General features: G+C 63.2%; 45 protein-coding genes. 25 read left to right on the forward strand and 20 right to left on the reverse strand.

Annotated elements, in window-relative coordinates; translation table 11 throughout:
* Positions 1-154 precede the first annotated feature (154 nt).
* The 3 genes from ACFPWW_RS08810 to ACFPWW_RS08820 form a co-directional block, all read right to left on the reverse strand.
* The gene (locus tag ACFPWW_RS08810) at positions 155-1,882 is read right to left on the reverse strand and encodes a DEAD/DEAH box helicase (RefSeq protein ID WP_377311435.1); all 1,728 of its coding nucleotides are present in this window, start codon (positions 1,880-1,882) and stop codon (positions 155-157) included.
* Positions 1,883-2,110: 228 nt separating this feature from the next.
* Positions 2,111-3,220, reverse strand: coding sequence for a DNA alkylation repair protein (locus ACFPWW_RS08815; RefSeq protein WP_377311412.1), 1,110 nt, complete (start codon positions 3,218-3,220; stop codon positions 2,111-2,113).
* A gap of 73 nt (positions 3,221-3,293) precedes the next feature.
* Positions 3,294-3,611, reverse strand: coding sequence for a hypothetical protein (locus ACFPWW_RS08820; protein ID WP_112568831.1), 318 nt, complete (start codon positions 3,609-3,611; stop codon positions 3,294-3,296).
* Between ACFPWW_RS08820 and ACFPWW_RS08825 the strand changes: the two genes are divergently transcribed.
* The gene (locus ACFPWW_RS08825) at positions 3,610-3,843 is read left to right on the forward strand and encodes a hypothetical protein (protein ID WP_162719036.1); all 234 of its coding nucleotides are present in this window, start codon (positions 3,610-3,612) and stop codon (positions 3,841-3,843) included. The two genes, ACFPWW_RS08820 and ACFPWW_RS08825, sit on opposite strands and share 2 nt — an antisense overlap.
* Before the next feature lie 85 nt (positions 3,844-3,928).
* Entirely contained in the window at positions 3,929-7,333 is a 3,405-nt protein-coding gene (locus ACFPWW_RS08830; protein WP_377311413.1) for a response regulator, read from the forward strand.
* Here the strand turns inward: ACFPWW_RS08830 and mnmD are convergent.
* Complete coding sequence (gene mnmD, locus ACFPWW_RS08835) at positions 7,327-8,049, reverse strand: tRNA (5-methylaminomethyl-2-thiouridine)(34)-methyltransferase MnmD (protein ID WP_377311414.1); 723 nt, start codon at positions 8,047-8,049, stop codon at positions 7,327-7,329. The two genes, ACFPWW_RS08830 and mnmD, sit on opposite strands and share 7 nt — an antisense overlap.
* Here mnmD and ACFPWW_RS08840 point away from each other — a divergent pair.
* From ACFPWW_RS08840 to ACFPWW_RS08885, 10 genes are all read left to right on the forward strand, one after another.
* Positions 8,048-9,226 carry an NAD(P)/FAD-dependent oxidoreductase gene (locus ACFPWW_RS08840; RefSeq protein ID WP_377311415.1) on the forward strand — a complete coding sequence of 393 codons (1,179 nt, stop codon included), beginning with the start codon at positions 8,048-8,050 and terminating at the stop codon, positions 9,224-9,226. The genes mnmD and ACFPWW_RS08840 overlap by 2 nt on opposite strands.
* A 116-nt stretch (positions 9,227-9,342) precedes the next feature.
* Positions 9,343-10,050 (forward strand): DUF1045 domain-containing protein, encoded by a 708-nt coding sequence (locus tag ACFPWW_RS08845; protein ID WP_112755788.1) that lies wholly within the window; start codon positions 9,343-9,345, stop codon positions 10,048-10,050.
* 99 nt (positions 10,051-10,149) lie between these two features.
* Entirely contained in the window at positions 10,150-11,073 is a 924-nt protein-coding gene (puuE, locus tag ACFPWW_RS08850) for an allantoinase PuuE (RefSeq protein WP_112757130.1), read from the forward strand.
* Entirely contained in the window at positions 11,073-11,570 is a 498-nt protein-coding gene (uraD, locus tag ACFPWW_RS08855) for a 2-oxo-4-hydroxy-4-carboxy-5-ureidoimidazoline decarboxylase (protein WP_112706040.1), read from the forward strand. Before puuE ends, uraD begins: the two co-directional genes overlap by 1 nt.
* Positions 11,571-12,593, forward strand: coding sequence for an allantoicase (alc, locus tag ACFPWW_RS08860; protein WP_377311416.1), 1,023 nt, complete (start codon positions 11,571-11,573; stop codon positions 12,591-12,593).
* Positions 12,594-12,650: 57 nt separating this feature from the next.
* Positions 12,651-12,944 (forward strand): nucleotidyltransferase family protein, encoded by a 294-nt coding sequence (locus ACFPWW_RS08865; protein WP_112706042.1) that lies wholly within the window; start codon positions 12,651-12,653, stop codon positions 12,942-12,944.
* A complete protein-coding gene (locus ACFPWW_RS08870; RefSeq protein WP_377311417.1) occupies positions 12,941-13,303 on the forward strand; it encodes a DUF86 domain-containing protein in 363 nt (120 codons plus the stop codon). The genes ACFPWW_RS08865 and ACFPWW_RS08870 overlap by 4 nt, the downstream gene beginning before the upstream one ends.
* A gap of 5 nt (positions 13,304-13,308) precedes the next feature.
* Positions 13,309-13,809, forward strand: a complete 501-nt coding sequence (locus tag ACFPWW_RS08875) for an ureidoglycolate lyase (protein WP_377311418.1) — start codon at positions 13,309-13,311, stop codon at positions 13,807-13,809.
* Positions 13,806-14,162 carry a hydroxyisourate hydrolase gene (gene uraH / locus ACFPWW_RS08880; protein WP_113496972.1) on the forward strand — a complete coding sequence of 119 codons (357 nt, stop codon included), beginning with the start codon at positions 13,806-13,808 and terminating at the stop codon, positions 14,160-14,162. Before ACFPWW_RS08875 ends, uraH begins: the two co-directional genes overlap by 4 nt.
* A gap of 1 nt (position 14,163) precedes the next feature.
* Positions 14,164-14,904, forward strand: coding sequence for a metallophosphoesterase family protein (locus ACFPWW_RS08885; RefSeq protein WP_377311419.1), 741 nt, complete (start codon positions 14,164-14,166; stop codon positions 14,902-14,904).
* Between the two features lie 10 nt (positions 14,905-14,914).
* On the opposite strand, the gene ACFPWW_RS08890 is transcribed toward ACFPWW_RS08885, so the two are convergent.
* The 5 genes from ACFPWW_RS08890 to ACFPWW_RS08910 form a co-directional block, all read right to left on the reverse strand.
* On the reverse strand, positions 14,915-16,048 hold the full coding sequence (locus ACFPWW_RS08890) for an alpha-hydroxy acid oxidase (protein ID WP_112568815.1): 1,134 nt from the start codon (positions 16,046-16,048) through the stop codon (positions 14,915-14,917).
* Between the two features lie 142 nt (positions 16,049-16,190).
* Positions 16,191-16,616, reverse strand: coding sequence for a DUF1508 domain-containing protein (locus tag ACFPWW_RS08895; protein ID WP_112706047.1), 426 nt, complete (start codon positions 16,614-16,616; stop codon positions 16,191-16,193).
* Complete coding sequence (locus ACFPWW_RS08900; RefSeq protein ID WP_112568819.1) at positions 16,609-16,929, reverse strand: type II toxin-antitoxin system HigB family toxin; 321 nt, start codon at positions 16,927-16,929, stop codon at positions 16,609-16,611. Before ACFPWW_RS08900 ends, ACFPWW_RS08895 begins: the two co-directional genes overlap by 8 nt.
* Positions 16,930-16,959: 30 nt before the next feature.
* A complete protein-coding gene (guaD, locus tag ACFPWW_RS08905) occupies positions 16,960-18,270 on the reverse strand; it encodes a guanine deaminase (protein ID WP_377311420.1) in 1,311 nt (436 codons plus the stop codon).
* Complete coding sequence (locus ACFPWW_RS08910; RefSeq protein ID WP_377311421.1) at positions 18,267-19,505, reverse strand: urate hydroxylase PuuD; 1,239 nt, start codon at positions 19,503-19,505, stop codon at positions 18,267-18,269. Before ACFPWW_RS08910 ends, guaD begins: the two co-directional genes overlap by 4 nt.
* A 186-nt stretch (positions 19,506-19,691) precedes the next feature.
* Here ACFPWW_RS08910 and ACFPWW_RS08915 point away from each other — a divergent pair, with 186 nt between their 5' ends.
* Positions 19,692-19,886 (forward strand): hypothetical protein, encoded by a 195-nt coding sequence (locus ACFPWW_RS08915; protein ID WP_113323241.1) that lies wholly within the window; start codon positions 19,692-19,694, stop codon positions 19,884-19,886.
* Between the two features lies 1 nt (position 19,887).
* On the opposite strand, the gene ACFPWW_RS08920 is transcribed toward ACFPWW_RS08915, so the two are convergent.
* A complete protein-coding gene (locus ACFPWW_RS08920; protein WP_377311422.1) occupies positions 19,888-20,121 on the reverse strand; it encodes a hypothetical protein in 234 nt (77 codons plus the stop codon).
* A 112-nt stretch (positions 20,122-20,233) separates the two neighbouring features.
* Positions 20,234-21,760, reverse strand: coding sequence for a winged helix-turn-helix domain-containing tetratricopeptide repeat protein (locus ACFPWW_RS08925; protein WP_377311423.1), 1,527 nt, complete (start codon positions 21,758-21,760; stop codon positions 20,234-20,236).
* A 240-nt stretch (positions 21,761-22,000) separates the two neighbouring features.
* On the opposite strand from ACFPWW_RS08925, the gene ACFPWW_RS08930 reads away from it, so the two are divergent.
* Complete coding sequence (locus tag ACFPWW_RS08930) at positions 22,001-22,333, forward strand: hypothetical protein (RefSeq protein ID WP_112563418.1); 333 nt, start codon at positions 22,001-22,003, stop codon at positions 22,331-22,333.
* Between the two features lie 4 nt (positions 22,334-22,337).
* Here ACFPWW_RS08930 and ACFPWW_RS08935 read toward each other — a convergent pair whose 3' ends face one another.
* A complete protein-coding gene (locus tag ACFPWW_RS08935) occupies positions 22,338-23,246 on the reverse strand; it encodes a LysR substrate-binding domain-containing protein (RefSeq protein ID WP_377311424.1) in 909 nt (302 codons plus the stop codon).
* 100 nt (positions 23,247-23,346) lie between these two features.
* Between ACFPWW_RS08935 and ACFPWW_RS08940 the strand changes: the two genes are divergently transcribed.
* The gene (locus tag ACFPWW_RS08940; RefSeq protein WP_377311436.1) at positions 23,347-23,544 is read left to right on the forward strand and encodes a hypothetical protein; all 198 of its coding nucleotides are present in this window, start codon (positions 23,347-23,349) and stop codon (positions 23,542-23,544) included.
* On the opposite strand, the gene xdhC is transcribed toward ACFPWW_RS08940, so the two are convergent.
* The 4 genes from xdhC to ACFPWW_RS08960 all read right to left on the reverse strand — a co-directional run bounded on the left by xdhC (position 23,520) and on the right by ACFPWW_RS08960 (position 29,164).
* Entirely contained in the window at positions 23,520-24,371 is an 852-nt protein-coding gene (gene xdhC / locus ACFPWW_RS08945; protein WP_377311425.1) for a xanthine dehydrogenase accessory protein XdhC, read from the reverse strand. The two genes, ACFPWW_RS08940 and xdhC, sit on opposite strands and share 25 nt — an antisense overlap.
* 2 nt (positions 24,372-24,373) lie before the next feature.
* Complete coding sequence (xdhB, locus tag ACFPWW_RS08950) at positions 24,374-26,710, reverse strand: xanthine dehydrogenase molybdopterin binding subunit (RefSeq protein WP_112757106.1); 2,337 nt, start codon at positions 26,708-26,710, stop codon at positions 24,374-24,376.
* 181 nt (positions 26,711-26,891) lie between these two features.
* The gene (gene xdhA, locus ACFPWW_RS08955; protein WP_112706054.1) at positions 26,892-28,358 is read right to left on the reverse strand and encodes a xanthine dehydrogenase small subunit; all 1,467 of its coding nucleotides are present in this window, start codon (positions 28,356-28,358) and stop codon (positions 26,892-26,894) included.
* A 29-nt stretch (positions 28,359-28,387) separates the two neighbouring features.
* A complete protein-coding gene (locus ACFPWW_RS08960) occupies positions 28,388-29,164 on the reverse strand; it encodes a 3-hydroxybutyrate dehydrogenase (protein ID WP_112706055.1) in 777 nt (258 codons plus the stop codon).
* Positions 29,165-29,344: 180 nt separating this feature from the next.
* Between ACFPWW_RS08960 and glpK the strand changes: the two genes are divergently transcribed.
* Positions 29,345-30,838, forward strand: coding sequence for a glycerol kinase GlpK (gene glpK, locus ACFPWW_RS08965; protein ID WP_377311426.1), 1,494 nt, complete (start codon positions 29,345-29,347; stop codon positions 30,836-30,838).
* A 4-nt stretch (positions 30,839-30,842) separates the two neighbouring features.
* Here glpK and ACFPWW_RS08970 read toward each other — a convergent pair whose 3' ends face one another.
* The gene (locus ACFPWW_RS08970; protein WP_377311427.1) at positions 30,843-31,814 is read right to left on the reverse strand and encodes a GlxA family transcriptional regulator; all 972 of its coding nucleotides are present in this window, start codon (positions 31,812-31,814) and stop codon (positions 30,843-30,845) included.
* A 117-nt stretch (positions 31,815-31,931) separates the two neighbouring features.
* Here ACFPWW_RS08970 and ACFPWW_RS08975 point away from each other — a divergent pair, with 117 nt between their 5' ends.
* Positions 31,932-32,573, forward strand: coding sequence for an HD domain-containing protein (locus tag ACFPWW_RS08975; protein WP_112706058.1), 642 nt, complete (start codon positions 31,932-31,934; stop codon positions 32,571-32,573).
* Positions 32,574-32,625: 52 nt separating this feature from the next.
* Here the strand turns inward: ACFPWW_RS08975 and ACFPWW_RS08980 are convergent, their stop codons facing one another.
* Positions 32,626-33,588 (reverse strand): hypothetical protein, encoded by a 963-nt coding sequence (locus tag ACFPWW_RS08980; protein ID WP_377311428.1) that lies wholly within the window; start codon positions 33,586-33,588, stop codon positions 32,626-32,628.
* A 204-nt stretch (positions 33,589-33,792) separates the two neighbouring features.
* On the opposite strand from ACFPWW_RS08980, the gene ACFPWW_RS08985 reads away from it, so the two are divergent.
* The 5 genes from ACFPWW_RS08985 (at position 33,793) to greA (ending at position 37,965) form a co-directional block, all read left to right on the forward strand.
* On the forward strand, positions 33,793-34,167 hold the full coding sequence (locus tag ACFPWW_RS08985) for a YciI family protein (RefSeq protein ID WP_377311429.1): 375 nt from the start codon (positions 33,793-33,795) through the stop codon (positions 34,165-34,167).
* Positions 34,164-35,423: an RNA polymerase sigma factor gene (locus ACFPWW_RS08990; RefSeq protein ID WP_377311430.1), complete on the forward strand. Its 1,260-nt coding sequence runs from the start codon at positions 34,164-34,166 to the stop codon at positions 35,421-35,423. Before ACFPWW_RS08985 ends, ACFPWW_RS08990 begins: the two co-directional genes overlap by 4 nt.
* A 181-nt stretch (positions 35,424-35,604) precedes the next feature.
* Positions 35,605-36,663 (forward strand): LLM class flavin-dependent oxidoreductase, encoded by a 1,059-nt coding sequence (locus ACFPWW_RS08995; RefSeq protein ID WP_377311431.1) that lies wholly within the window; start codon positions 35,605-35,607, stop codon positions 36,661-36,663.
* A gap of 39 nt (positions 36,664-36,702) precedes the next feature.
* Positions 36,703-37,452 carry a type I methionyl aminopeptidase gene (gene map, locus ACFPWW_RS09000; RefSeq protein WP_112563380.1) on the forward strand — a complete coding sequence of 250 codons (750 nt, stop codon included), beginning with the start codon at positions 36,703-36,705 and terminating at the stop codon, positions 37,450-37,452.
* Between the two features lie 30 nt (positions 37,453-37,482).
* Complete coding sequence (greA, locus tag ACFPWW_RS09005; RefSeq protein WP_377311432.1) at positions 37,483-37,965, forward strand: transcription elongation factor GreA; 483 nt, start codon at positions 37,483-37,485, stop codon at positions 37,963-37,965.
* Positions 37,966-38,004: 39 nt separating this feature from the next.
* On the opposite strand, the gene ACFPWW_RS09010 is transcribed toward greA, so the two are convergent.
* The gene (locus tag ACFPWW_RS09010) at positions 38,005-38,403 is read right to left on the reverse strand and encodes a RidA family protein (RefSeq protein ID WP_112706061.1); all 399 of its coding nucleotides are present in this window, start codon (positions 38,401-38,403) and stop codon (positions 38,005-38,007) included.
* A gap of 193 nt (positions 38,404-38,596) precedes the next feature.
* Here ACFPWW_RS09010 and ACFPWW_RS09015 point away from each other — a divergent pair, with 193 nt between their 5' ends.
* A complete protein-coding gene (locus ACFPWW_RS09015) occupies positions 38,597-39,193 on the forward strand; it encodes a TetR/AcrR family transcriptional regulator (protein ID WP_112563374.1) in 597 nt (198 codons plus the stop codon).
* 36 nt (positions 39,194-39,229) lie between these two features.
* Here the strand turns inward: ACFPWW_RS09015 and ACFPWW_RS09020 are convergent, their stop codons facing one another.
* Positions 39,230-39,841 carry a PadR family transcriptional regulator gene (locus tag ACFPWW_RS09020; protein ID WP_377311433.1) on the reverse strand — a complete coding sequence of 204 codons (612 nt, stop codon included), beginning with the start codon at positions 39,839-39,841 and terminating at the stop codon, positions 39,230-39,232.
* A 163-nt stretch (positions 39,842-40,004) separates the two neighbouring features.
* Between ACFPWW_RS09020 and ACFPWW_RS09025 the strand changes: the two genes are divergently transcribed.
* Positions 40,005-41,186 (forward strand): MFS transporter, encoded by a 1,182-nt coding sequence (locus ACFPWW_RS09025; protein ID WP_377311434.1) that lies wholly within the window; start codon positions 40,005-40,007, stop codon positions 41,184-41,186.
* Positions 41,187-41,309: 123 nt separating this feature from the next.
* Positions 41,310-42,575 (forward strand): peptide antibiotic transporter SbmA, encoded by a 1,266-nt coding sequence (gene sbmA / locus ACFPWW_RS09030; protein WP_112706064.1) that lies wholly within the window; start codon positions 41,310-41,312, stop codon positions 42,573-42,575.
* Positions 42,576-42,752 lie beyond the last annotated feature (177 nt).

A 42,752-nucleotide genomic window follows, 5' to 3' on the forward strand; every position in this document is an offset into this window, starting at 1 on the left:
TTCGGAACCAGCTGATCGAGCGTCACCATCTCGAGCGCCGTCTGTTCAGGAGCGGGTTTCTTCAACATGTCCCAATGAATCACAAACCCCTGAACGAAGCCAGGGGTTTGTCAGCAGTCTGAAGGGCCGGATCGCTCCGGCCCTTGTCTCGAATTCAGGCGCGTTCGCGGCGCGGGCCGCCGCCGTTGCGGCCGCCCTTGCGGCGCATGCCGCCGCTGCCGTCGCGGCGCTGCTCGCCCTGCTGTTGCTGGTCGCCGTGGTTGCGCGGCGGGCGGCCGTGGACGTGCTGCTTGTTGCCGCGATGGTGGCCGTTGGCTTCTGCCGGCTGGGCCGGGCGCTGCTGCTGCGGCTTGCGGGCCGGGCGGAAGTCCGAGGTCGAAACCAGATCGTTGTCCGGGCCGAGATCCGGCGCCGGCTCGTTGCGGCGCTGGCCGCGGAAGTCCTGGTTGCGGCGGTCGTTGCGCTGATCGTTGCGATGCGGGCGGCCGCGACGCTCCTCGCCGGCGCGGACCTCGGTACCGTCGTCCTCGTGGCGCGGACGGCGGTCGCCGTGGCCGGCGGGACGGCCGCTGCCGTTGCGGGTTTCGCTGCGGCGGGCTTCGCCATCGCCGCGCCCGCCTTCGCGGCGTTCGCCACCCTGGCCGCGCTGCTGGTTCTGGCCGCGGCCGCGATTGTTGCAGCGCGGGGCAGCGCGCAGGTCGGCCGGCGGCTCGCCGCTGGCAACGGCGATCTCGATGCCCATCAGCTTTTCGATATCGCGCAGCAGGCGGGCCTCATCCGGCGCGCAGAAGGCGATGGCGATGCCGTCGCGGCCGGCGCGCGCCGTGCGGCCGATGCGGTGGACATAGGCGTCCGGCACTTCCGGCAGGTCGTAGTTGAAGACGTGGCTGACGGCGGGAATATCGATGCCGCGGGCGGCGACGTCGGTGGCGATCAGCGTCTTGATGGCGCCGTCGCGGAAGCCCTTCAGCGCCCGTTCGCGCTGGCCCTGGCTCTTGTTGCCGTGAATGGAGGCGACGGAATAGCCGACCTGTTCAAGATGCTTGGCGAGCTTTTCGGCGCCGTGCTTGGTGCGCAGGAAGACGATGGCGCGTCCGTCAGGATTTTCGGTCAGCGACTTCTTCAGAAGAACGGTCTTGTCGTTCTTGCCGGGAACGAAATGCACATATTGTTCGATCTTGTCGGCAGCCTTGCCGGGCGGTGTGACTTCCACCTTCACCGGATCGGTGAGGTAATCGCCGGCTAGATCGGCAATCGCCTTCGGCATGGTGGCCGAAAACAGCATGGTCTGGCGGCGCTTCGGCACCAGCTTGGCGATCTTGCGCAGGTCGTGGACGAAGCCGAGGTCGAGCATCTGGTCGGCCTCGTCGAGCACGAGGTAACGCACGGCCGTCAGTGTGATGGCATTGCGGTTGCAGAGGTCGAGCAGGCGGCCGGGCGTGGCGACGAGGATATCGGAGCCGCGCTCGAGCTGAAGCTGCTGCTTGTTGATGGAGACGCCGCCGACGACGAGGTTGATGCGCAGCGGCGACTTGCGGATGAATTTGCGCAGGTTGTCGGCGATCTGGTTCACCAGCTCGCGGGTGGGGGCAAGGATCAGCGAGCGGACGGTGCGGTTGTCGGGACGCTTCTCCTCCTTCAGCAGGCGCTCGATGAGCGGCAGGCCGAAGGCGGCGGTCTTGCCGGTGCCGGTCTGGGCAAGGCCGATCAGGTCTCGGCCCTGGATGAGAAGCGGGATGGCCTGTTCCTGAATGGGGGTCGGCGTTTCGATGCCGAGCTGGAACAGGGTGGCGACGACCGGCTTGGAGACGCCGAGCGATTCAAAATTGGTCAAGTCATAACCTTTTAGGGCGCGCCAAAAACAAACGCCGGATCGCGACAGTGCGGTCCGGTGTCGATCTGGCGTCAAGAACCCCGCGTGAAATGGGAACTTGTAAGTTGGAAAAAGCTTTCCAGCGCGTCTTGCCGCTTTTGGGGCGCGGCATCATGAAAATGCGCTCTATCCTTCTTCAGCATCTGTTGCAGTGGCACGCTCACGCGGCGGCCGGAAGGTGAAAGCCTGCTGGCATGTGGTCTATTTCTTGCCCGAAGTCAAGAGGACGCGCCGATATCAGCCGTCCCTAGGCATGGAAAGGACGAAATTGCCCGCCGCCGTCTCGACGCCGTTGATGAGAATGACGATGCGATGTTCGCCCGGATAGTAGCGCCGCGTGGTGATCGGCCGCATGGCGTGGCGGCGCCGGACGACATGGTCCTCGCCGGCCGCCAGCGTGACGGTCTTCCATTTGAAGACCTTGGGAGAGAGCGAGCCGTCGGCCTTCACATGATGGATGGCGTAGTCGATCATCAGGGATTGCGGCGCCTTGCCGGCATTGCGCAGGCGGATGCCGAAATCCAGACCTTCGCCGAAAAGCACGGCCGGATTGGGCAGCAGCAGGCTGCATTCCAGCGCTGCGGCGGCGCCGAAGCCGAAATTGGCAAGCGCCCGCGCGTGGCCCTTTTTCAGAAGCGTGCGGGAGGCGTGTTTCAGCAGCCAGCGGCGCTCGGCCGATGCGCCCTCGATATGGTCGGCGATAAAGGCGGCGACGAGATCGGGATGATCCTTGGCGATGTCGTTCAGGCTGTTTGCGACGGAGCGGCGCACATAATCCTCCGGATCGTCCATCAGCGCCGTCAGGATGGGGATGATCGGCGAGGGGTCCTTGACCAGCTGCGGCAGCCGCATCGCCCAGGGCAGGCGGGGGCGGGTGCCTTCGCTCGCCAGCCGGCGGACATGGTGGTTTTCATCGCCCGCCCAGCCGCCGATCGTCGCCAGCGCGCGCTGCTGGTCCTGGTGGATGAAGGGGCGGATGCCGAACTCCGCCGTAAAATGCGGCGTCAGCGCTTTCAGGAGATCGAGCGCCCGGTCGAAATCGCCAAGGCCGCGGGCGGCGATGAACTGGTTGACCGGCAGCAGCATCCAGCCGGTCAGGCCGTCCCTGCCGGCGGCGGGCAGGCTGGCGGAAAGGATCGTTGCGGCCTCGGGGAAATCTGCCGGCAGCGTGGCAAAAAGCGCGTCGCGGATGAGCGTGGCGCGCTCCATCAGTTCGAGCGATTCGATGCCGTCCGTTGCGAGCGCGGTGAAGCGGGCGCCGTCGAAGGACGGCGCGCGGGCGGCGATGACCCCGGCCATCGCGCGCACGAGTGCTGGATGCAGCAGGTTCTTGAGCGGTTCCGGCATTGCACGATCTCCCTCCGGTCGTGCGATGCATGGCCCGGCGGAGGCGGCAGGTCAAGCGGCGCCGGCAAGATCCTCAGCGCCTGCAGACGTCGATGCGATAGGGATGGCCCCAACGGTCGTGACGCCATTCGGGATGGCAATAGCGCGGGCCGTAATAGACCGGATAGGCCGGGTAATAGGCGTAGGGGCGCGGATAGTAGGCATAAGGCGCCGGATAGGCCGGGCCGGAAGCGATCGCGCCGCCGACGAGGCCGCCGACGACGCCACCGGCGACACCGCCCCAGAAAGCGTTGCCGGAATGCGCGTCTGCCGTATCGGCCGTTGCCAGCGAGGCGCCGGCAAATGTCAGTGCAATCAGGCCCGCCGCCATTGTCTTATGAAGAACGGACATGTCGAATTCCTTTCGTCTCAGGCTCGTCATTGAAGCCGGTACCAGAATCTGCCGCGATCGCGGCGCGCTGATGGTGGCGCAAGCGGTATGCGGATTAAATTTTCTTCATGCTTGGCCTCTGCCGGGCCGTATCTTCGCCCGGGAAACGTCGAATCATTTCAGTTTCGTGCAAGCCTTTGTTGCCAGTCTGATTCATCGACTTCATGAGCCGGCTTGGAATTTCTGCCTGTGAAATTTTATGGTTAACAGCTTGTTAAAAGCCTTGGCGTTATAGTCGTTGTAGGGGATGTTTCGTTCATTGCGGGAGTGAAGGTTTTTTGAATTTTACCGGGGAACTCTTGGAACTGGCCTGCCGCCGGATCGCTGATCTGGATACCCCGGCCTATGTCAAAAACAGCGAGTTGCGCTATGTCGCCGTCAACGAGGCCTATGCCCGCTTCTTCGGCCGCGAGATCTCCGATTTCATCGGCCGGCGCAGCCGCGAACTCTTCGACCGGCCGGAAGAGGAAGAGCGCGAGGACCGCGAACGCCGGGCGCTGGTTTTCGGCACGGAAGAGACGGCCATCTCCTTCGATGCCGCCGGCCTCAGCCACGAGCGCGTGCTGATCGAAAGCTTTTCGCCGTCCCAGGACCGGGCCTATGTGCTCGGCATTTTCGAAGCGCGCGAACCGCGCCGCGCCATTCCCGACGTCGCCGACACGATGGCTGCCGATTTCGGCCGTATCCGCGAGGCGCTCGAAAATCTCGATTACCCGATCGGCATCTTTGCCAAGGACGGGCGCCCGCTGGTCGTCAATGCCGCCTATCGCGGGGGCAGCAGACATGCGCCCGACGCAGGCAAGGCCGACGCGGGCAGGGCCGTGCCTGACGGCGAGACCGCCTGGCACGAAAGCGTGCGCGAGCGCGACCTGCTGCGCACCATCATGGAGGATCTTCCGGTCGCCGCCTTCGTGCGCGACGAGGATCACCGGCTGGTCTATGCCAACCAGTATTACGAGACGTTCACCGGCCACCTGCGCTCGAAGGCGCTCGGCCTGACCGAGCACGACATGTTCGGGCAGGAGGCCGGCGAGGCGATCTACCGGGAAAACCTGCTGGCGCTGGAAAACGGCGTGCTGACGGAGGTCGAGAGCAACCTGCCGAATACGGACGGGGACGTCTTCCAGGTCATCTCCCGCGTCAACCGCGTCGTCACCCCTGACGGCAAGCGTTACGTCGTCGGGTCCTTCTCCGACATCACGCCGCTGAAGGCGCGCGAGAAAGAGCTGATCGAGGCGCGCCGGCAAGAGGAGGCGCTGCATCAGGAGATCGAAAGCATCCTGCGCTCGCTGCCGGTCGGCGTGCTGATCCTCGACAACGACCACACCATTCTCTACGTCAACGACGAGTTCTACAGCATCTGGGACCTGCCGCCCGACGACCGTTTCGACGGGCGGCCGTTCATCGACGTGATCAAGCGCAACTACGAGCGCGGCCGTTACGGCGACACGCAGACGCCGGAAGAAATCTATGCCTTCCGCAAGGGCCTGTTCGAAGCCGCCAACCCGGAGCCGATCGAGCTCGACTGGGCGGCCGGCAAATCGGTCATCTTCGATTCCAGGCGCATTTCCTCCGACCGCATCCTGCTGACCTATTCGGATATTTCCGCCGTGCGCGAGCGCGAGCGGGAAATCCACGAGGCGCGCGCAGCGCTCGAAAGCCTGGGCGAAATGATGCGCGATGCGACGCACGCCATGTCGCAGGGGCTGGCGATCGTGCAGGACGGCATCATCAAGCTTTCCAATGACGGGCTTGCCGAGGTGCTGCGCATTCCGGCCGAGCTTACCGAAGCCGGGCGCGGCTGGATCGATCTTTTCCAGTTCTGCGCCAATCGCGGCGATTTCCACGACAGGGCGGTCGAAACGCTGGAGGAATGGCGCGCCAATATTGCCGCGCGCCAGCCGATCTCCACCGTCTTCCATGTCGGCGGCGAGCGCTGGGTGAACATGGAAGCCACGATCAGCGAACGCCAGCATTGGGTGGCGCTGTTTACCGACGTGACCGAGCTGAAGCAGCGCGAGGAGGAGCTGACCGGGCTTCTGTCGCGCGCCGAGGCCGCAGACCGCGCCAAATCGGAATTCCTCGCCAATATGAGCCACGAGATCCGCACGCCGATGAACGGCGTGCTCGGCATGGCGGAACTGCTTGCCAAGACCAATCTCGACACGCGCCAGAAGACCTTCGTCGATATCATCGTCAAGTCGGGCAACGCGCTGCTCACGATCATCAACGACATCCTCGATTTCTCGAAGATCGATGCCGGGCAGATGAAGCTGCGCAAGGCCGCCTTCGATCTCATCGAAGCCGTCGAGGACGTGGCGACGCTGCTCTCCTCGCCGGCGGCGGAAAAGGATATCGAGCTTCTGGTGCGGGCCGCACCCGACCTGCCTGCCGCCGTGATCGGCGATGCCGGGCGCTTCCGCCAGATCGTCACGAACCTCGTCGGCAACGCGGTGAAATTCACCGAGCGCGGCCATGTCTTCGTCGATATCGGTTTCGAGCCCGCCGTCGGCGGCGAAATCATGACCAGCATCCGCATCGAGGATACCGGCATCGGCATTCCCCCGGAAAAGCTGGAATCGGTCTTCGAGAAGTTCTCGCAGGTCGATTCCTCCTCGACCCGGCGGCACGAGGGCACGGGTCTCGGCCTTGCGATCACGGCCGGCCTCGTCGATCTCTTCGGCGGATATATCAACGTGGAAAGCGAATGGGGCAGGGGCTCGGTCTTTACCGTCAAGCTGCCCTTCGCGATCGCTGCCGCCCGCATCGAGCCGAAGCCGCTGCCGATCAACGTGCAGGGTGCGCGTATCCTCGTCATCGACGACAACGAGGTCAATCGCCGCATCCTCACCGAACAGCTCGGCCTCTGGGGCTTTGACGGGGTTGCCGCAGAGGGCGGGGCCACCGGCTTTGCCATTCTGGAAGCTGCCGCCGAGCTCGGCATTTCGGTCGATGCCGTCGTGCTCGATTACCATATGCCGGATATGAACGGCGCCGAAGTCGCGCGGCGCCTGCGCGCCGACAGCCGTTTCGTCGACCTGCCGATCATCTTCCTGACCTCGATGGATATTTCCGGCACGGAGAAGGAATTTGCGGCGCTGAACGGCCATGCGCATCTGATGAAGCCGGCGCGCGCCAACGTGATGCGCAATACGGTCGTCGAGGTGGTGCGCGCAAGCCGGGTCAAGCAGGCTTCCGAAGCCGAGATCGCGCGGCTGCAGAAGGAGGCGGAGGCGCCGCCGCCGGTGGCTGCGCCGGCGCCGCAGCGACGGGCGGCCGATTTCGTCGATGTGCTCGTGGCCGAAGACAACGAGGTCAACCAGATCGTCTTCACGCAGATCCTGCAGGGAACCGGGCTTTCCTTCCTCGTTGTCAACAATGGCGAGGAGGCCGTGGAGGCCTGGGAGCGGCTTACGCCGCGGCTGATCATGATGGACGTTTCCATGCCGGTCATGAACGGCCATCAGGCGACCCGGCTGATCCGCGAGAAGGAGCAGGGGCAGGGCCATCGCGTGCCCGTCATCGGGGTTACGGCGCACGCGCTGGAAAGCGACCGCGACCTCTGCCTCGATGCCGGCATGGACGATTACATGTCGAAGCCGATCAGCCCCGAGCTTCTGGAAGACAAGATCCGCCAGTGGCTGGGCGGCGGCGAGCTGCAGCCGGGCCGTTCGGGCTACTGAGCTTTCACCCCGCAGAGCATTTCCCGCTTGCCGGCAAAACCCTTGCGCCGTTCGACCGCAAAGCCGGCGGCGGCGAGATTGCGGCGCACGAAGCCTGCCGCGGCATAGGTGGCGAAGCTGCCGCCGGGCGCGCTCTTCTCGCAGACGAGGCGCATCAGTTCTTCCGACCACATGTCGCTGTTGCGCGACGGGGCGAAACCGTCGAGATACCAGGCGTCGAATCCGGGGGCGGCCGCGGCAACGCCGTCCAGTGCGCGGCCGCAGACGACGCTGAGCCTCGTCTGCCCGTCGAGGTCGAGCGCGACGATGCCTTCGGGACCGTCAGGCCAGAGGGCGGCCAGCGCCTGCCGCTCGGCATCGATTTCGGGCCAATGGGCGAGCGCCCGGTCGATTTCGGCGCGGCGCATCGGATAGAGTTCGAAGGACATGAAATGCAGATGCTGGCCGGGCCGGCGATGGAGCTTCCACTGGCGCCAGGTTTCCGAAAAATTGAGGCCGGTGCCGAAGCCGAGTTCACCGATGAGGAAGGTGGGGCGATCGCTCCAGCGGTCGGGCAGGCCGTTGCCGGCGAGGAAGACATGGCCGCATTCCAGCCGCCCGTCGGTCTGGCAATAAAAATGGTCGCCAAAGGCGGTCGAATAGGGCATATCGCCGTCGCGCCATTCGAGGGGCTGCGGCTTGCCCGCGCCGATCTGATCGGGATTGATGTCTGTCATGGAAAAAGCCGATAGTCCCGCCCCGGCCCCGGGTCAATCATCCTTCGATCTTCTCATCGTCGGCGGCGGCATCATGGGCCTTTGGGCGGCGGTGCGCGCCGAGCGCCGCGGCATGAAAACGCTGCTTGCCGATGCGGGCAGGCTTGGAGGCGGGGCGAGCGGCGGGCTGCTCGGCGCGCTGATGCCGCATATGCCGGACCGCTGGTCGGAAAAGAAGCAGTTCCAGTTCGACGCGCTCGTTTCGCTGGAGGCGGAGATTGCCGCCATCGAGGCGGCGACCGGGCTTTCGGCCGGTTATCGGCGCTCCGGCCGGCTTATCCCGCTGCCGAAGCCGCATCTGCGCAAGATCGCGCTCGGCCATTCGGCCGATGCCGAAAGCCACTGGAGGGCGGGGGAGCGGCGCTTCCACTGGCATGTTCTGGACGGGCCGCCGGGCGAAGGCTGGGTCGATCCGGCCGCCGGCGAAAGCGGTTTCGTGCACGACACGCTCGCTGCCCGCGTTGCGCCTCGGGCGCTCACCGCGGCCCTTGCCGCCTTTCTACGGAAGGCAAGGCATGTGCGGGTGCTGGAACAGGCCGAGGTGACAGGGATCGATCCGCTGCGGGGAACGGCATCGCTCGCGGGCGAGACCCTCGCCTTCGGGCGCTGCGTGCTTGCCGCCGGCTATCGCTCCTTTCCGCTTCTGGAGGAACTGACGCCGGGGTTGCAGAAACCGCTCGGACAGGCGGTGAAAGGACAGGCGGCGCTGCTGGCCGCCGATATCGACCCCGGCCTGCCGACGATCTTCCGTGACGGGCTCTATGTCGTCGCGCATGAGGGCGGGCATGTGGCGGTCGGCAGCACCAGCGAGAACAGCTTCGCCGATCCCTTTTCCACCGACGAACAGCTCGACGCGCTGATCGAAGCCGCCCGCGAGATGGTGCCCGCATTGCGCGGCGCGCCGGTCGTAGAGCGCTGGGCCGGGCTGCGCCCCAAGGCGATCGACCGCGATCCGATGGTCGGCGCGCATCCGCAGAATCGCAATCTCATTGCCCTGACCGGTGGTTTCAAGGTCAGTTTCGGGCTCGCGCACCGGCTGGCGGAAGCGGCAATATGCATTGCAAGCGATGCAAGTGCAGAATTTTTATTGCCGGAAAGCTTTGCAATTTCAAACCACATCGCAGTCTCTTCACGTTAAACGTGAATTAGAAGCCGCTCCGCTTCGTTATTCTGTCATGCAAATCACCTATCTGCTTGCGCATCGAAAGCGCGGAACACGATCCGCGCTCACCTCAATCAGATGGAGGAAATTGCATGCGCTATGCCATTTGCTTCACGCCATCAGCGAGCGATCCGCTCTCGCATGTGGCGGCCAATTGGCTTGGCCGCAACGTATTTTCAGGCGAAATGGTCGAGCCGCCGGCAATCCGCGGGCTTGGCATCCATGAGATCGCCTTTCATACGGCAGTGCCGCGTCGCTACGGATTCCATGGCGTGCTGAAAGCCCCGTTCCACCTGTCGGCCGACGTTTCCGAATCGCAACTCCTGCGCGATCTCATGCGCTTTTGCGGCACGCTTTCGCCCTTCCAGATTCCGCGCCTGGAAGTTGCGCGTCTTGGCACCTTCTACAGCCTGTCGCCGATCCGCCCCTGCGACCAGGTTCACTATCTCGCCTCGGCGATCGTGCAGGAATTCGACCGTTTCCGCGCGCCGCTGTCCGAGGCGGATATCGAGCGCAGCGATCCGGACGGGCTTTCGGCGGCGCAGTTTGCCAACCTGCACCGCTGGGGCAACCCCTACGTGATGGACGAATTCCGTTTCCATATGCCTGTGACCGGCCCGGTCAACGCCATCGACATGCCGCGCATCGAGCAGGCGCTGCGGTCGGTCTTCGATCCGGTGCTTGTCGATCCGGTGACGGTCTCGAATGTGGCGCTGATGATCGAGGAGGGGGCCGGCGGCCCGTTCCGGGTGCACTCGCTGCATCCGATGGGCAAGGTGAGCGCGCGCAAGATCGCCTGAGCGGCACGCCTCCGGCCGAACGCCGGTTACGCACTTTTACGCCTCGACATTCCGCCGATGGATGCTACCGTTTCACCTGTCTTTTCAAAAGGTGATTTGATGGTATCCGAGACCTATCCGCGCAATCTTGTCGGTTACGGGCGCACGACGCCCGATCCGAAGTGGCCCGGCGAGGCACGCGTCGCAGTGCAGTTCGTCATCAATTACGAAGAGGGCGGCGAAAGCTCCATCCTCGACGGCGATCCGGCTTCGGAAAACCTGCTGTCGGAAATCGTGGGCGCCCAGCCCTGGCCGAACCAGCGCAATCTCAACATGGAGTCGATCTACGAATACGGCTCGCGCGCCGGCTTCTGGCGGCTCTGGCGTCTCTTTACCGATCTCAAGGTTCAGGCGACCGTCTATGGCGTGACGCTCGCGATGGCGCGCAATCCGGAAGCGGTCGCGGCCATGAAGGAAGCCGGCTGGGAGATTGCCAGCCACGGCTATCGCTGGCTGGAATACAAGGATTTTCCCGAGGATCTGGAGCGCAAGCACATTCTGGAAGCCGTGCGCCTGCATACCGAACTGACGGGCGAGCGGCCCTACGGCATGTACCAGGGCAAGCCTTCGGACAATACGCTGCGGCTGGTGCAGGAGGAGGGCGGTTTCCTTTATTCGTCAGACTCCTATGCCGACGATCTGCCCTATTGGGTGAAGGGCATCGACGACAATCCCTTCCTCATCATTCCCTATACGCTTGAAACCAACGACATGCGCTTTGCGACACCGCAGGGCTTCAATTCCGGCGACCAGTTCTTCACCTATCTCAAGGATGCCTTCGATACGCTCTATGAGGAAGGCAAGGACGGCAGCCCGAAGATGATGTCCGTCGGCCTGCATTGCCGCCTCGTCGGCAGACCGGGGCGCGTCGCGTCGCTGAAGCGCTTCATGGAATATGTGCTGAAGCACGACAAGGTGTGGATCCCGCGCCGTATCGAGATTGCGCAGCACTGGCATGCGCACCACAAGCCGGAAACGATCTGATGATTTCGCGCAACGAATTTGTCTCCCGCTTCGGCGGCGTCTTCGAGCATTCGCCCTTCATTGCCGAACGGGCCTATGACGACGGCTTTGTCGGCGAGAAGCTGACCGTCGACCGCGTGCATACGGAGCTTGTCGCCATTTTCCGTGCCGCGAGCCGGGAGGAGCGTCTCGGCGTGCTGCGCGCCCATCCCGATCTTGCCGGGCGGCTGGCGATTGCGGGCGAGCTGACGGAAGACAGCAGGAAGGAGCAGGCCGGGGCCGGGCTCGACCGGCTGAGCCCTGAAGAGCACGCGCGTTTCACCGAGCTCAATGCCGCCTATACGCAGAAATTCGGCTTTCCCTTCATCATCGCGGTCAAGGGGCTGAACAAGGACGCCATCCTTGCCGCTTTCGAAAGGCGGATCAACAACACCCGCGACGAAGAATTCGTGACTGCGGCAGCCGAGGTCGAAAAGATCGCGCTGCTGCGCCTGACATCCATGCTTCCGGAGACCTGAATGAGCGATACGACCGATACCAGCCTGCCAGCTTTCGCCACGGGCGCCATCAATCTTGCCTCGGCCCGCCTCGGCGCCAGGGGGATCTACGCCACGGACGAATTCTTCGCGCCGCTGGAGCGCATGCTGCAGGACGTGCCGGCAAGCTTCGATCCGGATCTCTACGACGACAACGGCAAGTACATGGACGGCTGGGAAAGCCGCCGCAAGCGTGTGCCCGGCCATGACTGGGCGATCGTCAGGCTCGCCATGCCGGGCCGCATCTTCGGCTTCGACGTCGATACCAGCTATTTCACCGGCAATTATCCGCCGCATTGCTCGATCGAGGCTGCTTTCGTCGACAGCGGCGATCCTGATGATGCGACCGTCTGGACCGAAATCCTGGCGAAGTCGCCGCTCGGCCCCAGCGCCCATCATTTCTTCGAAAATGCCGACAGGCAGAAGATCTGGACGCATCTGCGCCTGCATATCTATCCGGACGGCGGCGTGGCGCGCCTGCGCGTCTATGGCTCGGCCTATTTCGACTGGTCGAAGGTCGGCGCCGGCGAGGAAGTCGACCTTGCCTATATCTTCAACGGCGCCAAGGCGCTTGCCTGGTCGGACGCGCATTACGGCCATCCCGACAAGCTGCTCGGACCGGGGCGCGGCATCAACATGGGGGACGGCTGGGAAACCAAGCGCCGCCGTGGTCCCGGCCACGACTGGGCGATCATCCGCCTCGGCCATGCCGGCACGATCAAGCGGGTGATCGTCGATACCGCCTTCTTCAAGGGCAATTTCCCCGACACGTGCGAACTCTTCGGCGCCTATCTGCCCGATCTCGGCGATACGCTGTCGCAGGCCGATATAGCCGCATCCGAAAACTGGAAGCCGATCCTGCCGCGCAGCAAGCTGCAGATGGACCATATCCACGAATACGGCAGCGATGCCATCGCCGATATCGGTCCGGTGACGCATGTGCGCTATGTCATGCACCCGGACGGCGGCACGATGCGTCTGAGGCTCTTCGGGGTGAAGGCTTGAGTTCTTTCCTCTTTCCAGCGCCTCGCCTATATTCGCGGCATCAGGAGTGATGCCGCGATGAGACCGTCGGAAGTGCTGGAAAAGAACAGGCAGGCGATCCGCGAAGCGACCAAGCGCTTCAATGCGGCGAACCCGCGTGTCTTCGGCTCGGTCGCCCGCGGCGAGGATCGGCCGGACAGCGATCTCGACATTCTGGTGGATGCGCTGCCCGGCAGCACATTGCTGACCCTTGGTGGTTTGCAGGATGCTTTGGAGCAGATGATGCTCGGCACGCCGATACACTTGCTGACCCCCGGCGATTTTCCTGAAGCGATCCGCATCCGGGTACTGTCCGAGGCGAAGCCCATATGAACGAGAGTCGTATTCCCTATCTTCTCGAGCGGATGCGGTCGGCGGCGGCCGAGGCCCATGCAATGGTCGCCGATGTCAGCAAGCAGTGGTTTCTTGAAGATATCATCCTGCAGCGCGCTGTCGGCATGAGCCTCCTGATGGCCTCTGAAACGGCTGCCCAATTGATGAAGATCCATCCTGAATTCGCTGTTGAACATCCGGAATTTCCCTGGGGGGCGATGCGCGGCATGCGCAACCGTATCGCCCATAGTTATTTCGACATCGATCTGGAGAGGGTCTGGGCCACGGCCAAGGACGACGTGCCTGATCTGCTCGACAGGCTCGATCTTGTCCGCAACTGGCGTGCGCAAGGCGAATAGGCCCAATGTCCCGATATCTCGAAATACAGCCGCTCACAAAATCCGCTTTCGCGCCCTTCGGCGAGGTGATCGAGGCCGATCCTGCGACCATGCGTTATATCAACGGCGGCAATACAGAGCGTTTTCATGCGCTTGCGGCACCCGAAGCCGTGGGCGAGGGCGCGCGCGTCATCATCAATCTCTTTCGCGGCCAGCCGCGCGCTTTCCCCTACGATGTCGGCATGATGGAGCGGCATCCGTTCGGCAGCCAGAGCTTCTCGCCAATCTCGGGCCGGCCCTTCCTCGTCGTCGTTTCTGAGGATGAAGGCGGCCGTCCGGGGCGGCCGCAGGCCTTTCTTGCGCGCGGCGATCAGGGTGTGAATTACAGGCGCAATGTCTGGCATCATCCGCTGATGGCGCTCGGCGCGCCGAGCGATTTTCTCGTTGTCGACCGTGACGGGCCGGGCAACAATCTGGAAGAATTCTTCTTCGACGAACCCTTCATCATCAAAGAGCCAGGCCTATGACCGGACTGACCACTCATGTTCTCGATACAGCGCTGGGCAAGCCGGCACAGGGGCTTAGGATCGACCTCTTCCATATCGAGGGCGAGGTTCGCCACCATCTGAAGACGGTGGAGACCAATGCGGACGGGCGTGTCGACGGCGGGCCGATCCTGATCGGCGACAGCTTTCGTGCCGGAACCTATGAACTGCTCTTTCATGCCGGCGATTATCTGAGGGCAAGCGGCACGCCGCTGCCGCATCCGGCCTTTCTCGACCTCGTGCCGATCCGCTTCGGCATCGCCGATACGTCGGCGCATTATCATGTGCCGCTGCTGATTTCGCCCTACGGCTATTCCACCTATCGCGGCAGCTGACATGCGTTTTGCCGCGATCGCCGATATCCACGGAAACGATCTTGCGCTGGAGGCCGTGCTTGCGGATATCGCAGGTCAGGGCATTCCGGATATCGTCAACCTCGGCGATTGTTTCAGCGGTCCGCTGGAGGCGGGCAGGGTGGCCGAGCGGCTCCTGTCGCTTGCCATTCCGACCGTGCGGGGCAATCACGACCGCTACCTGATCGAACAGCGCCCGCAGGACATGCATATTTCCGATGCCGCTGCCTTTCGGCAGCTTGGTCCCGCCCATCTCGACTGGCTGCGCTCGCTGCCGGTCGATCTGATCTACCGGGGCGAGGTCTATCTCTGCCATGCGACGCCCGCCGACGATAACCTCTACTGGCTGGACATGGCCGTTGCCGACGGCAATGTCGTGCTCAGGCCGCAGGCCGAGATCGAAGCGCTGGCCGCGGGTATCGATGCGCCGCTGATCCTCTGCGGCCACACGCATATTCCGCGCATGGCCGCGCTGACCGGCGGCCGCCTGATCGTCAATCCCGGCAGCGTCGGCTGCCCGGCCTATGACGACGACAAGCCCTATCCGCACAAGGTCGAAACCGGCCATGCGATGGCGAGCTATGCGGTGCTGGAAAAATCGGCAGCCGGCTGGACGGCGCAATTCCGCAATGTCGGATACGACAACATGGCCATGTCGGCGCTGGCCGGAGCCAATGGCCGGCCGGAATGGGCGTCAGCCCTCGCGACAGGCCGCATGCCGTAACCTGCCGCCGTCAGGCGATGATCGAGGAATCGACATCCTTGATGTCGCGCTTGCCGCAGAGCGCCATGGTCATGTCCATCTCCTTGCGGATGATTTCGAGCGCCAGCGTGACGCCTTCCTTGCCCATGGCGCCGAGGCCATAGAGGAAGGGGCGGCCGATATAGGTGCCGCGGGCGCCGAGCGCCACGGCTTTCAGAACGTCCTGGCCGGAGCGGATGCCGCCATCGAGATGCACTTCGATGCGATCGCCGACGGCATCGACGATCCGCGGCAGCATGCTGATCGTGGAGGGCGCGCCATCGAGCTGGCGGCCGCCGTGATTGGAAACGATGAGTGCATCGGCGCCCGTCTCGACGGCGTGTTTGGCATCTTCGACATCGAGGATGCCCTTGATGATCAAGGGGCCGCCCCACTGTTGCCTGATCCAGGCCACGTCCTTCCAGGACAGCTGCGGATCGAACTGGTCGTGCGTGAATTTCGAAATCGACGAGAGGTTGGTGACGTCCTTTGCGTGGCCGAGAATATTGCCGAAGCTGCGCCGCTTCGTCTTCATCATGTCCATGCACCAGAGGGGCCGCCTCGCCATCTGCCAGATATGTTTCGGGGTGAATTTCGGCGGTGCCGAAAGGCCGTTGCGCAGGTCCTTGTGGCGCTGGCCGAGGATCTGCAGATCGGCCGTCAGCACCAGCGCGGAGCATCTGGCCGCCTTGGCGCGGCTGATGAGATCGGCCACGAAGCCCCTGTCGCGCATGACGTAGAGCTGGAACCAGAAAGGCTTCGTCGTGACCGAGGCGACATCCTCGATCGAGCAGATGCTCATGGTGGAAAGCGTGAAGGGCACGCCGAATTCTTCCGCCGCGCGCGCCGCCAGCATCTCGCCATCGGCATGCTGCATGCCGGTCATGCCCGTCGGGGCGAGCGCCACCGGCATGGACACCTTCTGGCCGATCATCGTCGTCTCGAGCGTGCGGTTGGTCATGTCGACCAGCACGCGCTGGCGCAGCTTGATATCCTTGAAATCGGCCTCGTTGGCCGCGTAGGTGGATTCCGTCCAGGCGCCGGAATCGGCATAGTCGAAGAACATTTTCGGCACCCGGCGCCGGGCCATTTTCTTGAGATCGGCGATGGTCAGCGGCTTGGCCATGAAGAAAACCTGCGTATTCGGAGGGCCGTCGGCCACACCATTGTCAGACAAAGCGTTGAGCGAGGATTGGGGACGGAACGATTGTGATTGCCGTGCTCCTGCGGCCAACTGCGGCATCCATTTTTGCGGCGGGGAGCAGATCTCAGGCCGCGTGTTCGTTAATTCGCGAAGCAGAGGCACTTCTTTGAAGTAGTTTTACGGCATTCAAGGCGTCGGCCTTCGAGGAAAAAGCGTCTGAACGAAAGACGGTTTGCCCAGTACCCGTCACCAGCCGAAACAGAAAACTGCCTTTCTTGTCTTCGTAAATTTCGAAGACGGGATTTTCCGGCAATGCCGCCTGCTGCGCGTCGGTTTCATCACGCCGCTCGTCAGCCATGAACAGTGCTACTGCTTCAGGTGTCGGTGCGTCCATGGGGAAATGTTCGCTCTCATAGACATCGATCAGCGTCGCAAGAATATCGAGCTTGTCGCCCTCCGGGGTGCCGCTCTTGGCGCCCCACAATTCGGCAAGCACCTGAAGAGCTTCGTTATAGTCCTGCTCCGAATGGATCGGTTTCAAGTCAGCCATATTGCACCTTAGCGACGTCGATACGGTCATAATCCTTGTGTGTGCCGATCCATTTTATCCAAATGATGGATTTTTCAAAGTCGGCGGCAACGACCAGGCGAAAATCGTTTCCCTTGATATTAAATACAATACGCTCGGCATTGATGATGCTGGCCGTGGCAAAGGTTTTCTTGACGTCGGCCGCGCTTTTCCAGTTCGCCTTGCTTGTCAGCGAAAACCAGACATCGATAGCGTCCTTGACCGCGGGTTGATCGTGCCTGGTCGCCAGGCTGGCGACGAATTTCGTGAGCGTACTGCGTGCGATAATTCTCATATCAGGGCGCCGCCGACCATTGCCTTCGCTTCAGTTCAAGGACGACTTCATCGCCACGCCGGCCACGTAGGTCTCCGCGACGGCGCGGTCGTCGCCCATGGTCTGCAGCAGGAACAGCTCTTCGGGAAGGGTCCTCACGACGTCCATCTTCAGCGCCATGGCCGGTGTCGCTGCGGCGTTGAGCACCACGAGGTCGGCGTCGGTGCCGGGTTCCAGCGTGCCGATCCTGTCGGCAAGCGACAGCGCCTCGGCATTGCCGAGCGTCATGTAATAGTAGCTGTCCAGCGGGTTCAGCCGCTCGCCGAGAAGCTGCTGGATCTTGTAGGCCTCGTCCATCGTGCGCAGCATGGAATAGCTGGAACCGCCGCCGATATCGGTGGCGACGCCGATGCGGACGGGCTTTTCCCGGCGGGCAAGCGCCTTCAGCGGGAAGAGGCCGGAGCCGAGGAAGAGGTTGGAGGTCGGGCAATGGACGGCGACCGCGCCGGCCTCGCTCATGGCGTCGGCTTCGCGCTCCGACAGATGGATGGCGTGGCCGAACAGGCTTTTCGGGCCGAGCAGGCCGTAGCGCGCATAGATATCCGTATAGTCGGCCGCTTCCGGATAGAGCTCGCAGGTGAACTTGATCTCGTCGTGGTTTTCCGACAGGTGCGTCTGGATGTGCAGGTCGGGGAATTCGCGGGCAAGCGTTGCCGTCGCTTCCATCTGCGCCGGCGTCGAGGTGATGGCGAAGCGCGGCGTGATGGCGACGTGGTTGCGGCCCTTGCCGTGCCAGTCGGCAATCACCTGCCGGGTTTCGTCGTAACCCATTTCAGGCGTATCGAGCAGGCCCTGCGGCGCGTTGCGGTCCATCATCACCTTGCCGCCGACCATGCGCATGTTGCGGCGCATGGCCTCGGCGAAAAAGGCGTCGGCAGAGGTCTTGTGGACGGAGCAATAGGCAACGGCCGTCGTCGTGCCGTGGCGGATCAGTTCGTCGTAGAAATGCGTGGCGATCCTCTGCGCATGGGCGCTTTCGACGAAGCGGCATTCCTCGGGGAAGGTGTAGGTGTTGAGCCATTCGAGGAGATTGGCGGCATAGGAGGCAATCACCTGCATCTGCGGGAAATGCAGGTGCATGTCGATGAGGCCGGGCAGGATGAGGTGCGGGCGATGATCGGTCTCGCTGACCCCGGCCGGTGCCTTGGCCCTGATATCGGCATAGGCGCCGACGGCGGCGATGATGCCGTCCTTGATCAGCAGGCCGCCGTCTTCCTCGTAAAGATAGCTCTCGCTGTCTGCGAGGCTGAGCGGGGCGCGACGGAAGGAGAGCAGGCGCCCGCGCAGGAGTATCGTGGTCATTCTTTGTTGCTTTCGACTGCGCTTTCGAACCAGGCGACGAGCAGCCTGCGCTCGTCGGGCGTGATATCGGTCACGTTGCCCGGCGGCATGGCATGGCTGCGGCCCGCCTGTATATAGATTTCGCGGGCATGGGCGGCGATTTCGGCGTCGTTTTCCAAGATTACGCCCTTCGGCGGCCGGGCGATACCCTCATAGACCGGCTCTGCCGCATGGCACATGGAACAGCGCGTGCCGATCAGCTGCCTGACTTCAGGGAAATGCGGGTCGCCGGCGAACTGCCGGAAGGCGGGTGCCACGGACGCGCTCTGATCCTCGCCGGTCAGCATCTTCGGCGCGGTCGACAGCCACATGATGAGGATGAAGAGCACGACGGTGACGATCCAGGTCCAGGTCGGCCGGCCCTTGCGCGCATGCGTGGTGTTGAACCAGTGGCGGATCGTGACGCCCATCAGGAAGACGAGCGCGGCGATCACCCAGTTGAAGGCGGTGCCGAAGGCCAGGGGATAGTGGTTCGACAGCATGAAGAAGATGACGGGCAGCGTCAGGTAGTTGTTATGGAGCGAGCGCTGCTTGGCCATATAGCCGTATTTTGCATCCGGCGTGCGGCCGGCGATCAGGTCGGCAACGACGATCTTCTGGTTGGGAATGATGATCATGAAGACGTTGGCCGACATGATCGTGGCGGTAAAGGCGCCGAGATGCAGGAAGGCGGCGCGGCCGGTGAAGACCTGCGTATAACCCCAGGCCATGAAGACCAGCACGGCGTAGAGAACCGCCATCAGGCCCCAGGTATTCCTGCCGAGCGGCGATTTGCAGAGCAGGTCGTAGACGATCCAGCCGCCGGCGAGTGAGGCGAGCGAAATCAGGATCGCGACGGGCCTGGAAATATCCAGCACATGGCGGTCGATGAGGAAGAGATCGGCGCCGCCGTAATAGACGATGCACAGCATCAGGAAGCCGGAGAGCCAGGTGAAATAACTCTCGTATTTGAACCAGGTCAAATGTTCCGGCATCTCGGCCGGCGCCACCAGATATTTCTGGATATGGTAGAAGCCGCCGCCATGGACCTGCCATTCCTCGCCGTGGACGCCGGCGGGCAGATGCGGGCGCTTTACCAGGCCGAGGTCGAGCGCGATGAAATAGAAGGACGACCCGATCCAGGCGATGGCGGTGACGACATGGAACCAGCGGGCCGCAAAGGCCAGCCACTCCCACGCTATGGCATATTCATACATTCAGTTCCCCTGTTCTTCTTCCCGACTCGTGAGATTGCGAGAAATTCGCCAGCGAGGGAAGGGGCAACGTGGGGTTTCTTGCCGCAGCAGGCGTTGCGGGAAGCGCTCACGGGGCAGGAAGAGCTTGCCGGGTGCGGCATTTGTGCTAAGGCATCGCCAACGACGCTATTGAGGAGCCGCTGAAACATGCAGATCGAAGTCCCTTGCCCGAAATGCCGCAACACGCGCATGAAGTTTCCGCGCCCGCAGCCGATCGACAGCGACATCATCACCTGCTTCAGCTGCAATTTCGAACTCGGCACCTACGGCTCGATCAAGAAGAAGATGGTGGCGATGCTGAACCGCGTTGCGGCTGCCGAGCAGCAGCAGAAGAAGCACTAGTTCAGGGCTCCACAGGCAGGGGCCGTCTTGCAGCGGGCGTGGCGCGCAGCCGCAGCTTGCCGCGAAGGAAGGCCGCCATTGCGGCGACCCGCGAGCCGGCCGAAGCCGGTGCCTCGGGCTCGGCGACACAATCGGCAATGTCCGCCAGCAGGCGGGCATCGAACTGGCCGACAGAGCGGGGAGCCGGCGTAAGCTTGCCCTGGTCGGGCGACAGGATCGTCAGGGGCGATAACATCGTAACCTCTCATGCTGGTGCGCCGTCTGCGCGATGAGAGGAGATTGCCCCGCCTGCCTGCGCCGGGTCCTTTAGCGGCAGCCTAAAAGATCCAAAGAATACCGAAACGTTCCTAAGCTTCGGGCAGGCCGGCGCGGCGCAGCCCGTCCAGAACGCGGGCCAGGCGTTCGGGAACCTTGGTTGCCTGGCCGGCCGCGATGCTTGCCAGCGTGCTGTCGGGCGCGATGCGCAGGAGATGCTGCAGGAAGCGTCTGGCCTCGTCGATGCGGCCGAGATTCACGTTGTCGGTGATCAGAATCCAGACCGTCGGATCGAAGTTCGGGTTCAGCGCCAGCGAGCGCGACGCCCAGAGAAGCGACTGCTCGTAATTGCCGCAGATCATCTCGATATCGGCGAGGCCGCAGAAGGTGATGTGGGCATAAGGATCAAGCGGGCTCAGGCGGTGGGCGCGCATGAGATATTCCTGCGCACGATCGAGGTTGCCGCAATGAAGATGCGCAATTCCTGCCCGCAGGACGACGTTGAGGCTGTTCGGATTGAGGTCGACGGCGGCCTGCATGATCGCCAGGCCCCAATCATATTCACGCCCGACCTGAATGAGCGACATGCCGCAGGTGGCCATGATCGTCGCATCGCCCTTTGCCAAGGCGACGCCCCGGCGCGCGAGCGCCACGCATTTTTCCGCATCATCAGGCCCGAAGGGCGGCCAACCCATCGTCCTGCGATGTTCGAGCGTGTAGGAGGCAAGTGCCAGGATGCGGGCATTGTCCGGCTCGCGCTCAAGTGCCTCGGTCAGCAGCGCATGCGCCTCGGCGTTCTGGGCTGAGGTTTCGGCCAGGATCTTCGGCAGGACCTGCAGGCAGATGTCATAGACGGAAACGCTGCCCGGCCGCTCCCGGCGCGCCCGCTCCAGCTCGGCGTGGTGGACATGCGGCTCGATGCCTATGGCAACGGATTCGGTGATGCGGTCCTGGAATTCGAAGACCTCTTCCAGATCGCCGTCGAAGCTTTGCGCCCAGAGCTGCACATTGGCCACGGCATCCACGAGGCGGGCATAGATGCGCAGCCTGCTGCCGGATTTGCTGAGGCTGCCTTCGAGCACGTATTTGACGCCGAGTTCACCGGCAATCTTCCTGATATCGCCGCCGCGATAGACGAAGCTGGTATTGCGGGCGATGACGGCAAAGGACGTGAAGCGGCTGAGCGCCGTGATGATGTCGTCGACGATGCCGTCGGCAAAATACTGCTGTTTTGGATCGCCGCTCAGATTTTCGAAGGGCAGGACCGCGAGCGAGGGAAATATGTCATCCCCGGTTTCGGCGGCGGCGACCTGTCTGCGCAAGAGCCGGTAGCCGAGGCGCGGCAGCGTGACGATCCATTCCTGGCCGTCCGGCCGCTGCCCGAGCGCCTTGCGCAGATGCGCGATCTGGACCGAGAGATTGCCTTCCTCCACCATCAGCCCCGGCCAGCCCGCCTCGATCAGCGCCTCCTTCCCGACCGGTCTTCCGTCCGCATCGAGCAGCGCCTTGAGAAGCGCGATCGCGCGCTGGCCGAGCGGGACCGGCTGGCCGTCCCGCCGCAGCACGCCGCTGCCGGGGTCGAGCATGAAACGGCCAAAAGCATATCGCTGCTCTTCCATGGAAATATTTATATCCGCGCAATTTGGGGTGGCAATCCGGTTGCGTGAGGCGGGCACGGCATTCACGTGCCTTAAAAAATCGCGGATTTCTGCGACATCCTGTTTTCCGCCGGTGCTCCGATGCGGGGCAGGCGGTTTCTTGAAATGTGAAGTTTGGGTTACAGTTTTTAAACGCAAGCCGCCGGTATGAGGGGAAACCGCATCATGCCGGCGGCGCATTCATCGACGGAGAAGATGCCCATGCGCAGCATTCTGACATGTGTGATGATTGCCTATGCGTCGTTCGCGACAGCCCACGACGCCGGTACGGGGTGGAGCTACGACCCCTATTGTTGCAATGGAAATGCCGAGAACGGCGATTGCCAGATGATCCCGTCCAAGACCGTGGCGATCACGCCCTACGGCTATCGCGTGACGCTGAAGCCTGGCGATCACCGGCTCGTGACACGCTACCATGTCTTTCTGCTGCCGATGACCAAGGCGATGCATTCGGGCGACAGCGAATATCACATCTGCCTGTTTCCGAACGAGGACACGCCGCGATGTTTCTATGCGCCTGAAATGGGCTTTTAAGCGCTCAGTCTGAGAGCCCTTCCTGCTCGACATGGAATTTGTCCAGCAACCATTTCCGGAAATTCCTGATTTTCGGAACGTTGCGCCTGTTCTCGGGATAGGCCAGCCAGTAGTCGCGCCCGTCGTAGCCGGTCAGTTCGAAGGGCTGGTACAGCCTTCCGGCGGCGACATCGTCCTGGAAGTGGCCGGGATTGAGCATGGCGACGCCGCCGCCGGCCATGGCGATGCTGGCATCGAGGATCTGCGTGCCGAATTCGCTTTTCGGATAGCGGGAAAGATCGGCGTTCTCGACGCCGGCGGCCGCAAACCATTGCGCCCACCAGGGATCGCCGGCGCTGATCAGGGGGAGTTTCAACAGGTCCGCGGGCTCGTGAACGCCGCCGATTTCGGCAGCGAGTTTCGGGCTCAGCATGGGGGCGTAATCAAGCTTCATGATGCGGTGGCTGATGAGGCCCGGCCAATCGCCGCGGCCCCAGCGGATCGCGACATCGGCGGCCTCCTTCTGGAAGTCGACGAGATTGCCCGAGGTGACGAGCCTGACGGCGATATCCGGAAACTGCAGCTGGAAGGAGCCGATGTAGCGCGACAGCCATTGCTGGGCGAAGGTTGCCGTCGAATGGATCGTCAGCGTTTCCTCGGTCGCCTTGCGCATCGAGGCCATGGCGTCGATCAGGATGTTGAATGCGTCGGAGACCCTGGGGGCGAGATACCTGCCCGCTTCCGTCAGTTCGATCTGGCGCGGCCGGCGCAGGAACAGCGGCTCGCCGATATTCTCCTCCAGAAGCTTGATCTGGTAGCTGACGGCCGTCTGCGTCATGCCGAGCTCGTCGCCGGCCTTGGTGAAACTGCCGAGCCGGGCCACGGATTCGAAGACGCGCAGCGCATTCAGCGGGAACTGCTTCGACAGTTTCATGGATAAGTTCTCTTTATGGGTTCAGACGGTTGTTCGATTGGAATTGCATCATTTTTCGCTGCAGACTGCAATCATCTCATCAAACCATCAAGGTGATGTCATGGATTGCCAGGCTATCGAAGAGAACCGTTCTGTCGCAAGAGAGGCATTGATCGCCACCGTTGTCCGCCGGCTGCTCCGGGGGATCGGCAGCCGCATGCCGAAGCTCGATATGGATGTCACGCCCGACCGCATCAAGCGCGATCTCGGTTTCCTGGACGGGCGCGACCCGCGCTACGAGGACGACCGGTCGCGATAGGCGGCAAGCGCCGTCAGGATTTCGGCGGCCGTCATGGCAGCGATCACCTGCGGGCGCTTGTCCTTCACCGCCGATCCGCCGATCGGCAGGGTGAGGCGATCGAGCCAGGCGCGCTCGCCGCCCGCCTCGCGGCAAAGCCAGTTCGCAAAGGTCGCCCGCTTGGTCGCCGAGCCGATCATGCCGATATAGGCAAGGTCGGTGCGGGCGAGCGCTTCGCGGGCGATGAGGAAATCGAGCGCGTGGTCGTGCGTGAGGATGACGAGTGCTGCGCCGGCGGGCATGTCCTTCACCAGGGCCTCGGGCATCGGCACGAGGCGGCTTTTCGTCGGGACCGGCAGATTGGCAAGCTCGTCCTGCCGGGTTTCGATCACGGTGACGGATAGCGGCAGCGGTGCGAGCGCTGCCGCCAGCGCGCGGCCGACATGGCCTGCGCCGAAGACATGGACTTCCGGCAGGCTTTCGGCTTCGCTTTCCTGCCTTCTCTCCATCTCGTTGCGGACCGTATCGGTAACGCGGCGGAAACGCAGTTGCGTGCGGCCGCCGCAGCACTGGCCGATTTCCGGGCCGAGCGGAATATCCATCGTCTCCGTGCCGCCGCTGCCGGCGAGCAGGTCGCGGGCATTGCCGATCGCGATATATTCGAAATGGCCGCCGCCGATCGTGCCCCAGACACTTGCCGCCGAAACCAGCATGAAGGTGCCGGCTTCGCGTGGCGTCGAACCTTGCGTGCCCGATATCTCGATCAGGATCGCTTCGGGCTGCAGGGCCAGAAAGGCGCGGAAGTCGCTGCCGGGTACAAAACCGGAAAGGATTTCGCGCCGCGTCATGGCTACACCCTCTTCATCCTCTCGACTGCCATCAGCACGCGCTCGGGCGTGGCAGGCGCATCGAGATGCGGGCAGACGCGATAGTTGGCAACGCTTGCGACCGCCATGGAAAGGGCTTCCAGCACCGAGATCGCCAGCATGAAGGGCGGCTCGCCGACGGCCTTGGAGCGGCCGATCGTGGCTTCCGCGTTTTCGGACCATTCGGCAAGGCGCACATTGAAGATCTTCGGCCGGTCGGAGGCGAGCGGGATCTTGTAGGTGGAAGGCGCGTGGGTGCGCAGCCGCCCCTTGTCGTCCCACCAGAGTTCTTCGGTCGTCAGCCAGCCCATGCCCTGGACGAAGGCGCCCTCGACCTGGCCGATATCGATTGCCGGGTTCAGCGAGCGGCCGACATCGTGGAGGATATCGGTGCGGTCGACGAGATATTCGCCGGTCAGCGTGTCGATCGACACTTCGCTGCAGGCGGCGCCATAGGCGAAATAGTAGAAGGGCGTGCCGCGGCCGGCCTTGCGGTCCCAGTGGATCTTCGGGGTCTTGTAGAAGCCGGCGGCCGACAGCTGCACGCGGGCGAAATAGGCCTGTTTGATGAAATCGGGGAAGGGGATTTCGATCTCGCCGACCCGCACGCGGTTGGGCAGGAAGACGATGTCGTCCGCCGGAACGCTCCATTTCTCCGCCGCGAAGGCGACGAGCCGTTCCTTGATCTGGCGGGCCGCGTCGAAGGCTGCCATGCCGTTCAGGTCCGAACCGGAGGAAGCGGCGGTCGCCGAGGTGTTCGGCACCTTGCCGGTCGTCGTCGCGGTGATCTTCACCCGGTCGATATCGACCTGGAAACTGTCGGCCAGAACCTGCGCCACCTTGGTATAGAGGCCCTGGCCCATTTCCGTGCCGCCATGGTTCAGGTGGATCGAGCCGTCCTGATAGATATGGACCAGCGCGCCGGCCTGGTTGAAGGCGGTCATGGTGAAGGAAATGCCGAATTTCACCGGTGTCAGCGCAATGCCCTTGCGGATATAGCGGCTGTCGCGGTTGAAGGCGACGATGGCGTTGCGCCGGGCGCGGTAGTCGGCGCTCTCCTCCAATTCGTCGACCACGCGGGCGATGATATTGTCCTCGACCTCCTGATGGTAGGGCGTGGTGGTGCGCCCGGACCCCGGCTGGCCGTAGAAATTCAGCTTGCGGATATCGAGCGGATCCTTGCCGACGGCATAGGCGATCTCCTCGATGAAGCGTTCGGCGCCGAGCATGCCCTGCGGGCCGCCGAAACCGCGGAAAGCGGTGTTGGAGACCGTATGCGTCTTCAGCGGCTGCGAGACCAGATGCACATGCGGGTAGAAATAGCTGGAATCGGCATGGAAGAGGGCGCGGTCGGTGACGGGGCCTGAAAGGTCCGAGGAGAAGCCGCAGCGGGCCGAATAGGTGGCGTCGACCGCGTGGATGCGGCCTTCGTCGTCGAAGCCGAGTTCGTAATCGACGCGGAAATCGTGGCGCTTGCCGGTGGCGCTCATGTCCTCGTCGCGATCGGGACGGAACTTGACGGCGCGCTTCAGCTTCTTGGCCGCAACCGCGGCAAGGGCCGCAAACTGGTTGCCCTGCGTTTCCTTGCCGCCGAAGCCGCCGCCCATGCGGCGCACGTTGACCGTGACGGCATTCGAAGGGATATGCAGCACATGGCCGACAATGTGCTGGATCTCGCTCGGATGCTGGGTCGAAGACCAGACAGTGACCTCGTCATCCTCGCCGGGGATCGCCATGGCGATATGGCTTTCGAGGTAGAAATGCTCCTGGCCGCCGATGCGCATGCGGCCCGTCAGCCGGCGCGGGGCGTTTTCCATTTCCGCTTTCGCTTCGCCGCGCTGCAGGGTCATCGGGGTGATGACGAGCGGGCTGCCGTTTTCGATCGCGCCGTCTATATCGCTCCAGTGCGGCAGGTCGCGATATTCGATCTTCGCCTTGCGGGCGGCGCGGCGGGCGATCTCGCGGCTTTCGGCGATCACCGCGAAGATCGGCTGGCCGTGGAATTCCACCCTGGTTTCGGCAAGCAGCGGCTCGTCGTGGCTGCCGTTGGAGCTGACGTCGTTGACGCCCGGAATGTCCTTGCCGGTGAAGACCCAGACGACGCCGGGGTGTGCGGCGACCTCAGAGAGATCCATCGAGAGGATTTCGGCATGAGCCCGGTCGGACAGGCCGAGCGCGCCGTGCAGGAGATCGGCGGGCTCGGGAATATCGTCGATATAATCGGCACTTCCGGTGACATGCTTATGTGCTGAATCATGCCGCAGCGAGACATGCATCTGGCCGTTGATGAGCTTGCGATCCTCGAAGGTGGACTTGTCCATCAGAGGGCTCCTTCGTGAGGAGATGCGGTGCCGTGTGGCCCCCTTATCCGGCTGCCGCCACCTTCTCCCCGCCGGGGAGAAGTGGATGCCGCGCGGTCTCGTTCCCCCCTTCTCCCCTCGGGGAAAAGGTGCCCGAAGGGCGGATGAGGGGGCCACACGGCATCAACATATCCCATTCTCATCACGCCACCTCCTCGAACCGCTTCAGTTCGGCCGGTGCGCCGACCGTTTCGAGATAGAAGCGCGTCAGCAGGTTCTTCGCCGTGAGCTGGCGGTATTCCGCTGTGGCGCGCCAGTCCGTCAGCGGCTGGAAGTCGGCGTCGAAGGCGGGGCGGGCGGCCTCGATGGTTGCCTCGCTCCAGACCTTGCCGATCAGCTCGGCCTCGACGCTGCGGGCGCGTTTCGGCGTTGCCGCCATGCCGCCGAAGGCGATGCGGATCTCGGCAACGCGCTCGGCCTCGTCCAGCACCAGATAGAAGGCGCCGAGCACGGCGGTAATATCCTCGTCGCGGCGCTTGCTGATCTTGTAGACGGCGAATTTCGCCTCTGCGACCGGGTAGGGCACGAAGACGCTTTCGACGAATTCGCCCGGCCGGCGGTCCTGCTTGCCATAGGCGATGAAATAATCCTCAAGCGGCATCCTGCGCGCGCCTTCGACCGAGCGCAGCGTCAGTTGCGCACCGAGCGCAATCAGCGGCGGCGGGCTGTCGCCGATCGGCGAGCCGTTGGCGATATTGCCGCCGATCGTGCCCATGTTGCGCACCTGCTCGCCGCCGATGCGGGTGATGAGGCGGGCAACGGCGGGAAGCTTGCGGGCAATGGTTTCCAAAGCGCGGCTATAGGTGACGCCGGCACCGATGCTGATGCCGTAGTCGCCGGCAATGATCGACTGAAGCTCGGTCAGGTGGTTGATGAAGACGACCGGGTTCAGCTGCCGCATCTGTTTCGTGACCCAGAGGCCGACATCGGTGGAGCCGGCAACGATCGTGGCCGCCGGTTCGGCCGCAATGATCTTTGCCAGCGCCTCGGCGGAGCGCGGCACGATGAGGCGGCCTTCCTCGGACGTGATCGTCAGCGTTTCGGCCGCCTGCATGGCCCAGAGGCGGGCGATGATTTCGGCGCGGGTCTTTTCCAGCGGGTCGAAGAGCGTGCTCGGGCGCTGCAGGCTCACCTGCTCGGCCGCCCTGACGATCGGCTCGTATCCGGTGCAGCGACAGAGATTGCCCTGGAGCGCCCTTTCGATCTCGGCGCGGTCGGGCTTCTCGTTGGACAGCCAGAGGCCGTAGAGCGACATGACGAAACCGGGCGTGCAGAAGCCGCATTGCGACCCGTGGCAATCGACCATGGCCTGCTGCACCGGGTGCAGCGTGCCGTCTTTTGCCGCCAGATGTTCGACCGTCACCACATGCGTGGCCTGGAGAGAGCCGATGAAGCGAATGCAGGCATTGACGGATTCGTAGAAGAGCTTGCCGTCGATCAGCCGGCCGACAAGCACGGTGCAGGCGCCGCAATCGCCCTCGGCGCAGCCTTCCTTGGTGCCTGTCAGCCGCCGCTTCAGCCGGAGGAAATCGAGAAGCGTCTCGGTCGGCCGGACGTTCTTCAGGGAAACGTCCTCGCCATTGAGGATGAAGCGGATGCTGTCGTTCATGATGTTCCCGAGTATTTTTCCTAAAATGGTTATGCCGCCGTCCAGCCCCCGTCAATCGAGATATGCGTGCCGGTCACCTGCCGGGCTTCCTCGCTTGCGAGGTAAAGCGCCAGTGCGCCGATCTCCTCGGCCTTGACGAATTCGTGCGTCGGCTGCGCCTTGAGGATGACCTCGGTCTTGACCTGCTCTTCGGTCATGCCGCGCGCCTTGGCGGTATCGGGGATCTGCTTTTCAACCAGCGGGGTCAGCACATAGCCGGGGCAGATGGCGTTTACCGTCACGCCGAATTCGGCAAGCTCGAGAGCCGCCGTCTTCGTCAGGCCTAATATACCATGCTTTGCCGCTACATAGGCAGATTTGAAGGGCGAGGCGACAAGGCCGTGGGCCGAGGCGATGTTGATGATGCGGCCGTGTTTTTTCGCCTTCATCAGCGGGATGGCAGCCCGCATCGTATGGAAGGAGCTGGACAGGTTGATGGCGATGATCTGGTCCCATTTCTCGATCGGGAAATCCTCGATCTTTTCGACATGCTGGATGCCGGCATTGTTGACGAGCACATCGACGGTTCCGAAGGTCTTGCCGGCAGTCTCGATCAGGTCGGCGATCTCGGAAGGCTTCGTCATGTCGGCCGGATGATAGAGGACCCCGGCTTTCGACGATGATTCAAGGCGCTCCACTATCGCCTTGATTTCATCCTCCTTTCCGAAGCCGTTGATGACGACGTTATCGCCCCTGGCGGCAAAGGCCGAGGCGATCGCAAGCCCGATGCCGCTGGTTGACCCGGTGACGACGACTGATCTCTTCATGCTTCTTCCTCCCTGGAGCCGAGATGCTGCATTGCAGCGTCAGAGCGAGGTTATGCTCAAAGGCGCCGGGCTGGCAATCGGGAAGTGGCGGCGGTGCGCCGCGGCCACTTACACCCTTCCAAGTGCTGCGGACCTGCCCTATTGATTTGCCACGACAACGGGATGCGCGGGAGGAATCGCATGGGTGGATATGTTCTGGCGGTCGATCAGGGAACGACCTCGACGCGGGCGATCGTCTTCGACGGCGACATGAAGATCGCCGGCATGGGCCAGAAGGAATTCACGCAGATCTATCCGCGCTCCGGCTGGGTGGAGCACGATCCCGAGGAAATCTGGGATTCGGTCGTTTCCACCGTCAACATGGCGCTGCGCGAAGCGAAGGTGAGTGCGACGGATATTGCCGCACTCGGCATCACCAACCAGCGCGAGACTGTCGTCGTCTGGGAGCGCGAGACCGGCAAGCCGATCCAGAACGCCATCGTCTGGCAGGACCGGCGCACGGCAAGCTATTGCGACAATCTCAAGCGGCAGGACCTGGAGCGCACCTTCACGAAGAAGACCGGCCTCATCCTCGATCCGTATTTCTCGGGAACCAAGCTTTCGTGGATGCTCGCCAATGTGAAGGGCGCGCGGGCAAGGGCTGCGCGCGGCGACCTCTGCTTCGGCACGATCGACACGTTCCTGATCTGGCGGCTGACGGGCGGCAAGAGTTTCGTGACCGACGCGACCAACGCGTCGCGCACGCTGATGTATAATATCGCGACCAACGCGTGGGACGAGGACCTGCTCGACATCCTGCGCGTGCCGGCCGCCATGCTGCCGGAGGTGAAGGATTGCGCCGACGATTTCGGCACCGTCGATCCGGCGCTGTTCGGCGCGGCCATACCCATTCTCGGTGTCGCCGGCGACCAGCAGGCGGCGACGATCGGGCAGGCCTGCTTCGAGCCGGGCATGCTGAAATCGACCTACGGCACCGGCTGCTTCGCATTGCTCAATACCGGCAGCGACATGGTGCGCTCGAAAAACCGGCTGCTGACGACGATCGCCTATCGCCTGAACGGCGAGACGACCTATGCGCTGGAAGGTTCGATCTTCATCGCGGGGGCGGCGGTGCAATGGCTGCGCGACGGTCTCGGCATCGTCGATAAGGCATCCGATACCAACGACCTGGCAGAGAAAGCCGATCCGACGCAGGACGTCTATCTGGTGCCGGCCTTTACCGGCCTCGGCGCCCCGCACTGGGATGCCAAGGCGCGCGGCGCGATCTACGGGCTGACACGCAACAGCGGCCCGGCCGAGCTTTCCCGCGCCGCGCTCGAGGCCGTCTGCTACCAGACGCGCGACCTGCTGGAGGCCATGCAGAAGGACTGGAAGAACGGCGCCGACGATACGGTGCTGCGCGTCGACGGCGGCATGGTCGCCTCCGACTGGACGATGCAGCGGCTTGCGGACCTGCTGGAGGCGCCGGTCGACCGCCCCGTCATTCTGGAGACGACGGCGCTCGGGACCGCGTGGCTCGCCGGCAGCAGGGCAGGCGTGTGGCCCAACCGGGAAAAATTTTCCGCCACCTGGAAACGCGACCGCCGCTTCGAGCCCGCAATGGACGAGAAGACCCGTGCCGCGAAGCTCAAGGGCTGGAAGAACGCGGTGAAGCGGACGCTGAGCGAATTCTAGCCGCTCAGTTTGCCGGGCTCATATGCGCATATTGCTTGCGGTATTCCGCAGGCGTGACGCCGAGATGGCGCATGAAGGCGCGGCGCAGCGTGTCGTCGTCGGCAAAGCCGCATTCGCTCGCCACCTGTTTCGGTGCGTGCCCGCTTTCGAGCAGCCGGCGGGCGGCGGCGATGCGGGTGGATTCGACCCAGGCTGCCGGTGTCACGCCGACTTCCTCGCGAAAGAGGCGGGCAAAATGCCGGGGGCTGAGTTCCATGCGGCGGGCGAGCTCGGCGACGCTGTGGTCGGCAGCGGGATTGGCGGCGATCCAGCGCTGCACTTCCTGAAGGGCCGAGCGCCCGGCGGGGGCGGCTTCGCCCTTGCGGCTGAACTGCATCTGGCCGCCGGGGCGCTTGAAGAACATGACGAGCTGGGCTGCGGTGCGCATCGCCACCTCGCGGCCAAGGTCTTCTTCGACAAGGGAGAGGGCAAGGTCCAGTCCCGCGGTGACGCCGGCGGCGGTTCTCAGCTTTCCGTCCGCCACATGGATCGCATCTTCTTCCACGGTTGCGGCGGGATAGGCCTGTCTCAATCTCTCTGCGACGGCCCAGTGGGTCGTCACGCGTCGGCCATCGAGCAGGCCGGCCGCCGCAAGCAGGAATGCGCCGCTGCAGACCGAGCCGTAACGGCGGGCGTGCGGCGCGGCCTTGCCGAGCCACGAAAGCAGCTTTGCATCGTGTTCGGTCTCGGCCGCATTGGGCCGGCCCGCCACCAGCAGCGTGTCCAGCGGACCGGTCTCATCCTCGATCGTATAATCGGCGACCAGGCGCACGCCGGAGGAACTGCGGATATGTCCGTGCGTGGTGGCGATGACGACAGGACGGTAGGCCTCCTTGCCGCTCTGCAGGTTGGCCTCGGCAAAGACGTCGAGCGGGCCGGAGACATCCAGAAGCTGGACGCCGGGAACGGCGAGGATTGCGATGTTCCTGGGTTTCATCTGACGGCCTCATGTCTGCAGCAGGGTGGTTTTGGCAGAAAATGACGGATGGCGTCGATTGCTGACGCGTTCAGCGGCTTTTACGCTCCCTGGCATCCACCATCAAGGAGAAAGACGATGACATTGACGATCGGCGGCATCAGTATTCCCGACAGCAAGCTTGCCCGCGACATTACCGAACTGGTGCGGGACACGGAGTCGCCGCTGCTCTTCCACCATTCCAGCCGGGTCTATTATTTCGGTGCGCTTTCCGGCAAGCGCCGCGGGCTGAGCTTCGATCCGGAACTGCTCTATGCCGGCGCCATGTTCCACGACATGGGGCTGACGCATCAGCACAGTTCGGCGCATGAGCGCTTCGAGGTCGACGGCGCCAATGCCGCGCGCGATTTCCTGAAAAGCTACGGCATCTCGCAGGCCGATATCGATACGGTCTGGACGGCGATCGCGCTGCATACGACGCCCGGCATTCCGCAGCATATGCACCCGGTCGTGGCGCTGGTGACGGCCGGCGTGGAGATGGACGTGCTCGGTATCGACTATCACGGCTTCGGCGATGCCGACCGCGAAGCTGTGGTGCATGCCCATCCGCGCACGCCGCATTTCAAGGAGGATATCATCCAGACCTTCTATGACGGCATCAGGCACAAGCCGGAAACGACTTTCGGCAATGTGAAGGCGGATGTGATCGCGGACAGGGAGCCGCATTTCCACAGAGGCAATTTCTGCAGCGTCATCCGCAATTCGGCCTGGGTCGGCTAGGGCATTCGAAAATATCGGGGCAGGCGGACTTGCGACCGCCTGCCGGCTTTTGTCATTTCTTCAGCCAGGGTGTGGCCGTGCTCCAGAAGATCACGTTGGCGCCGAGATAGTCCTCAGCGAAGGCGGTGAACTCTTCCCTGGTGAAGGGTTTCTTGGTCGCCGGGTTCTTGTAGGTGAGCGTCGGCTCCTGCACGGCGAGGCCGACATAGGGGAGCTTGCCTTTGTACTTGTTGAAGAAGGGGTAGGAGTTCTTCATCTGCGCCTTGCGGTTCGGCACGATATCGGGGCCGCCGAGGCCGACATTGTTCCTGGCGGCATAGTCGAAGAGGCGGCCCATGTAATTATGGTCGTTCTCCCATTCGCAGGGCCAGAAGTTCACATATTGAACGACCAGCGACTTTTCGAAGGCCTTGCGGGCGAAGGCGAGGTTTTCCATCTCGGCCGAAAAATAGGCGTCGCAGGAAAAGCCCTTCGGCTCGTTCCTGGGGTCGAGATCGATGGACGTTTCCGGCAGGTTGATGCCGTAGACCTGGCCGTCGAACTTTTCGGCAAGCGCCTTCAGGAGCGCCTGATAGCGGGCGCGCACGGCCGGGTTCCATTGCTGGGCGACCCAGCCGGAACCGACGGGCTTGTTCTCTCCGGGATTGTCGAATTGCGGGGTCAGGCCACCGTCATATTCCGGTTCGGTCAGCATGTAGTCGGGAATGTTGCGCGCCTTCGGATTGAAGAAGCGGTCCTGAACCTGGATGAACATCTTCCTGTTCAGGCTTTTGGCGATGGCGAGATCGGCTTCGATCGCCGAGAAATCATACTGGCCCTTGGCCGGCTCCAGGCTTTTCCAGTTGTAGACGACCTGCACGCCGCCGATATCGGGCCGGGAAAGTGTTGCCTTTGCGGCGGCGAGATTGCCGGCGCTCGTATAGAGGAAGTTTTCCGGCGCCGAGGCGGCATGGGCCGCCTGCCGCGGCAGGACGAGGGCGGCAAGGGCCGCCAGAAGTATCCGGGATCTGGTCATGGGGTCTCGAACGAAGAGGTGATGGAAAGCGCGCAAAGCTCTCGGGGCCAAATCGGGCAACTCGATGGCGGCCTTTGCCGGGCTCGCGCGCATGGTTAATCCCGGTGTTTCCATCGCGTTTGCCAGTTTCCCCATCGATAATTTTTTGATGCGCCCTGTCTGCCAAGCGGTTACTCCTTCGTCATTCGGAAAGAGGAGTAACCGATGCTTTACGCAATCCTTTGCTACGCCAATGAGGAAACCGTCTTCGCCTGGACCAAGGAGGAAGAGGCTGCCGTCATGGGAAGGCTTCATGCCGTGATCGAGCCGCTCGCCGCTGCCGGCAAGCTCGGCCCGACCGGCCGGCTGATGCCGACGACGGCGGCAACGACCGTGCGCAAGGGCAAGGACGAGGCCTTCGTCGTCGACGGCCCGTTTGCGGAAACGAAAGAGGCGCTTCTCGGCTTCTACACGGTTGATTTCGAAACGCTGGATGAGGCGGTTGCCTTTTCCAAAGAGCTTTCGGCGGTCAATCCGGGTTCCACCTCTTACGAAATACGGCCGTTCTACACGTTCAGGCCGGGAGAAATCGCATCATGACGGACATTGCCTGGATCGACCTCGCGCTTGCCTCGGCCCGGCCGAAGGCACTCGGTGCGCTGCTGCGCTACTTCCGCAATCTCGATACGGCGGAGGAAGCGTTTCAGGAAGCGTGCCTGCGTGCGATCCGGACATGGCCCGAGAAGGGGCCGCCGCGCGACCCGACCGCCTGGCTGATCTTCGTCGGCCGCAACAGCGGCATCGACGCGGTGCGTAAGCGGGCGAAGATCCAGGCGCTGCCGGACGAGGACCAGATTTCCGACAAGGAGGATGCCGAAAGCGATATTGCCGAGCGGCTGGACGATTCCAACTATCGCGACGACATCCTGCGGCTGCTCTTCATCTGCTGCCACCCGGACCTGCCGGCCACGCAGCAGATCGCGCTGGCGCTGCGCATCGTCTCCGGCCTCACGGTAGCGCAGATCGCGCGCGCATTCCTCGTCTCCGAAAGCGCCATGGAACAACGCATCACGCGCGCCAAGGCGCGGGTGGCAAAGGCGGGCGTGCCCTTCGAAACGCCAAGCCCGCAGGAAAGGGCCGAGCGGCTGTCGATCGTCAGCACGATGATCTACCTGATCTTCAACGAGGGCTACAGCCAGGCCGATCCGGAGCAGGAGGCGGCCGCCTTCAGCGACGAGGCGATCCGGCTGGCGCGGCTGATGCTGCATATCTTCCCCGCCGAGCCCGAGCTGATGGGGCTTTTGTCCCTGATGCTCTCGCAGATTTCCCGCAGGCCGGCACGCTTCAGCGCCGAAGGCGAGATCGTGCTGCTGGAAGATCAGGACCGTTCGCTCTGGAACCAGGCCTTCATCAACGAGGCGCTGGCGCTGCTCGACAAGGCGCTGCGCCACCGCCAGCCCGGCCCCTACCAGCTGCAGGCGGCGATTGCCGCCGTCCATTCCCGCGCCAAACGCGCCGAGGATACCGACTGGGTGGAAATCGACCTGCTCTACCGGGCGCTGGAGCGCGTGCAGCCTTCGCCCGTCGTGACGCTCAACCGCGCCGTCGCCATTTCCAAGCTGCACGGCCCGCAGGCCGCACTCGACCTCATCGAACCGCTTGGCGAAAAGCTGGACGGCTACTTCTATTATCACGGCCTGCACGGCAATCTCCTGAAGCAGCTCGGGCGCATTGGCCCGGCACGCATCGCCTTCGACCGCGCCATCGCGCTTGCGCATTCGGCGGCGGAGGCCGCCCATATCCGGCGGGAGATCGACAAGATGCAGGAAGAAGCGGCGCAACCGGCGACGAAATAATCTGTGCCTCCACGCGATGCCGCCCCACGGCTTCCGGGAGCGGGCATCGAAACCATCGATCCGTGGCAGGCGCCGGCCCGACGCGCCTATCAACTTTATCGAACAATCCGTTCCAGAATTTCCGTTTGCTCCAGGCTCTGCCGGACCTTATTTCAGGGGCAAGTCAGAGAGGATGCAGACCATGGAACTCGGCCTTTACACATTTGCAGACGTCAATCCCAATTCGCCCCGCAAGGGCGTGGACGCGGCCGAGCGGATCAGGCATCTGATCGAGGAAATCGAGCTTGCCGATCAGGTCGGCCTCGACGTCTTCGGTCTCGGCGAACATCACAGGCCCGACTATGTGGCCTCGGCACCGGCGGTGGCACTTGCCGCGGCGGCGGCCAGGACGAAGAATATTCGCCTGACCAGCGCCGTCACGGTTCTGTCTTCCGACGATCCGGTGCGGGTGTTCCAGCAGTTTGCGACGCTCGACCTGATTTCCAACGGCCGCGCCGAAATCATGGCCGGGCGCGGTTCCTTCATCGAATCCTTCCCGCTGTTCGGCTACAATCTCGAAGATTACGACCAGCTTTTCGAAGAGAAGCTCGATCTGCTGCTGGCGCTGCGCGACAACGAGGTCATTACCTGGAAAGGGGAACTGCACCCGCCGATCCATGGACGCGGCGTTTATCCCCGGCCGCTGCAGGACCCGCTGCCCTTGTGGATCGCCGTCGGCGGCACGCCGCAATCGGTGGCGCGCGCCGGTGCGCTCGGCCTGCCGGTGGCGCTTGCCATTATCGGCGGCGAATATCCGCGTTTTGCGCCGCTCTTCGATCTCTACCGGGAAGCGGCCCGCCGGGCAGGGCAGGATGCCGCCAAGCTGAAGACCAGCATCAACGTGCACGGTTTCATCGCCGATACGACGGAGGCTGCGGCCGACCAGTTCTACGGCCCGCAGGCCGAGGTGATGAACCGCATCGGGCGCGAGCGCGGCTGGGGGCCGACGAGCCGGGCGCATTTCGACATGGCGCGCGGCCCGACCGGCAATCTCTTCCTCGGCGATCCGGAACGGGTGGCGGAAAAGATCGTTGTGGCCCACAAGATATTCCGCAACGACCGCTTCCTGCTGCAGATGGCGATCGGCCAGATGCCGCACGAGCAGGTGATGCGCGGTATCGAACTCTACGGGACAAAAGTGGCGCCGATCGTCAGAAAGGCATTGACTGGGGCTTCCGAAGGCGCGAAAGCCACCGCTTGACGAAGAGCCTGTCGCTCTCGGCAAAGCCGGAACGGGTCCATGGTAATCGAGAACGACGAAGAACTTTCCAAGCTCAAGGAGATCGGCCGCATCTGCGCCAACGCCATTCAGGTGATGGCGGCGGCCATGGAGCCCGGCATGACGACGCTGGAGCTCGACCAGATCGGCCGCAAGGTGCTGGAAGATGCCGGTGCCCGCTCGGCGCCGGAATTCTGCTACCAGTTTCCGGGCGCGACCTGCATCAGCGTCAACGAGGAAATCGCCCACGGCATTCCCGGCCCGCGCGTCATCCGCCCGGGCGATCTCGTCAATATCGACGTGTCGGCGGAAAAGGACGGCTTCTTTGCCGACACCGGCGCCTCCTTCGCCGTGCCGCCGGTCAAATCCAGGATCGAAAAGCTTTGTCGCGACGGCAAGCGGGCGCTCTGGGTCGGCCTCAACCAGGTGAAGGCCGGCGAGCCGCTGGCAAAGATCGGCAATGCCGTCGGCGCCTTCGCCCAGAAGAACCGCTACACGCTCGTCGCCAACCTCGCCAGCCACGGCGTCGGCCGTTCGCTGCACGAAGAGCCGGCCGAACTTTCCACCTGGCCCGACCCGTCCGAACGGCGCATGATGACGGAAGGGCTGGTCTTTACCGTCGAGCCTTTCCTGTCGCTCGGCGCCACATGGGCCGAAGGCGGCGACGATGCCTGGACGCTCTATGCCGATCCCAAGGCCCCGACGGTGCAGTACGAGCACACCGTCGTTGCAACCCGCAACGGGCCGATTATTCTGACATTGGCGGCCTGAAGGGCTTTCCGTTCGCCGCCGGAGGTCGAGATGGCTGTTGCCTTCACCAAGGAAGAGAGTGCCGAAACGGCAGCGGAAACGCTGCTGCCCGACCGTGCGATCTCGCCGCATCCCAATCTCGTGACGGAAGCCGGGCTGAAGGCGCTGGAACTGCAGGTGCAGGAAGCGCGGCTCGCCTATGAGGCCGCGGGCGCGATCGAGGACGTCAACGAAAAGCGGCGGCAGCAGGCCAATCCGCTGCGCGACCTGCGCTATTTCGTCGAACGCGTTCGCACGGCGCAACTCGTGCCGAACCCGGCCTCGACCGAAACCGTTGCCTTCGGAAGCACCGTCACCTTCAGCCGCGACGACGGCCGGGTGCAGACCTATCGTATCGTCGGAGAGGATGAGGCCGATCCGAAGGCCGGATCGATCTCCTATGTCTCGCCGGTCGCCCGTCTTCTCATGGGCAAGGCCGTCGGCGATGTCGTTGCTGTCGGCGATCAGGAACTCGAGGTCGTCGCGATTTCGTAGAACGCCGCCCGCTCTTTGCGCGCCGCGCCCCGCGTCATGTCAGGCGGCTTGCGGCAGGCGGGCGATCGCCTTGATTTCGAAGTCGAAGCCCGCCAGCCAGTTCACGCCGACGGCCGTCCAGTTCGGGTAGGGCGCTTGGCCGATTTCCTTCATTCTGATGCCGGAGATGACGGGCCACTGCGCTTCGGGGTCGGTATGGAAGGTCGTGACGTCGACGACATCGTCGAAAGTGGCGCCGGCGGCCTTCAGCACGGCTTTCAGATTGTCGAAGGCAAGCTGCACCTGCCGTGCGAAATCCGGCTCGGGCGAACCGTCTTCACGGCTGCCGACCTGGCCGGAGACGAAAAGAAGGTCGCCGGAGCGGATCGCCGCCGAATAGCGGTTGATCTCATAGAGCGCCTGGCGGCCGGCGGGGAAGATCGCATCACGTTTGCTCATCGTTTTCTCCTGTTCGGGCAAAGGGAACCCATCGCCGGGCGGGCGCCCGTCGACAGCGGTCGGATATTCGCGGGTATGGCCTTGCCCATCGTGCGGAGCTTCAATTGATATACGCCTCGTATGTGGATATAATCAGACATACGCTGCGTATGTCAATACACATACGGCGCGTATGTGTATTCTGGAGATGGTGATGGCGGCAAAGACCCGGGCGCAGATGATGGAGGAGACGAGGGCGAAGCTCATTCAGGCCGCCCGGAAGGCTTTCGCAGCCAAGGGTTTTGCGGCTGCTTCGATGGACGACCTGACAGCCGATGTCGGGCTGACGCGCGGGGCGCTCTATCACAATTTCGGCGACAAGAAGGGATTGCTGCAGGCTGTCATCGACCAGATCGACAGCGAAATGGGGGAGCGGCTGCGCATTGAGCGCGACCGGGCGGAGACGGCCTGGCTCGGGCTGCTGGCGGAATATACCGCCTATATCGAAATGGCTCTGGAGCCCGAGATCCAGCGCATCATGCTGCTCGACGGGCCGGCGGTGCTCGGCGATCCCTCGCAATGGCCGAGCCAGAATGCCTGCCTGCGGACGACGACCCAGACAATCCAGGCGCTGATCGACGAGGGCACCGTCAGGCCTGTCGATGCGGAAGCCGCCGCCCGGCTGCTGAACGGGGCCTCGCTCAGCGCCGCACTCTGGATTGCCGCTGCCGATGATCCGCACAGCCTTCTGGCAAAGGTGGTCGAGGCTTTCCGCGGTCTCGCAAGCGGCCTGCTGAAAGCCGGGGATTGACGGGGCGGCAGTTTTGCCGCCCCCGGTCGCAGCGGGTCAGTCCTGCTGCGGATCGGCCTTGCCGCCCTGCAGGATTTCCATGGCGGCGCGCTCCAGGATGCCGGAGATCCTGGCGGCTTCGCTTGCCGACCAGGGATGGCGCATCCGCAGTGCCGAACGCAACAGCTGGCGGGCGGCGCGGACATTGCCGTCGTCGCGGCCGAAATCGTCGTCCTCTTCCTCGCGCCGGCGCCGGCCACCACCGCCGCCGCCGCCGGGGTGCTGATCGGGGTCGAACATGCGGTTGACGAAGGCCATGCCCTCGGCAATGCGCTCCAGCTTGGCAAGGGTCTGGTCGATCGCAGCGCGGTTTTCCTCCACCTTCTGGCGGCCGGCCTCGGTGATCCTGTAGAGTTTCTTGGCTCCGTCGTTTTCCACTTCCGCCAGTCCGGTCTCTTCCAGATAGGTGAGCGCCGGATAGATGACGCCGGGGCTCGGCACGTAAAAGCCGCCGGAACGCTCCTCCAGCGTCTTGATCAGTTCGTAGCCGTGGCTCGGACGCTCTTCCAGAAGCGCCAGCAGGATCGTCTGCAACTCGCCGGCGGAAAACCTGCGGCCCATTCCCATGCGCATCGCCTCACCGGCGAAACCACCTCGAAAACCTCTCATCATAGGCTCCTTTATGCCAGATGTATCGTTCACTACGTCGTACGATATATATCGTAAGATATGACTTTCAAGAGTGCGGCCGAAAAATTCTGTTCGCGAAATTGAAGCACCCATCAGAAATACTCACTTGTCCCGGTTATGCTGCAGCGCGATAAAACGGGCCATGCTGGCTCCCAACGACGACCGCCCGGTCAATCTCCTCACCACAGCGCTTGCAGGGGCCGTCGCCATGGCGGCGGCCATGGGCTTCGGGCGCTTCTCCTTCACGCCGATCCTGCCCGGCATGATGGTCGGCGTGCCGCTTTCGGCCGCCGACGCGGGTTTCATCGCCTCGGCCAATTTCGTCGGTTATCTCGTCGGCGCGGTTCTCGGCGCCTATGGCTGGGCGGCGGGGCGCGAGCGGCTGGTGGCGCTTCTTTCGCTGTTTGCCACCGCAATCCTGCTGGCGGCCATGGCGGCGACGGAATCGGTGCTGCTCTTTGCCGTCATTCGCTTCCTGGCCGGCGTGGCGAGCGCTTTCGCGATGGTCTTCACGTCGGCAATCGTGCTGAGCCACGGGGCGGCAGCCGGCAACGACCACGTTCAGGCGGCGCATTTCGGCGGGCCGGGGGCGGGGATTGCGATTTCCTCCGTCATGGTGCTGGCGCTCGGTTATGCCTTCGACGATGCGGCCGGCGGCTGGCGGGCCGACTGGATCGGCGGCACGCTCTTCTGCCTCGCAAGCCTTGTCGTCGCCTGGGCGTTGCTGCCGATGGCGCCGGTGCGCTCGGGGCGGGCGAAGGAGCCCGGTCTCGTCTGGAGCCGGCCGATGGTGCTGCTGACGCTCTCCTACGGGTTCTTCGGCTTCGGCTATGTCATCACCGCAACCTTCCTCGTCGCCATCGCGCGCATGAGCGCCTCGGGACCGATCGTCGAATTCCTGTGCTGGTTCATTGCCGGGGTGACGGCGACGGTGGCGCTGTTCATCTGGAGGCCCTTCGTGCGGCCGCTCGGGCTCGGCGGCGTCTATGTCGCCGCGCTTGTCATCGAGGCGATCGGAGTGCTGGCGACCGTGGAACTGCCGCGTTCGGTCGCGCCCCTGATCGGCGGCGCGCTGTTCGGCGCGACGTTCCTTGCGATCACCGCCTACGGATTGCAGATCGGTCGCCGGCTCTCACCCGAAAGCCCGCGCCGCATCCTGGCGCTGATGACGGCCGCCTTCGGCGTCGGCCAGATCATCGGCCCCGTCGTCGCCGGCTGGATTGCCGAGGCGACGGGCAATTTCGTGCTGCCGACCATCATCGCGGCCATCGTGCTGGTTTTCTGCGCGCTGCTCGTGATGCCGGTGATGAAGAAAATCCCTTAAGTGGTTACAAGTGCGTAACAATGGCTTGAGCCCATTGCTGCTTTCTTCGAACTGCCTTAATTTCCGGGCAACCAGTGGTTCGCCACTCTTCCGTGACTCCAGTTCAGGAAAGCAAATCCTCCCGTGTTCCACTCTTTCTTCCCCCAGCCGAAGGCGTTTTTTACTTCGCTCGTAGTCTGGACCCTGGCCGCAATTTTCGGCTGGTATTTCTTCGCCGCCGGTCTCGGCGCCTCGCTTGGCTTTGCGCCGGTTCCTGAGGAGCAGCAGCCGATCGACCTGTCGTTCTTCCTGCTGCCGGAAAACCTCTGGTTTTACGGCTATTTCCTTTTGACCGCGCTGATCTTTTGCGGGGTGTGGCATTTGAAGGCCTTCAGCCATCCGTGGAAGATTTGGTCTATTTGGGGTTCGGCGCTTATCATCTTCGTGACTTATTTTGGCGTGCAGATCACGGTCGTCATCAACAATTGGCGCCGGCCTTTCGGTGATCTGCTGCAGAATGCGCTGACGAAGCAGCCTGGCATCACTGTCGAAAACTTCTACGATCTGTTCCTGATCTTCGCGCAGATCGCTTTCCTGAGCATGTTCGTGTCGATACTGACCGACTTTTTCACCAGCCATTACATCTTCCGCTGGCGGACGGCGATGAACAATTTCTACATGGCCAATTGGGAAAAGCTTCGCCATATCGAAGGCGCATCGCAGCGTGTGCAGGAAGATACGATGCGCTTTTCCACCACTCTGGAAGGTCTCGGCATCAACCTGATCAATTCGGTGATGACGCTGGTCGTCTTCCTGCCGATCATGCTGGCGCTGTCGCATTATGTGACGAGCCTGCCGATTCTTGGCGAAGTGCCGAACTCCCTCTTCTGGCTTGCCATCTTCTGGTCGGCTTTCGGCACCGGGCTGCTCGCCATTGCGGGTATCAAACTGCCCGGACTGAATTTCAAGAACCAGCGCGTGGAAGCCGCCTACCGCAAGGAGCTGGTTTATGGCGAGGATCATGCCGACCGAGCTCAGCCGCCGACGGTCCAGGAACTGTTCTCACGGGTGCGGAAGAACTATTTCACGCTGTACTTCCACTATCTGTACTTCAATGTTGCGCGCTCGTTCTATCTGCAGGCGGACAATCTTTTCGTCTATTTCTTTATGGCGCCGACCATCGTTGCCGGCGCCATCACTTACGGTATCTTCCAGCAGATCGCGACCGCCTTCGGCCAAGTCAGCAACTCGTTCCAATATCTCGTCAATTCCTGGACGACGATCATCGAGCTGCTTTCCATCCACAAACGCCTCAAGGCTTTCGAGGCGGCGATCGACGACGAGCCGCTGCCGGATATCGACCAGCGTTATCTCGAGCGCGAGGCGGGAGCCGTTCACGCCGACGGCTGACACCAACAGAAAAGCCACCGATATGGTGGCTTCAGACTGCTGACAAACCCATGGCTTCGTTCAGGGGTTTGTGATTCATTGGGACATGTTGAAGAAACCCGCTCCTGAACAGACGGCGCTCGAGATGGTGACGCTCGATCAGCTGGTTCCGAAGGATCACCTGCTTCGCAAGATTGA

The organism is Rhizobium sp. GCM10022189, assembly GCF_042656325.1.
Classification (GTDB): Bacteria; Pseudomonadota; Alphaproteobacteria; order Rhizobiales; family Rhizobiaceae; genus Rhizobium.

Coding starts and splice junctions, on each gene's coding strand:
- ACFPWW_RS08815 (WP_377311412.1), bottom strand. CDS start 3,220: ATGCCGGAACCGCTCAAGAACCTGCTGCATCCAGCACTCGTGCGCGCG.
- ACFPWW_RS08825 (WP_162719036.1), top strand. CDS start 3,610: ATGTCGAATTCCTTTCGTCTCAGGCTCGTCATTGAAGCCGGTACCAGA.
- ACFPWW_RS08820 (WP_112568831.1), bottom strand. CDS start 3,611: ATGTCCGTTCTTCATAAGACAATGGCGGCGGGCCTGATTGCACTGACA.
- ACFPWW_RS08840 (WP_377311415.1), top strand. CDS start 8,048: ATGGAAAAAGCCGATAGTCCCGCCCCGGCCCCGGGTCAATCATCCTTC.
- mnmD (WP_377311414.1), bottom strand. CDS start 8,049: ATGACAGACATCAATCCCGATCAGATCGGCGCGGGCAAGCCGCAGCCC.
- ACFPWW_RS08845 (WP_112755788.1), top strand. CDS start 9,343: ATGCGCTATGCCATTTGCTTCACGCCATCAGCGAGCGATCCGCTCTCG.
- puuE (WP_112757130.1), top strand. CDS start 10,150: ATGGTATCCGAGACCTATCCGCGCAATCTTGTCGGTTACGGGCGCACG.
- uraD (WP_112706040.1), top strand. CDS start 11,073: ATGATTTCGCGCAACGAATTTGTCTCCCGCTTCGGCGGCGTCTTCGAG.
- alc (WP_377311416.1), top strand. CDS start 11,571: ATGAGCGATACGACCGATACCAGCCTGCCAGCTTTCGCCACGGGCGCC.
- ACFPWW_RS08865 (WP_112706042.1), top strand. CDS start 12,651: ATGAGACCGTCGGAAGTGCTGGAAAAGAACAGGCAGGCGATCCGCGAA.
- ACFPWW_RS08870 (WP_377311417.1), top strand. CDS start 12,941: ATGAACGAGAGTCGTATTCCCTATCTTCTCGAGCGGATGCGGTCGGCG.
- ACFPWW_RS08875 (WP_377311418.1), top strand. CDS start 13,309: ATGTCCCGATATCTCGAAATACAGCCGCTCACAAAATCCGCTTTCGCG.
- uraH (WP_113496972.1), top strand. CDS start 13,806: ATGACCGGACTGACCACTCATGTTCTCGATACAGCGCTGGGCAAGCCG.
- ACFPWW_RS08885 (WP_377311419.1), top strand. CDS start 14,164: ATGCGTTTTGCCGCGATCGCCGATATCCACGGAAACGATCTTGCGCTG.
- ACFPWW_RS08890 (WP_112568815.1), bottom strand. CDS start 16,048: ATGGCCAAGCCGCTGACCATCGCCGATCTCAAGAAAATGGCCCGGCGC.
- ACFPWW_RS08895 (WP_112706047.1), bottom strand. CDS start 16,616: ATGGCTGACTTGAAACCGATCCATTCGGAGCAGGACTATAACGAAGCT.
- ACFPWW_RS08900 (WP_112568819.1), bottom strand. CDS start 16,929: ATGAGAATTATCGCACGCAGTACGCTCACGAAATTCGTCGCCAGCCTG.
- guaD (WP_377311420.1), bottom strand. CDS start 18,270: ATGACCACGATACTCCTGCGCGGGCGCCTGCTCTCCTTCCGTCGCGCC.
- ACFPWW_RS08910 (WP_377311421.1), bottom strand. CDS start 19,505: ATGTATGAATATGCCATAGCGTGGGAGTGGCTGGCCTTTGCGGCCCGC.
- ACFPWW_RS08915 (WP_113323241.1), top strand. CDS start 19,692: ATGCAGATCGAAGTCCCTTGCCCGAAATGCCGCAACACGCGCATGAAG.
- ACFPWW_RS08920 (WP_377311422.1), bottom strand. CDS start 20,121: ATGTTATCGCCCCTGACGATCCTGTCGCCCGACCAGGGCAAGCTTACG.
- ACFPWW_RS08925 (WP_377311423.1), bottom strand. CDS start 21,760: ATGGAAGAGCAGCGATATGCTTTTGGCCGTTTCATGCTCGACCCCGGC.
- ACFPWW_RS08930 (WP_112563418.1), top strand. CDS start 22,001: ATGCGCAGCATTCTGACATGTGTGATGATTGCCTATGCGTCGTTCGCG.
- ACFPWW_RS08935 (WP_377311424.1), bottom strand. CDS start 23,246: ATGAAACTGTCGAAGCAGTTCCCGCTGAATGCGCTGCGCGTCTTCGAA.
- ACFPWW_RS08940 (WP_377311436.1), top strand. CDS start 23,347: ATGGATTGCCAGGCTATCGAAGAGAACCGTTCTGTCGCAAGAGAGGCA.
- xdhC (WP_377311425.1), bottom strand. CDS start 24,371: ATGACGCGGCGCGAAATCCTTTCCGGTTTTGTACCCGGCAGCGACTTC.
- xdhB (WP_112757106.1), bottom strand. CDS start 26,710: ATGGACAAGTCCACCTTCGAGGATCGCAAGCTCATCAACGGCCAGATG.
- xdhA (WP_112706054.1), bottom strand. CDS start 28,358: ATGAACGACAGCATCCGCTTCATCCTCAATGGCGAGGACGTTTCCCTG.
- ACFPWW_RS08960 (WP_112706055.1), bottom strand. CDS start 29,164: ATGAAGAGATCAGTCGTCGTCACCGGGTCAACCAGCGGCATCGGGCTT.
- glpK (WP_377311426.1), top strand. CDS start 29,345: ATGGGTGGATATGTTCTGGCGGTCGATCAGGGAACGACCTCGACGCGG.
- ACFPWW_RS08970 (WP_377311427.1), bottom strand. CDS start 31,814: ATGAAACCCAGGAACATCGCAATCCTCGCCGTTCCCGGCGTCCAGCTT.
- ACFPWW_RS08975 (WP_112706058.1), top strand. CDS start 31,932: ATGACATTGACGATCGGCGGCATCAGTATTCCCGACAGCAAGCTTGCC.
- ACFPWW_RS08980 (WP_377311428.1), bottom strand. CDS start 33,588: ATGACCAGATCCCGGATACTTCTGGCGGCCCTTGCCGCCCTCGTCCTG.
- ACFPWW_RS08985 (WP_377311429.1), top strand. CDS start 33,793: ATGCTTTACGCAATCCTTTGCTACGCCAATGAGGAAACCGTCTTCGCC.
- ACFPWW_RS08990 (WP_377311430.1), top strand. CDS start 34,164: ATGACGGACATTGCCTGGATCGACCTCGCGCTTGCCTCGGCCCGGCCG.
- ACFPWW_RS08995 (WP_377311431.1), top strand. CDS start 35,605: ATGGAACTCGGCCTTTACACATTTGCAGACGTCAATCCCAATTCGCCC.
- map (WP_112563380.1), top strand. CDS start 36,703: ATGGTAATCGAGAACGACGAAGAACTTTCCAAGCTCAAGGAGATCGGC.
- greA (WP_377311432.1), top strand. CDS start 37,483: ATGGCTGTTGCCTTCACCAAGGAAGAGAGTGCCGAAACGGCAGCGGAA.
- ACFPWW_RS09010 (WP_112706061.1), bottom strand. CDS start 38,403: ATGAGCAAACGTGATGCGATCTTCCCCGCCGGCCGCCAGGCGCTCTAT.
- ACFPWW_RS09015 (WP_112563374.1), top strand. CDS start 38,597: ATGGCGGCAAAGACCCGGGCGCAGATGATGGAGGAGACGAGGGCGAAG.
- ACFPWW_RS09020 (WP_377311433.1), bottom strand. CDS start 39,841: ATGAGAGGTTTTCGAGGTGGTTTCGCCGGTGAGGCGATGCGCATGGGA.
- ACFPWW_RS09025 (WP_377311434.1), top strand. CDS start 40,005: ATGCTGGCTCCCAACGACGACCGCCCGGTCAATCTCCTCACCACAGCG.